This is a genomic window from Collinsella aerofaciens (assembly GCF_901212495.1).
Lineage (GTDB): Bacteria > Actinomycetota > Coriobacteriia > Coriobacteriales > Coriobacteriaceae > Collinsella > Collinsella aerofaciens_H.
Genome location: NZ_CAAKNY010000065.1, coordinates 20 through 47,407 on the forward strand (window position 1 = coordinate 20; position 47,388 = coordinate 47,407).

The 47,388-nt window shown below is 57.7% G+C and carries 37 protein-coding genes, 2 tRNA genes and 1 pseudogene; 16 read left to right on the plus strand and 24 right to left on the minus strand.

What is annotated here, in order from left to right; translation table 11 throughout:
- Window positions 1-84: 84 nt before the first annotated feature.
- The 9 genes from SFLMC1_RS07335 to purB form a co-directional block, all read right to left on the minus strand.
- Window positions 85-160, minus strand: a tRNA-Lys gene (locus SFLMC1_RS07335).
- A gap of 28 nt (window positions 161-188) precedes the next feature.
- Entirely contained in the window at window positions 189-1,469 is a 1,281-nt protein-coding gene (locus SFLMC1_RS07340; protein WP_152074395.1) for an aminopeptidase, read from the minus strand.
- Between the two features lie 89 nt (window positions 1,470-1,558).
- A complete protein-coding gene (locus tag SFLMC1_RS07345) occupies window positions 1,559-2,134 on the minus strand; it encodes a hypothetical protein (protein WP_152074396.1) in 576 nt (191 codons plus the stop codon).
- Entirely contained in the window at window positions 2,135-3,013 is an 879-nt protein-coding gene (locus tag SFLMC1_RS07350) for a phosphoribosylaminoimidazolesuccinocarboxamide synthase (RefSeq protein WP_152074540.1), read from the minus strand.
- Between the two features lie 118 nt (window positions 3,014-3,131).
- On the minus strand, window positions 3,132-4,697 hold the full coding sequence (locus SFLMC1_RS07355) for a sensor histidine kinase (protein ID WP_152074397.1): 1,566 nt from the start codon (window positions 4,695-4,697) through the stop codon (window positions 3,132-3,134).
- 12 nt (window positions 4,698-4,709) lie between these two features.
- Window positions 4,710-5,432, minus strand: coding sequence for a response regulator transcription factor (locus SFLMC1_RS07360; RefSeq protein ID WP_117735814.1), 723 nt, complete (start codon window positions 5,430-5,432; stop codon window positions 4,710-4,712).
- Between the two features lie 153 nt (window positions 5,433-5,585).
- Complete coding sequence (locus SFLMC1_RS07365; protein ID WP_152074398.1) at window positions 5,586-6,797, minus strand: twin-arginine translocation signal domain-containing protein; 1,212 nt, start codon at window positions 6,795-6,797, stop codon at window positions 5,586-5,588.
- A complete protein-coding gene (locus SFLMC1_RS07370; protein WP_152074399.1) occupies window positions 6,797-7,060 on the minus strand; it encodes a TIGR03905 family TSCPD domain-containing protein in 264 nt (87 codons plus the stop codon). Before SFLMC1_RS07370 ends, SFLMC1_RS07365 begins: the two co-directional genes overlap by 1 nt.
- Window positions 7,061-7,189: 129 nt before the next feature.
- Window positions 7,190-8,536, minus strand: a complete 1,347-nt coding sequence (purB, locus tag SFLMC1_RS07375) for an adenylosuccinate lyase (RefSeq protein ID WP_152074400.1) — start codon at window positions 8,534-8,536, stop codon at window positions 7,190-7,192.
- Between the two features lie 398 nt (window positions 8,537-8,934).
- Here purB and SFLMC1_RS07380 point away from each other — a divergent pair, with 398 nt between their 5' ends.
- Together SFLMC1_RS07380 and SFLMC1_RS07385 are read left to right on the plus strand one after the other, a co-directional pair.
- Window positions 8,935-10,608 carry an RNA-binding domain-containing protein gene (locus tag SFLMC1_RS07380; protein ID WP_152074401.1) on the plus strand — a complete coding sequence of 558 codons (1,674 nt, stop codon included), beginning with the start codon at window positions 8,935-8,937 and terminating at the stop codon, window positions 10,606-10,608.
- 367 nt (window positions 10,609-10,975) lie between these two features.
- Window positions 10,976-11,251, plus strand: a complete 276-nt coding sequence (locus SFLMC1_RS07385; protein WP_152074402.1) for a hypothetical protein — start codon at window positions 10,976-10,978, stop codon at window positions 11,249-11,251.
- 357 nt (window positions 11,252-11,608) lie between these two features.
- Here the strand turns inward: SFLMC1_RS07385 and SFLMC1_RS07390 are convergent.
- Window positions 11,609-11,683: transfer RNA gene (locus tag SFLMC1_RS07390), tRNA-Gly, on the minus strand.
- 102 nt (window positions 11,684-11,785) lie between these two features.
- On the minus strand, window positions 11,786-12,541 hold the full coding sequence (locus SFLMC1_RS07395; RefSeq protein ID WP_152074403.1) for an IclR family transcriptional regulator: 756 nt from the start codon (window positions 12,539-12,541) through the stop codon (window positions 11,786-11,788).
- A 199-nt stretch (window positions 12,542-12,740) separates the two neighbouring features.
- Here SFLMC1_RS07395 and SFLMC1_RS07400 point away from each other — a divergent pair, with 199 nt between their 5' ends.
- The 4 genes from SFLMC1_RS07400 (at window position 12,741) to SFLMC1_RS07415 (ending at window position 20,017) form a co-directional block, all read left to right on the plus strand.
- Window positions 12,741-14,267, plus strand: coding sequence for a UxaA family hydrolase (locus SFLMC1_RS07400; protein WP_152074404.1), 1,527 nt, complete (start codon window positions 12,741-12,743; stop codon window positions 14,265-14,267).
- 71 nt (window positions 14,268-14,338) lie between these two features.
- Window positions 14,339-15,316 carry a 2-keto-3-deoxygluconate permease gene (locus SFLMC1_RS07405; RefSeq protein ID WP_152074405.1) on the plus strand — a complete coding sequence of 326 codons (978 nt, stop codon included), beginning with the start codon at window positions 14,339-14,341 and terminating at the stop codon, window positions 15,314-15,316.
- 89 nt (window positions 15,317-15,405) lie between these two features.
- Window positions 15,406-16,284 (plus strand): dihydrodipicolinate synthase family protein, encoded by an 879-nt coding sequence (locus SFLMC1_RS07410; RefSeq protein WP_152074406.1) that lies wholly within the window; start codon window positions 15,406-15,408, stop codon window positions 16,282-16,284.
- Between the two features lie 301 nt (window positions 16,285-16,585).
- A complete protein-coding gene (locus SFLMC1_RS07415; RefSeq protein ID WP_152074407.1) occupies window positions 16,586-20,017 on the plus strand; it encodes a SpaA isopeptide-forming pilin-related protein in 3,432 nt (1,143 codons plus the stop codon).
- Window positions 20,018-20,082: 65 nt separating this feature from the next.
- Here SFLMC1_RS07415 and SFLMC1_RS07420 read toward each other — a convergent pair whose 3' ends face one another.
- Together SFLMC1_RS07420 and SFLMC1_RS07425 are read right to left on the minus strand one after the other, a co-directional pair.
- On the minus strand, window positions 20,083-20,301 hold the full coding sequence (locus SFLMC1_RS07420) for a hypothetical protein (RefSeq protein ID WP_152074408.1): 219 nt from the start codon (window positions 20,299-20,301) through the stop codon (window positions 20,083-20,085).
- A gap of 22 nt (window positions 20,302-20,323) precedes the next feature.
- Window positions 20,324-23,440: a hypothetical protein gene (locus tag SFLMC1_RS07425; protein WP_152074409.1), complete on the minus strand. Its 3,117-nt coding sequence runs from the start codon at window positions 23,438-23,440 to the stop codon at window positions 20,324-20,326.
- 198 nt (window positions 23,441-23,638) lie between these two features.
- On the opposite strand from SFLMC1_RS07425, the gene SFLMC1_RS07430 reads away from it, so the two are divergent.
- Together SFLMC1_RS07430 and SFLMC1_RS07435 are read left to right on the plus strand one after the other, a co-directional pair.
- Complete coding sequence (locus tag SFLMC1_RS07430; RefSeq protein WP_152074410.1) at window positions 23,639-24,661, plus strand: helix-turn-helix transcriptional regulator; 1,023 nt, start codon at window positions 23,639-23,641, stop codon at window positions 24,659-24,661.
- Window positions 24,648-25,565: a helix-turn-helix transcriptional regulator gene (locus tag SFLMC1_RS07435; protein ID WP_152074411.1), complete on the plus strand. Its 918-nt coding sequence runs from the start codon at window positions 24,648-24,650 to the stop codon at window positions 25,563-25,565. Before SFLMC1_RS07430 ends, SFLMC1_RS07435 begins: the two co-directional genes overlap by 14 nt.
- On the opposite strand, the pseudogene SFLMC1_RS07440 reads toward SFLMC1_RS07435, so the two are convergent.
- Window positions 25,562-28,457, minus strand: a pseudogene (locus SFLMC1_RS07440) (helicase C-terminal domain-containing protein). The gene SFLMC1_RS07435 and the pseudogene SFLMC1_RS07440 sit on opposite strands and share 4 nt — an antisense overlap.
- Complete coding sequence (locus SFLMC1_RS07445) at window positions 28,451-29,416, minus strand: D-alanine--D-alanine ligase (protein WP_152074413.1); 966 nt, start codon at window positions 29,414-29,416, stop codon at window positions 28,451-28,453. The pseudogene SFLMC1_RS07440 and the gene SFLMC1_RS07445 overlap by 7 nt, the downstream one beginning before the upstream one ends.
- Before the next feature lie 85 nt (window positions 29,417-29,501).
- Here SFLMC1_RS07445 and rlmN point away from each other — a divergent pair, with 85 nt between their 5' ends.
- Complete coding sequence (gene rlmN, locus SFLMC1_RS07450) at window positions 29,502-30,554, plus strand: 23S rRNA (adenine(2503)-C(2))-methyltransferase RlmN (protein WP_152074414.1); 1,053 nt, start codon at window positions 29,502-29,504, stop codon at window positions 30,552-30,554.
- A 198-nt stretch (window positions 30,555-30,752) separates the two neighbouring features.
- On the opposite strand, the gene SFLMC1_RS07455 is transcribed toward rlmN, so the two are convergent.
- From SFLMC1_RS07455 to rpmH, 9 genes are all read right to left on the minus strand, one after another.
- Entirely contained in the window at window positions 30,753-31,007 is a 255-nt protein-coding gene (locus SFLMC1_RS07455; protein ID WP_152074415.1) for a hypothetical protein, read from the minus strand.
- Window positions 30,997-31,902 carry a ParB/RepB/Spo0J family partition protein gene (locus SFLMC1_RS07460; RefSeq protein ID WP_187323904.1) on the minus strand — a complete coding sequence of 302 codons (906 nt, stop codon included), beginning with the start codon at window positions 31,900-31,902 and terminating at the stop codon, window positions 30,997-30,999. Before SFLMC1_RS07460 ends, SFLMC1_RS07455 begins: the two co-directional genes overlap by 11 nt.
- The gene (locus SFLMC1_RS07465) at window positions 31,895-32,695 is read right to left on the minus strand and encodes a ParA family protein (protein WP_152074416.1); all 801 of its coding nucleotides are present in this window, start codon (window positions 32,693-32,695) and stop codon (window positions 31,895-31,897) included. The genes SFLMC1_RS07460 and SFLMC1_RS07465 overlap by 8 nt, the downstream gene beginning before the upstream one ends.
- 134 nt (window positions 32,696-32,829) lie before the next feature.
- Window positions 32,830-33,567, minus strand: a complete 738-nt coding sequence (gene rsmG, locus SFLMC1_RS07470) for a 16S rRNA (guanine(527)-N(7))-methyltransferase RsmG (protein ID WP_226814275.1) — start codon at window positions 33,565-33,567, stop codon at window positions 32,830-32,832.
- A gap of 96 nt (window positions 33,568-33,663) precedes the next feature.
- Window positions 33,664-34,233 carry a protein jag gene (locus SFLMC1_RS07475; RefSeq protein WP_152074418.1) on the minus strand — a complete coding sequence of 190 codons (570 nt, stop codon included), beginning with the start codon at window positions 34,231-34,233 and terminating at the stop codon, window positions 33,664-33,666.
- Window positions 34,234-34,278: 45 nt separating this feature from the next.
- Entirely contained in the window at window positions 34,279-35,049 is a 771-nt protein-coding gene (locus tag SFLMC1_RS07480) for a YidC/Oxa1 family membrane protein insertase (RefSeq protein ID WP_152074419.1), read from the minus strand.
- Window positions 35,050-35,078: 29 nt separating this feature from the next.
- Complete coding sequence (gene yidD, locus SFLMC1_RS07485; RefSeq protein WP_117584026.1) at window positions 35,079-35,303, minus strand: membrane protein insertion efficiency factor YidD; 225 nt, start codon at window positions 35,301-35,303, stop codon at window positions 35,079-35,081.
- Entirely contained in the window at window positions 35,300-35,638 is a 339-nt protein-coding gene (rnpA, locus tag SFLMC1_RS07490; protein WP_006236191.1) for a ribonuclease P protein component, read from the minus strand. The genes yidD and rnpA overlap by 4 nt, the downstream gene beginning before the upstream one ends.
- Window positions 35,639-35,658: 20 nt before the next feature.
- The gene (rpmH, locus tag SFLMC1_RS07495) at window positions 35,659-35,793 is read right to left on the minus strand and encodes a 50S ribosomal protein L34 (protein WP_019127408.1); all 135 of its coding nucleotides are present in this window, start codon (window positions 35,791-35,793) and stop codon (window positions 35,659-35,661) included.
- 344 nt (window positions 35,794-36,137) lie between these two features.
- Here rpmH and SFLMC1_RS07500 point away from each other — a divergent pair, with 344 nt between their 5' ends.
- The 7 genes from SFLMC1_RS07500 to gyrA all read left to right on the plus strand — a co-directional run bounded on the left by SFLMC1_RS07500 (window position 36,138) and on the right by gyrA (window position 47,264).
- The gene (locus tag SFLMC1_RS07500) at window positions 36,138-37,487 is read left to right on the plus strand and encodes an ATP-binding protein (protein ID WP_152074420.1); all 1,350 of its coding nucleotides are present in this window, start codon (window positions 36,138-36,140) and stop codon (window positions 37,485-37,487) included.
- Window positions 37,488-37,502: 15 nt separating this feature from the next.
- Entirely contained in the window at window positions 37,503-39,227 is a 1,725-nt protein-coding gene (locus SFLMC1_RS07505; protein ID WP_152074421.1) for a DnaA ATPase domain-containing protein, read from the plus strand.
- Window positions 39,228-39,465: 238 nt separating this feature from the next.
- Window positions 39,466-40,569, plus strand: coding sequence for a DNA polymerase III subunit beta (gene dnaN, locus SFLMC1_RS07510; RefSeq protein WP_055310301.1), 1,104 nt, complete (start codon window positions 39,466-39,468; stop codon window positions 40,567-40,569).
- Between the two features lie 8 nt (window positions 40,570-40,577).
- A complete protein-coding gene (gene recF, locus SFLMC1_RS07515; RefSeq protein ID WP_152074422.1) occupies window positions 40,578-41,684 on the plus strand; it encodes a DNA replication/repair protein RecF in 1,107 nt (368 codons plus the stop codon).
- Window positions 41,671-42,234, plus strand: coding sequence for a DciA family protein (locus SFLMC1_RS07520; RefSeq protein ID WP_152074423.1), 564 nt, complete (start codon window positions 41,671-41,673; stop codon window positions 42,232-42,234). Before recF ends, SFLMC1_RS07520 begins: the two co-directional genes overlap by 14 nt.
- 105 nt (window positions 42,235-42,339) lie before the next feature.
- Window positions 42,340-44,370: a DNA topoisomerase (ATP-hydrolyzing) subunit B gene (gyrB, locus tag SFLMC1_RS07525; RefSeq protein WP_152074424.1), complete on the plus strand. Its 2,031-nt coding sequence runs from the start codon at window positions 42,340-42,342 to the stop codon at window positions 44,368-44,370.
- 185 nt (window positions 44,371-44,555) lie between these two features.
- The gene (gene gyrA, locus SFLMC1_RS07530) at window positions 44,556-47,264 is read left to right on the plus strand and encodes a DNA gyrase subunit A (RefSeq protein ID WP_152074542.1); all 2,709 of its coding nucleotides are present in this window, start codon (window positions 44,556-44,558) and stop codon (window positions 47,262-47,264) included.
- Window positions 47,265-47,388: the final 124 nt, after the last annotated feature.

Sequence of the window (47,388 nt, forward strand, 5' to 3'; positions counted from 1 at the left end):
ACTCAGCTCCGCGCCCCGACGGGTTCGAACCCGTGCACCGGCAACAAAAGAGCGACCAACCGGAGTCGATCGCTTTCTTTTCTATGGTGGGCCGTCAGGGGTTCGAACCCTGGACCTTGGGATTAAAAGTCCCCTGCTCTGCCAGCTGAGCTAACGGCCCGCGGGTGGCATTGTACCACGGTCTGGGACTATTCCCAACTCCATTGGCCGTTCTGGAAAATCACAACTTCACGTCCATCGGGCGTAATGCCCGTAATATCGATGTCGTCCGTGCCGATCATAAAATCGACGTGCGTGCTCGAGACGTTAACGCCATGCTCCAGGAGCTCCTCCTTGGGCATGTCATACCCATCCTCGATACATTCGGGGAAACCGACACCTAGCGCGAGATGGCAGCTGGCGTTCTCGTCATAGAGCGTATCGTAGAACAGAACGCCACTTTCGCGGATCGGCGTGTTCTTGGAGATGAGCGCGACCTCGCCCAGACGAGCGGCACCTTCGTCGGTGTCAATGATGCTCGCGAGCGTCGCCTTGCCAACGCGGGCATCGTAGTCCACTACGCGGCCGGCCTCGAACTTAATCCAAAAATCGTCAACCCTGTTACCGTGGTGAATGAGCGGCATGGCCGAGTACACGATACCGTCGGCGCGCATACGATCAGGCGAGGTGAAGACTTCCTCGGTGGGAATGTTGGGGAAGAAGGGGTGCCCATCGGGCGTCTTGCCCTTGCCGCCGGCCCACTCGTGACCCTTCGTCATGCCAATCGTCAGATCGGTTCCATTTGCCGCGGTGTAATGCAGGCGGTCAAAACGATTGTCATTCAAGAAGCGCAAATTCTTTTCGAACGCCGCGTCATGGAGTTCCCAGTCGCTCTCCGGATCTTGGCCATCGGCACGAGCGGTGTGCAGAATCGCATTCCATAGTTTATAGATCGCAACCTCATCCGCATCGCCCGAGAACACCTCGCGCGCCCATGCCACGACCGGCGCGCCGGCGATGCACCACGGGTTGATGTTGTAGTCCAGCCCACGGCGGAAGACCTTGCACTGCGTATTCCTTGCCTTGGAAGCCGCGGCGGGCTTGGCCGGATCGATACCCTTGAGAGCCGCAGGGTCCGCGCCCTCGATAAAGATAAAGCAGGCACCGTCCTGGGCCAGGGAATCCAGCTGCAGGCGCTTCCACTCGGGCGTCTGCTCAAAATAGCTTTTCTCGACATGCTCGTACGTGAGCCTCGTCACGGCATCATCGGCCCAAATGACCGTCACGTGGCCAGCGCCGGCGGCATAAGCCTCCGCGACCACCACGCGGGCAAAGGATGCGCACTCGACCGGAGGCTGAACGACAACCTCCTGGCCGGGCTTGACGTTTACGCCCTTGCGGACAATCAGTCGCGCGTAGTTTTTAATCTTGGGCTCCAGGGCCTTCATACCCTCCAGAGCCTCTTCGACCGTCAGGGCAGCTCGAATCATGTGCCACTCCATCTATCTATAGAACAGTAAAAAGGCGCGCCGCAAAAACGACGCGCCTTATATCTTAGCGATAAGTATGTATGCAAACGCTACTTCTTCTTGGAGTCCTTTTTGTCCTCCTCGGCAGCTGCGCGCTCGATAAGAGTGTTGAGCTTATTCTCGGACATGCCCTCGGCCTGCGTGCGGTACATGTTGCGCAGGGGACGAATACGAGCGAAGTCGTAGATAAAGTCACCCAAAATGACGACGTAGGACAAAACGATGCCAACCATCTGAACAGGACTGGACACCGTGCCGCCGGGAGCGAAGTGGAACGAAACCCCAATTGCCACGATGAGCACCATGCCGATAGCGAGCACGGCCCACCAAATACGGCGGCGCTTGGTGTAGTCCTCATCCTGCTTGAGAAGGATATTCGACACCGTGTAGATGCGATCCTCACGGGCGCGCTGCTTAGCCTTGCGGGCGCGCTTCTCCTCTTTAGAGAGGCCTTCCAGGTTTTCACCCTTCTCGAGCTCTTTGCGGCGAGCTTTAGACGAAGCCGGCACGACGCGAACGGAGCTCGCTGCCTGGCGGGCGGGCTTAGCAGATGCGGCGGACTTGCGCGCAACCCCGGTAACTTCGTGGGATTGCGTGCGCTTGTTCGTGGCGCTACGGGTACTCACTTATGCGTTCTCCTTCATGCTTATGAACTGGGAGCCCGTGATGATCTGGAAGGCCTCGCGATAGCGCTCGGACGTGCCATCGATGACCTCGGTGGGCAGGTGCGGGGTCTCCCCCGTCATATCCCAGTTGGCTTTGAGCCAATTGCGGACGAATTGCTTGTCGTAGCTGGGCTGAATCTTGCCCTCCTCGTAGCTGGCGGCAGGCCAGAAACGGCTGGAGTCGGGCGTGAGGCACTCGTCGATCAGCGTAACCTTGCCATCGATAACGCCGAACTCGAACTTGGTGTCGGCGATGATGATGCCTCGAGTGGCGGCATACTCGGCAGCGGCCTTGTAAATCTTGAGGGACAGGTCGCGAATCTGCGCGGCGATGTCCTCACCCACGATCTCACAGCAACGCTCGAACGAAATGTTCTCGTCGTGGTCGCCGATCGCGGCCTTCGTGGACGGCGTGAACAGCGGCTCGGGAAGCTTGGAGGCCTCGGTCAGACCCTCGGGCAGCTGAATGTCGCAGACGGTACCGTTCTCGTCATAGGTCTTCTTACCCGAACCGGTCAGATAGCCGCGGACGATGCACTCGATAGGAATCGTCTGGGCCTTCTTGACCAGCATGGCGCGGCCTGCGAGGTAGTCACGATACTCGGCAAACTCCTCGGGGAAATCCGCCGGGTCGATGGAGACGAGGTGGTTGGGAACGATGTCGGCAAACTTATCGAACCAGAATGCCGAGATGCGGTTGAGCACCTCTCCCTTAAACGGAATCTCGTCGGGAAGAATGAAGTCGAACGCAGAAATGCGGTCGGTGGCGACCATCAGCAGGTTTTCACCGGCATCATAGATATCACGAACCTTGCCACGGGAATCCGGACGACGCTCCATCGTTGTCACGTGAGTCACTCCTTACCAAAATACGACAGTAATGCGGGTTCTTTCCCGCACGTTTTCGCAAACTCGGAGCGGCAGGGACGAAACCCCTCCTTCACCGAATAGCGAAAAGCTAGTGCTCCATTGTAGTAGATGCCGCGTCCGCCGTGTGCTCGCGAGGCAGATGAATCGTAAAAGTCGTACCCTTTCCAAGCTCCGACTCCACGGATATGTAGCCGTGATGACGCTCGACAATCTGCTTGGTCACGGCGAGACCCACGCCCAGGCCACCCGCTTCGCGGGCGCGACTGGCGTCGGCACGCCAAAAACGACCGAAGATGCGCGACAAATCATCCTTGGCGATACCGATGCCCGTATCCGAAACCGCGATATCGACGTGCTTGCGGTCACTGAGTACCGACACCACGACCCAACCCCCCTCGGGGGTATAGCGCATGGCGTTACTCAAAAGGTTGATGACGCATTGCGTGATCATGTCGGGATCTGCCTCGACAACGTCATCGTGGCCCTGCGTCTCATCTGCAAAGCGCAAACGCAGGTCACGGTCGGCAAACAGGCGCTCCTGGCCATTCACAATCGAACGCACAAACGGCACCATATCCACCGGCTCCAGGTTAAGCGGCGCGGTACTGTTTTCCATACGCGACAGGTCGAGCATCTGCTGCACCAGACGGGCCAGACGACGCGTCTCGGATGCGACTGTCTCCAGGTGTTCGTCATCGGTGGGATACACACCGTCTTGCATGGCCTCGACCGTTGCAAGCATTGCCATGAGCGGCGTGCGCAGCTCGTGGGCAACATCAGAGGTCAGGCGCTTCTCGTGCTTCATATCCTTTTCGAGTGAGGTGGCCATCTCGTCGAAGGTCTCTCCCAGCTGATCGATCTCATCATCGCCGCGCAAGCCCGTACGAGCGGACAGGTCTCCATCGCGGATTTGCTTGGCGGTGCTGGTTATACGATGGATCGGCTTGGTGAGCATGCGCGACACGAGTGATCCGATAACGACCGAGATGCAGACGGCCACAACCGCAGCAAGGGCCATGGCGTTAAAGGTCTTCTCCCTGAATGCTGAGTCTGCCTTGGTGAGCAGGGCATCGGAGCCAATCGCCCACAATTTGACCTGACCCACGTGCTCGCCGGAGGACGTCACGATCTCAACGTTGGCAACACTATTGGAATCGGTGGGAGCAGACGAGACCGGGCTGTGCGATGCCTTCTTTCCGCTCGTACCGTCGGTCGTCGCCTGATTTTCGCGTACATCGGCAGTAGCGCTTGCCGAGGGCCACGAGTCGTCATAGACGACAACGCCCTTTTTATTGACGACCTGCATGCCCAGATCGTCGGACACCAAACTCGATGTCGCGACCGTGCGCAGCTCGCCCGCAGTCCAATTGCCGTTTTCCTCGTACGACGTCGCAAGCTTTTCGGCTGCGGAATTGGCGATTTCGACGATATTGGAGCGCGTGTAGTCCGAAAAAACCGTACCCCATACAACGGAAACCACACCTACCAGTACCAGTACCGTCATGAGCGATGTCAGGGCGAAAGCCAGGGCCATGCGCGAGGGATAGCTCATCGTTGGCCGTGAATCGGAACGAGGCGTGTTCCAACTAGCCTTGGAACCCGCCTCGTTCTCCTGCTTATGCTTTTGCCCGATTTCAAAGCGCGCAGGTGTCATATGTGATTTCCTTTATTTCTCGTCCGACTTATCGGTCTTGGTCGGAGCCTCGAAGCGATAGCCGACACCGTGGACGGTGTAGAGCCACTTGGGCTTCTTGGGGTCGTCGCCTAGCTTGGCGCGAAGGTTCTTCACGTGGCTGTCGATGGTGCGCTCGTAACCCTCAAAGTCGTAGCCGAGCACCTTCTCGACCAGCTCCATGCGGTTGTAGACACGACCGGGGTGACGGGCAAGTGTGGTGAGCAGCTTGAACTCGGAAGCCGTCAGGTCGACTTCCTTGCCCTCGACCAAAATCTTGTGGCCCGAGATGTCAATGACCAGATCGCCAAAGTCGAGCACCTCGACGGCCGGCTCATCGGCCTGGTGGGCACGGCGGAACAAGGCGCGTACGCGCGCGACAAGCTCGCGCGGCGAGAACGGCTTGATCAGGTAGTCGTCGGCACCGAGCTCGAGGCCGATAATACGATCCTCGATCTCGCCCTTGGCCGTCAGCATAATGATGGGGACATCCGAGGTGTCGCGAATGGTGCGGCAAACGCGCTCGCCGGGAATCTTAGGGAGCATGAGGTCGAGCACGACCAGGTCGAACTGATGCTTCTCGAACTCCTCGATAGCGGACTGGCCGTCGCCCACGCCCACAACCCAATAGCCCTCGCGCTCGAGATAGGCAGCGACAGCGTCACGGATTGCCTTCTCATCCTCGACCAGCAGAATCTTTTTTGCATCTGAAGCCATAACACGGCCCCCCTGTCTCAATTAGCTAAGAACAAGCTCATTTTAACGCACCTGAGCCCACCGGGTATCGCATGGGTGCGATAGCTCGGCGGGCGGTACTCATAATCACAACGCGCTTATTCCCCTGCCGGCGCCTTTTTAACCCCTCGGAGACTAAAGAGAGAACAAGCGAGCGGTGACCGTCTCGGGAATTCCCTGGCTGTTACGCACCGTTGCGTACGTTAAGAACGAGTTCGATTTACCCGCCGTAGCAGGATAATCGCCATACTCCAAGGCTCGGTCGGGCGACAGAAGCGAGCCGTAGGTCTTAGCCGAAGTGTCAATCAAAAAATGCGACGCCTGAACTTTAACCAGGTATTTATTTTTCCTTCCTGCAGCGCACGCGAGCGGCTCACGCGAAAGGAAGAGGTACGGCCCGCCCTCGTTACCGATATAGGTGCCCATATTGCCCAGGCTGCCCACACCGCTATACGTCGCCTCAATGGAGAACACGAAGGTGTCGCCCATATACACGGCCTCGAAAGGCGAAACCGACGAAGGAAGCACCAGCTGAGCTCGCTTCGTGTTGTTGCCGTCAGTCAGGTCGATCGCCGTCATCCCGTAATAGACGCCCTCATCATTGTGCACGCGGGGCGAGATGGTCAGGATGCCGTCGCTCACACGCGGGGCGGATGCGAAGCGGCCCGTCGACTTCCAAATAGTCTCAGGCTTGGACTCGCTGGGCGACTGACGGTAGCAATACGAATCGTTACTCGTCTTGGTGCCGCCGGACGAAGGCATCTTATACCAGATGACCGACGACCCATACGCTGCGAAGAGTGGCGGATCGTAGTTTTTGCCACCGCGGTCGAGCTCGACAGCGTTGCCGGTAAGGGAGGCACCTGCAAGGTTTTGCGCATAGAGTTTCCAAGACGCATTGGCAAAGTTCATCTCGACCCACGCGAACACGCCATCACCCGCGCGGACGTCGTAAAACGCATAACCGGTTCCCTCAACGGGATCCTCGATAAGTGTGGTAAGCGAGCCATCGCCCAGGTTGAGCACACCAAGCGTATTGGCATGCAGGGCAGAAGCAGGCGCCATCATCGCGGCGGCGTAGTCGCCGTCGCAGTAGTACAGCAGCGTGCCCAGCGGCAGTGTCCACGAAGCCGCGGGCTCAAGATCGATATCAACAGCTTCGTATTCATCAGTGATCGAGACAATCTTCGAATCGTCCTTGATAACCTGCGGCTCGCCAGCAGCATCATCGCTGGTGCCCGTTTTTTTCGAGCAACCGGCCAGTACGGCAGCAGCACCGGTAGCGGCGCCGCCCAGCACAAAACCTCGACGCGTTATTCCATTCTTAAAGCGATCAGCGATGCCCATTAGGCGATCTCTGCGCGAGCGGCCTCGATAGCGCGTGTGAGCTGATCGGCGCATGAGGTCTTTCTCATACCGCAGGTATTACCGGCGAGAACCTCGATTACGCGATCGGTGGGAGCGCCCTCGACCAGCCTGGAGATGGCCTTGAGGTTGCCATCGCAGCCGCCGGTAAACTCGACGCCCAGCACCTTGCTGCCGTCATCGGAAAGGTCAAGGTGGATATTGCGAGAACATACACCTTGAGGCTTGTAGTCAAAACTAATCATTGAGATCCCCTCTCGTAAAGCAATTTCAGTCGTCTATTATCCCCGTCTTTCCCTAAATGCAACGAGGCGCTTTGCCGGCAACACACATTACCAGCAAAGCGCCCTAAAAAGCTAATGTTATGCCCGAACCTACTCGAAGCTCAACTGCTCCAAGCGATCGAAGACCGTATCGATGCGGGTAAGGAAGTCCCACGGATCAAAGATCTCGTCGAGCTTCTCCTGGCTGACGGTGCAGCGCGGATCGGCTTCGAGACGCTCCTTAAAGGTGGGGCCGGAGACACAGTCCTGCACCTCGTGCCAGGTGGCCATGGCATTTTCCTGCACAATAGCGTAGGCGTCCTCGCGGGTGATGCCTGTATCGACGAGAGCCAGCAGCACCTTGGAGGAGAAAATCAGGCCGCGGGTCTTATTGAGGTTGGCCATCATGCGGGCAGGGTACAGCTGCAAGCCGTCGATAACACGGATGAGGCACTGGAACATGTGGTCGAGTGCGATGAAGCTATCGGCCTGGGCGACGCGCTCGGCAGAGGAGTGCGAAATATCGCGCTCGTGCCACAGGGCAACGTTGTCGAAGGCGACCTGGGCGTTGGACTTCACGACGCGCGACAGGCCGCAGACCTTCTCCATGGTGATGGGGTTGCGCTTGTGCGGCATGGCGGAGCTGCCCTTTTGACCCTTGCGGAACGGCTCCTCGGCCTCGAGCGTATCGGTCTTCTGCAGATTGCGAACCTCGGTTGCGATGCGCTCGCAGGTGGCCGCTGTAGTGGCAAGCACGCCGGCAAGGTAGGCGTGGTGGTCGCGGCTGATGACCTGCGTGGACAGCGGATCGTGGACCAGACCCAGGTGCTCGCAGACGTACTCCTCGACGAACGGCTCGATGGAGCTGTAGGTGCCGACAGCACCCGAGATGGCACCGAAGGCAACGTTCTTGCGAGCGTCCTCAAGACGATCGAGGTCACGCTTGAGCTCCCATGCCCAAGAGCCAAACTTCATACCGAAGGTCATCGGCTCGGCATGGATGCCATGGGTGCGGCCGGCGCAGAGCGTGTTGCGCTCCTCGAAGGCGCGACGCTTGCAGATTTCGCCAAGCTTCTTAACGTCCTCGACAATCAGGTCACATGCCTGAGTAAGCTGATAGCACAGAGCCGTATCACCCAGGTCGGAGCTAGTCATACCGTAGTGAACCCAGCGGCTAGGCTTGGGCTCGCCCTCGGGAACATCGGCGTCGATATATTCCTTCATGTTGGTCAGGAAGGCGATGACATCGTGGCACGTGACCTCCTCGATCTCGTCGACCTTTGCCTTCTCGAAGTTGGCGTGGTCGCGAATCCACTGGGCCTCTTCTTTGGAAATACCGATCTTGCCGAGCTCCGCCTGGGCCTCGCAGGCCAGGACCTCAATCTCCTGCCAAATGGCGTACTTATTCTCGAGGGAGAAGATGTGTCCCATCTCCGGGCGGGTATAGCGATCGATCATAGCGGCTCCTTTTTGGTTATTGGCACGTTGGTCGTAACCCAACCATTGTACCGTGCGTGGGTGCGAGTAACGATAACGGGCATTAACCTAACATTTTGGAATTGGAGCGGGCAATGTAAATGGGCTGCGGTGTCACCGCAGCAAGCGGCAACAGCTGCGTGAACTAATGTAATTTCAGTCGCTATCTGCGAAGCTACACGCAAAATTACATTAGAAGGAGACGTACTGTTTGCCGTTTCCCCTGGCAGCTGCCCTGCAAGGTCAATGGAAAGCGCAAACATTATATGCATTGAAATATATGAGCTCACAGCTGGTCTATAGTCTTATGTGCGACTGACTAATGTAGCGAGAGATATGATTACATTAGTTGCGGATTAAATTACATTATATGGAGTGTCATGATACGAAAACCGAGCGAAATGCCCTCCCTGCTTCTGCGCATCATTGCCGACGTCGAGACCGAGGTCGTCGAATACAAGGCAGCAAAGCAGAACTATGATTTCGAGGACATTGGCAAGTATTTTTCCGCCCTCAGCAATGAGGCAAATTTGCGCAAGGCAGAGTGCGGATGGCTTTTCTTTGGCATTTCAAACGACCGCCAAATAAAGGGGACCGCCTACCGTAAAGAATCCCAAACGCCAAGCGTCGGCCTGCGACGTCTAAAGCACGAGATCGCCCAATACACAAATAACGGCATGACTTTCGAAGAGATTTACGAGTTTGAGGTTGATGGCAAGAGAGTCATTGCTTTCCAGATACCGGCTGGCAGCTTCGCAACGCCAACGACCTGGCACGGAATCCCCTGGTCACGTGAGAATGAATCCCTCGTAGAGATGCCCAAGTTCAAACTCGACGCCATCTACGGGCAGAGTCGACCCGACTGGTCGCGTCAGATTGCCTACGAGGCAAACCTCGATGACCTTGATCCAGAGGCAGTTAGCTTTGCGTGCTCCAAATTCGTCGAAAAGTTCGGAGAAAGCCAGCCCGCCGTTCGTAGCCTCGATGAAGAATCCATCCTCAGCAAGATGGCGCTTGTAATCCACGGCCACGTGAGCAATGCGGCGCTCGTTCTTCTGGGCAAACCGGAATCGAGCGTCTTTCTGGGTGGTATCGAGCCGCGCATCACTTGGACGCTCTATGCGAGCGACGGCTCCACTATGGCCTATGAGCACTTTGAGCCGCCCTTCATTCTGCAGGTCGATCGTATCCTGGGAAAGATAAGAAACGAAAAATATCGCTTCTTCGACCGTGAAGAGACGCTATTTCCCACCGAAGCGCATCGTTACAGTCCCGAAGTCATTCGAGAACTTCTCCATAACGCCATAGCACATCAAGATTTCAGGATGTCAGGGAAGATCAACGTTCTCGAGTATGAGGATAAGCTTGTATTCAAGAACGAGGGTACTTTTATCCCCGAGACGATAGAGAACGCGCTCGCGAGCGGCTACAAACCGCCCTACTACCGTAACCCCCTGCTTTCAAGCGCCATGAACAAAACAGGCATGATGGACCGCAACGCCATAGGCATTCGCAACGTCTTCGACATTCAGCGCAACCGCCTATTACCAATGCCCACCTACGATCTATCTGAGATTGGGCGCGTTGCCGTAACACTGTACGGTACGGTTCTCAACGAGGACTATTCTCGACTTCTCGCAAGCAATCGAAATCTTGATTTGGTGACAGTGCTGCTGTTGGACCTCGTTCAGAAGGGGTTGCCCGTCACAAAAGAACAGTCGCGCCTACTTCATGAACAGGGCCTCGTTAGAGGCCGCTACCCCAAACTGACGGTCTCAGCCGAGGTGGCAGCGGCCACCGGTGCCCACAGCGAGTATGTGCGAAACAAAGGCGTAGACAACAGTGTCTTCAAGGAACTGATTTTGGAACTCCTGCGCGTGCGCCCATGTTCAAGAGCGGAGATTATCGCAGGGCTGGATCATGCCTTGCCGGCAGACCTTACGGCAAAGCAAAAAGGCGACCATGTAAGCTATCTGCTCCAAAGCCTACGGAAAGCTGGTCGCATCACCAACGCTGGAAGCACTTCGGCTGCTGAGTGGCACATAGTCGAGTGATATGACTCGCGATTTCGATTCTGCCAACAAGTACATTCCAAGCCAAGTGCGCAACTAGCCCAGAATGCGCCTGACTGCCAGTCGTGATAGGACACATCCTTCGTCGCCTAGCATCGCACAGCGTCAGGCAACAGCGCATATGGTTGATCCAACTGAAGTCGACACCCAATCGGGCATTGCGACCTCGCGAGACGGCAGTCTCATACAACAAAAATAGCTCCCTGCCACTCCATGCATGAGCGGCAGGGAGCGCTCATGGCAGACCATTTCTCAAGTTCCACCTTCCTCAACCGTAAAAACGCCCAACGTCTTAGAGGCCGTTTTTATGTTTGTTGGCTTCTTTTTCTTTCATTAAAAATCATCCAAAATGATCTACGCCAAACTCGTTAACAACTGGGGGAAATACATTCTGCATAGCGGAACGATCATCATGGCTTGTTCTGGCCAGAAATACGGCATCCTTGGCAGGGCCATCATGCTTACGGAAAATCAAGAAGGTCTTTTTGGGAGCCACGACCTGATGCGCATTAAAGTTGACGAAAGCAAGGTATGCGCAGGGTATCTCCTGACTTTCCTGAATGATCCTCTGCTGGGAAGCCCCTATGTTGTTCGTAACGCATATGGAACTTCAACCCCCATCTAGACTCAACGGATTTACGCTCCGTTAAGGTGCCGAGGCTTGCCGTAGACGTCGAATCCGTCATCGCCGACCTTATGGACAGGAGCGTGAGCATCTCGGCCAAGGCCGACCGACTTGAAAATGAGGAGACGAAGCTGGCGCAGGAGCAGGTCGATATCACCATCGGAGAGATTGTCTCAGACGCCCAAGAGGCCCATTGCATGCTTGGCATCTCATGTCATCAGTATATAAGCCAGCACTGAGGGCACCCATTGGTAACACTTTGTAGTGTTACCAATGGGTGCCCTGTCGGGTTCGAGTCTCGGCTCTTTATTGAAAAAAAGCACGGCACCGTAATGGTGCCGTGCTTGTGCTTTTTACTGGAGCGGGCAACGGGACTTGAACCCGCGAGTGTCAGCTTGGGAAGCTGATGCCTTACCACTTGGCGATGCCCGCAATTATGCATTCCAGCAAATCGGATGCTTGCCTAGTATATACCGAGCGTCACAAGGGAGCAATATAAATGCAGCGCACCGTCGCACACCCCGATGCGAAGGCCTACGACACGTGCTTTAGCTGATCTTTTGCATCAGAAAGCGCGTGTTCTACCCCGTTTTGCACCTCAGTGTCAAAACGATACGCAGGGACCGAAACGCTCAAACCATAGAGACGCCCGCCTTTTTCTATGGGAACGGCGACGCACTCAACCCCTTCTGCCATCTCCTGATGATCATATGCAAAACCGCACCGTCGGACCTCTTCGAGCTGCCGCATCAGGTCATCCACGTTTTTTACCGCATGCTCAGTCGTTTTTTCGAATGGAACAGGAAGCAGCGAGCGAACCGACTCCTCATCCCATCGAGATAGAATCGCCTTTCCAATCGCCGTGCAGTGTGCAGGAAGGGTCTTACCGATTTCCGATGAAAGACGGATGTGCTGGGGGGAATCAACGCGCGAAATATAGAGGACACGGCCGTGGTCGAGCACACCGAGCTGACAGGTCTCTCCGCACGATGCGACAACCTTTCGCATGGCTGTCTCAAAAGAGGACAATCCCCCACTCTCACGATCGAATGCCTTGCCCAGCAGATACGTCTTAAGCCCAATCGAATACCTACCGGTAGTCTCGTCATAACTAACGTAATCTGAATCGGCCATGGTGTGCAGAATCGAGAAGAGACTACTCTTTGGAGCGCCGACAATGCGGCATATCTCCGCCATGGTAAGTCCGCTCTTTGTAGCCGAAAGGGCTTCGAAGATTGATAGAACCCGCAAGGTAGAACGGTGGCCAGCAGGATTATATCGCGAGGGCATGGCAACGCTCCTTGTTCATTAGCGCCCAGACTTTCCCCGTAAGTATAGCGGCGTGCCCCTTAAAGCAACCGTTCACCGGCCAACCAAAACCATTCGCGGCGGGCCCGTGTGGGGTCTTTAGCATTTCATATATACTGTTCCGTATAACGAATAGCGTTCGCATTTACGAACGCTATTCAAGTGGACATAGGGAGGAAACATGTCAGACGTTGTAAGCCAAGGTCAAAACGCCGTTGTCATCGATCAGAGGGACAACGTCGCCGTCGCCACCTACCAGCTGAAGGCTGGTGACGAGGCTCGTTACCCAACGCCGGATGGAACCATGGAGGCCGTCGCGGTGACCGATGACATCCCACTGTTCCACAAGATTGCCCTCGTGGATATTCCCAAAGGGGAGAAGATCGTCAAGTATGGTGAGTTCATCGGAGTGGCTACCAAGGACATCAGGCGAGGAGAGCACGTTCACACGCACAACTGCGAAAGTTCGGACGACCTGAAGGATGCAGTTGTGACCAACACCTCCGCTGTCGCGGTCAAATCCTCGTCTACCGTCGAGGGGACACGCACGTTTATGGGATTCCGCCGACCCGACGGTCGCGTCGGCATCCGCAACCACGTCCTGATTCTTCCCACGAGCATCTGTGCATCTGACACCACGGAGAGAATCGCAAATGCGGTCGAGGGATGTGTCTCTTTTCATAACCAAAACGGCTGCTCGCAGGTCGACTGCGACCAAAAGGTGACCATCGCCGCGCTTGCCGGCTATGCCGCAAACCCCAATATCTACGGCATCGTCTGCGTCTCCCTGGGCTGCGAGGGCTGCCAGAACGACATCGTGGTCGACGCGATTCGTGAGCGCACCAACAAGCCCATCGAGACCCTGGTCATCCAGAAGGTCGGTGGCTCCATCAGGGCAATCGAGGAGGGCACGCGCCTTGCCCGCAAGATGGTCGCCGAGGCAGACCGGTGTGTCCGCGAGCCCACTGACATCTCCGAGCTCATCTTCGGCACCAACTGCGGCGGCTCCGACCCCTCGAGCGGCCTGGGCTCCAACCCGCTGATCGGCGAGGTCTCCGACTGGCTCGTCAACCATGGCGCCACCTCCGTGCTGTGCGAGACACCCGAGCTCTTTGGCGCCGAGCACATCCTCGCCCGTCGCGCGAAGGACAAACAGGTTTCGGACGACATCCTCAAGATCGTCTACGACTACGAGAAGTACGTCCAGATGTTCGGTGCCGAGATGCGCGAGGGCAACCCCAGCCCCGGAAACATGGCCGGCGGACTCACGACCCTCGAGGAGAAGTCCCTCGGCTGCGTGCACAAGGGCGGCCACAGCCCCCTCAACGCCGTCTATCCGTATGCAGCACAGCTCAAGCCGCACGAGGGACTCGTCGTGATGGACACTCCCGGCAACGACCCCTCTAGCGTGGGCGGCATCATCGCGGGCGGCTGCCAGCTCGTAGTCTTCTCGACCGGCCTCGGTACCCCCACCGGAAACGCCATCGCGCCCGTCTATCGCCTGACCGCCAACAAGCGCACCTATGAGGTCATGAAGGACAACACCGACCTCGACGCGAGCCCGACGATCTACGGCCCCGAGTCCATGGAAGAGATGCGCGACAGGATGCTCGACGACATCATTGCCGTCTGCAACGGCCGCAAGGTCTGCGCCGAGGTCCTTGGCTATACCGAGACCGCCCTTCCGCACATCTGCAATTACATGTAGTAAGCCATCAGCCCAGGCGGCGGCCCGTCATATGTATCTACATGACGGGCCGCCGCAGAAAGAGACAGACCATGCATCTTCCCATTTTAAAAACACTCCAGAAAATACCCGCCGGTCTCATGGTGGTACCGCTGTTGATCGGTGCCGCCCTTAACACATTTTGTCCTGATGCCCTTAAGATCGGATCGTTTACCACGGCACTCTTCTCAAGCGCTGGAACGGCAACCGTTGTAGGTCTGCAGATTTTCTTTGTCGGCACCAACCTGCGCTTAAATCAGGTTGGCGAGGCGCTCAAGCGAGGATCGGTCCTTCTGCTTGCGAAATATGCCGCCGGCGTCGTCTTAGGTCTGGCGGTCGGCGCCATCTTTGGAAAGGCAGGAGTTCTGGGCGTTTCCGTCTTGGCTATTATCAGCTCGGTCACGGGCGCAAACGGATCGTTGTATCTCTCGCTCATGAGCGAGTACGGTGACCCTGCGGATACAGCGGCACAGAGTATCATGAACATCCATGACGGACCGTTCCTCGCATTGCTCACACTCTCCGCCTCAGGCATGGCCAACATTCCGCTTCTGTCACTGTTCGCGGCCATTGTCCCGCTGATCCTCGGTTGTATTTTGGGAAATCTCGATGAGGATCTTCGAGCTTTCTTCCAGGCTGGCGCTGGGCTTGTTGTACCGTTTGTGGGGTTTTGCATTGGAGCCGGTATTAATTTCTCGAGTGTCATCGAGGCAGGCGTCTCCGGTCTCGTTTTGACCGCCATGGTCTTCTTTGTCGGCGGCGGTTGCGCGCTGCTTGCCGACAAGTTCATCGGTCGTCGTCCTGGCTATGCTGGCGCCGCCATCGCGTCTGCCGCCGGCAACACCATCGCGACACCAGCGGCGGTCGGCGTCATCGATCCTTCGTGGCAGCCGTATGTTGCAGCCGCTACGACGCAGATTGCGGCGGCAGTCGTTATAACGGCTATCATCGTTCCGCCCGTGGTAGATTGGGTCGCCCGCAAATGGGGCTGCCCCAAATTTGACGAGAAGAACTCACAAGAGGTTGCGTGAGGCGACGCTATTGTCGCTTAATACCGCAGCATACATATCCGACACACATAACCTGATAGGACAACGATCCCAAAAAAGGAGCAGCGGCAATGTTTGAGGGAATTTTTTGCCCTTCCATAACCATCACCGATGACGACGGAGCGATCGACTACGAGCTGTGGGGCAGGCACCTGGATCACCTCGCCGATGCCGGCATTGACGGCGTGCTGTTGTTTGGCAGCATCGGCGAGTTCTACAGCGTGAGCCTCGAGGACAAGAAGTCGGTCGTCGACTTTGCCGTCAAGCGGGTCGCCAGCCGCATGAAGGTCTTTGTCGGCGTGGGTGACACCACCTACGACAACGTCCTCGAACTCACGCGCTATGCCCAAAAGGCCGGTGCCGACGCGGTTCTGGCGGTCTCGCCGTACTACTTCGGGCCTACCGACGACGCTGCCGAAAAGTACTTTGGTGGCATCGCAGACGCCACCGACCTGCCCGTCGTGCTATACAACTTTCCGGCGCGCACCGGCACCGACCTGTCGCCCAAGCTCGTGGCCAGGCTCGCCGCCGCCCATCCGAATATCTGCGGCATCAAGGACACGGTCGACACCATCAGCCACACGCGCAAGGTCATCCGCGCCGTCCGCAAGGTCAACCCCGAGTTCTCGGTCCTTTCCGGCTTCGACGAGTACTACCTGGTCAATCGCGCGAGCGGCGGCAACGGTGTCCTGTGTGGCCTCACCAACGTGGAGCCCGAGCTCTTTGTGAGGATGCACGGCGCCTACCAGGCAGGCGACTTCGCGACCGCCATCGAGTGCGCCGAGCGCATCTCGTCGCTCATGGCCGTCTACGACGCCTGCGATTTGTTTATATCTGCCATCAAAGTAGCGGTCAATATAAAGGGTCTTCCAATCTCGACCGCGATCTTTGATCCCGCCATACAGGCCAGTGATGACCAAAAGGCAACAATCGAACAACTCCTGTCATAGACTTGTATTTGGATCGATGTGAGATTATCGTCTTCACATCGATCCAAATACCTTTGTTCTTGTTTAATTTATGAAATTATTTCCATAACTTCATAAAGATATGGAGACGAGGACCCGTGGGGGTCCTTTCTCATTTACCTCTACCTGCGCTTTTATCTGATTGTTGTATTTGAGCCCGATTTGTCAGAAATCGGGCAAGCTTTTGGTCAGCTTCTGGTACTTACCCACATGAACCATGGCGGTAGCCTCATCCCAAGCGCCGCGGCCTCCCCGTGCGGCGCACGAGGGATAAGGAGCAGCCATGTCCAACGCACCCACGCACTCTGTCCACAGCGCAATCGCAACAGGTCCGCTGCTCCTGCTCCTCTTTTTTCTGATCGGTTGCCTGATCCCAGGGGCCGCACTCGCCGTCGACGGGAGTGATGCCCTTAATTTCCGCACCATAAGCGACGGTTGCGGCCCCTTCGGTGTCGGAAAATACGAGGCACAGGACACTTCGATTTCGTACTGCATGAATCAAGACTGCCCCGGCCCCAGCAAGCCGGGAGGACCATGGCGCACATATGACCAGGGCTGGACATGGCTCGATGACGAATTTGCCGCAATCGTCTGTCACGGGTACCCCTCCAGCACATCCTTTGGCGGCCACAATCTGTCGCCCGATCTCGCCCGTGCCGCCACCCAAATTGCCGTGTGGATGCTCAACGGAACCACGCACCCCGATGGCACCTATTCGTATACAAATAGCAAGGGAGTTGTCAGGAGCGGTAGGTTTTACGAAAACGCCGAGGCCGTAGCGGCTGCACGTTGGCTCTACGACAGCGCTAAGTCCGGATCCATTAAGGCGGCCCCACATCGAGCCAGGCGTTATCACGGCCCGGTCTCGAGCGAGGGTCGACACCAGGACATGCTCTATGTTCTGCCCGCCGTCTCCGTATCTTTCCAAAAACAATCGTCCCAGGCTGACATCACCGCCGGTAACGACACCTACAGACTCGGTAGCGCAACCTTCGATATCTTTGAAAGTGCGGGCGATGCACGTGTCGGCACTATCCAGACGGACGAAAACGGGCGTGCACAAGCAACACTTTTGCCCAATACGGCATATTACTTGGTCGAAACCAAAGCCCCGGCAGGCTATATCCCTCGAAGCGACCGAATAGCCTTCACCACACAAAACAGCGGCGAACATGTCACTATTAACGAGCAGCCCGGCACCATCACCTTGCGTATTGCAAAAATCGATGCCGCCACGGATGCCGGCGCCCAAGTTGGGGCATCGCTTGCGGGCGCTGAATTCACCTGCGTCTCGCAATCCACTCCCGGCTGGACTCGCACCCTTACGACCGACGAAAACGGACGGGCGATCCTCAATGACGTTCCTCTGGGCACTTTTACCATCTACGAATCGAAAACACCCGAGGGCTACCTGATTTCAAACGACTGTTGGAGCTACACCGTCGGTGCCGAGCAACTCGGAGATACGGGCATCGTTGAGCTTGAAAGCCGTATTCCCAACACCCCCATCGCCTTTGACCTTGAAATCTCGAAGTTTAAGGACCATGGCAATAACGATGAGTCCGGCCTTGAACAGCCGGCGGGAGGCGTCGTCTTTGAAGTTGTCAGCAATAGCTCTCAACAAGTCGTCGGTACGTTGACCACAAACGTTTACGGCTTTGCCTCCACCAAAGACCAGCCCGAAGCATGGTTTGGCGCAGGCAAGCGACCCGCCGGCGCTCACGGTGCCATTCCCTACGACCGCGCGGGCTACACCGTTCGCGAGGTTGCAAAAACGGTCCCTGAAGGATTTAAGCAAGCAGGGGAATGGACCATCGGGGCCAACCAGATTTCCGACGGCGCCGAGCTTCAATATATCGTGGACAACCACGCCCTGTCGACACATCTCCAGATTGTAAAACGTGATGCCCAAACAGGCGCCTCTGTTCCCCTAGCCGGATTTACCTTCCAACTACTCGACAGCAATCACAAACCTGTCTCGCAAACATGCTGGTATCCAGCACATAACGTAATGAACACCTTTACGACCGATGCGACGGGCACCGTCACACTGCCCGAATCGCTCGTGCCGGGCACCTATTATGTACGCGAAACCTCGGCCAAAGAGCCCTATCTTGTCGGCGAAGAGATCGAGGTAAACATACCCGCCGACATAAACCTAACACCCGTCGCAATCGCCTCGTATTATGACCGCGCCGCGACCGGAAACATCAGGATCGTTAAAACCAATGCCGTGGACGGCAGCAGCCTCGCGGGCGCCATCTTTGAGATCCGTGCCTCGGGTGATATCGTGCGTCCCGACGGTGGTATCGCCGCGGTCGGTGGTGAGACCGTCGCGACCGTCACGACTGATGAAACCGGAGAAGCATGCGCGGACAACCTCCCGCTGGGATCTGGCACCGCACGCTACGAGGTTTTCGAGACTCAAGCGCCGACAGGCTTCTTACTCGATCGGACATCCCATATTGTCGACCTTACTTATGCCGACCAGAAAACACCCGTTGTGGAAGCACGGCTTAACGTATCCGACGATTACACCAAGGTTGATATTTCCAAGGTCGATGCAAGCGGTGAACAGGAAGTGGAAGGCGCACGGCTCACCTTATATGGTCCCGATAAAACCGAAATCGACTCCTGGACCTCATCTGACAAGCCGCACCGCGTCGAACATCTTGCACCCGGCACCTACTCGTTGCGCGAAATGATGTCTCCGCGGACCTATGACCTTGCCGAGGAGATAACGTTTGAAATAAAGGATACGGGAGAAGTCCAATCCGTCGCTATGAAGGATGCGCCCATCGAGATCAAAGGACAGGTCGACAAGCGTCAGGAGCTTGTCCAACCTATCGGGAAGGGTCTGCTGGCCAACGGCGATGGTAAAAATCGCGCCGCGACGCAAACCAATACGGATGGACTTTTCTCCTATACCATCGACGCCAGAAACGATTCAGCTACCTGGGTTGATGAGTTCACAATTACCGATGATCTTGAGTGTGCCGAGGACGATACAGCGAGATTCGTCTCAGTTGAAACCCCCGTCGCCATCGGCGACCTCAACGGGCTGTGCAACGTGTGGTATCGAACATCTCCGGCAGGAACAAGCGATTCGGGCAAGGAGGCCAATGCAACGCTTGACGACGGGCATCGCAATCCATGGCTCGAAACGGACGAGGTTACAAAGCTGCTGGGCGACGGTGTGCGTCTCGTCGATTACGACGGGTGGCACCTATGGAAAGCAGATATCCCGACGGACAAGTCTGTCACGCTCGATACGAAAGAGATTGATCTTACAGACGACGTCGTCATCACGGGCATCCGTTTTGAATACGGTGCGGTAGCCGCCGACTTTACAACCAGAAGCGAGGCGGGCTCTTGGACCCGCGACGATCTCAAAGACGAGCACGATGATCTTGACGATGCCAAGGCGGCCCTTAACTCGGATGCCCGAGGCGCAGTCGTGCATATGCAGGCGACGTCGTCCTATACGCCCCAAACCGCACTTGTCAACAGCGCGCGCGTCGATCTTTGCCGCAACGGCGGTGGCGATAAACTCGAGGCACATGATGAGGACCGCGTCATCCAACGGTGCGCCCGGCCTCAAAACCTGCCGGCAACAGGATCTGTTGCCGTCGCCGCATGCATCACCGCACTCCTGACCTCGGGCACTGCAGCCATATGGTTCGCTCGCCTTAGGTCGGCCATAAAGAAGCGCTAGCACGATGAAAAAGCGGGCGAGCCAGTCTCCCGGCTCACCCGCCTTGGGCATAAACGATGAATCGGCTATTCAGCAGATGACGAACCGCCATCGATGGCCGCCTGATCGGACTCGGAAATACCGTCGGCGCCCAAACTTTGCTCTTGGTCCACCTCTTTGTTCATTGTTGTCTCGGGCGTCGATCCCTTAACGCCGACGACATACGCGGCCCCAAAACCCAATGCGATAGCGATCAGGGTCAAAATCAGATAGATGGGCCAATGGCGCTTGATGTACGAAAACACGCTGACTCCTTAGCGGATCTGTCTACGAACGACGAATGACCTCGGTCACGACCTCGGACACCGTAGCGATATTGGTCGGATTGACGTTGTACGGCAGGTCATCCTCGGTGCGAGCGCAGGCAAGGCGCGGGCCGTCCACACCGGCGATCGTAAGGGCGCGACGGCTCGCCTCGAGCGCTGCGGATGCATCGGTTTTTGCATAGGGCATCTCGAATGCACCGCAATCGACGTGGAACGACTTACACACCTTGCTGACAAGATTCATGATGCGGCGATCGCCCTTAAACAGCTGCTGCTCTCCCTCGACCGTTACCACCGAAAGCCTGCCGGCACCGATAGACTCGAGGTTGATGAAGAACACACCGCGGAGCTTGTCACGATGCGAGGCCAAAAACGCCCTCATGCCGGCGCCGTCGCAATCGGACGCGCCCGTTGCGACGAACCAGATATCGTGGCCGAGCAGCTCATCGTCACCCATGGAGGCAACGGCCGAGAGCATATCCTCGGCAGAGGCACCATCGGAAGAGGTGGCGCCGCCCTTCCAGCCGTCGTCGTCATCCTCGAAGTTATCCCACGAGCCAATGCCGCGGCCAGACTTCTTGGCATCGTAATCGTCCTCGACGCCCAACCAGTCGCTCATGCTGTCCTGCTCGTTCTTCTTTTTGCGGCCGAACAAGCCGCCCAGGCCACGCTTCTGCGGCTTGGCGCCCGTCGAAGTAGGAGCCGAGATGGTCTCGAGCGGCTGTGCACCCGGGGAGATGGGTATGGGGGTCGCGACCGGTGCCGATGTGGGCTCGGGGCCCTGCGCCGTCGCAAAGGGATCATTTGTCTGTGCCGAAGGATCGGGAAGATCGAACAGCGACGTGCGGGACGCGGCGTTGGCCTGTTGCATCGAAGGCAGCGACGGATCGGGGACCGAGGCCAGTGGTGACGAAGAGGGCGCAGGCGCTGAGGCCGGATCGGGGATATTCATTTGCTGGCGCGGAGGTACCTGAGACGAAATCTGCGCCATGAGGGAGTCAACTGTCTCGTCTTGCGTGGGAGCGATATTGGCCACCGTGGCACCGGGGTCGCTCGGCGCGGGCATGGTAAAGATCTGCGTAGAATAAGGCCTGGGCTCATCCGTCTTGGGAGCCTCGTCAACCGCAGGGGGCTCCTGCTCCATAGCAGAAGCCCCGACCTGCTCGGGTGCGCTGGCCTCAACGGAATCGGCCTCGTCGACAACCGAATCATCGGCGGCAGCCTGGGCATCATCAGAGATGGGAAGGGACTCGGCAATTGCGGTGCCCTGCTTTTCAAACGTCATCGTGGCATCAAATGACATGGTGCCATCGACCGGCTGCTGCGCCTCAGAGGACGTCGCAGCCGCGGAAACGTCAGCGGATGTCGGCTGCGGAGTCTCGAAAGACGTCGTGGCGTCGGTAACATCGACAGGCTCCGGCTGCGCGGCCTCGCTCCGCTCGAACTCCCGTGCCGCACGCTCACGCTCGGCCTCGGCGGCCTGCTGCTGGGCGATGGCCTCCCGCTCGGCGGCCTCGCGGGCAGCGGCGCGCTTTTCCTCAAAGTCGTCGACGAACTTCTTGCCCTTCGCAAGGGCACCCTTAAAGAAGCTAGAAGCGCTGGCACCAATCGAAGAGAACGCGGAAGCGATATCGGCATGGGGCGTTGTCGAGGGAAGCTCGGCCGAGAAATCGGTGTCACTCTCATAGGACACGCGCTGCGGATACTCGTCATAGTCTTCGTCGGCGGTCTCGTCTTCAACCTGTGCCGGAGCGGCAGGCGCCAGAATATCCAGACCGGCTGCAGGATCGAGTGCGGTCTTTGCGTCAGACTCCGTGGCAGCAACAGGGGCAGCGACCGGCTCGGCGGGAGCAACAGCCGTATTGGCCGCGGGAGCAGGCTCCGGCTCAAACGTCGGCTCCTCGCCCTCTTCGTAATCGAGCGTGCAGGACTCGGGGAGCATGCCGAGCGCACGGATGGCATCCGAACCAAAGCGGATATTGCCGGCGGCATTGCGATAGAGCCTGGGCTTGGGCTCGGCGACTTCGACCACTGTGGGCTCCTCCGCCGGCTCGGCGGAGGACTTTTCCTCATTGGACACTTCGGCCTGGGCAGTCTGGTCTTGAGCCTCGGGCGCGACAACGCCGATCAGCGTCTCGTCGTCAGAGGCACCCTCAAAACCATCGATCTGTCCATCAAAAGCCTCGTCCTGCTCGGGTACATCGACAGACGCCGACGGCTGGCCAAACTCGTCCTCGTCGCAGGAAGGCTCCTCATATTCAATGGTGTTTCCGTAGTCGTTTTGCTGCTGGGCCGCGGCATATTCGGCCGCCGCGCGCGCCATTTCCTCGGCGCGACGCTTCTGCTCGCCAAAATAGGTATCGAATGGGATGTCGTCGGGGAACTCGTTTTCGCCCTGATAGGGGGCAACGTTGTCCATGACACCGAGCATGGCGGCGACAGAGGACTTGTTGCACACCGCGCCAGACGTGTAGGGAAGCACAAAACGGTTGGAGATGATATTGGCGGCGTTGGCCAGCGCCACAAGGGAAGCCAGAATCGCGACAACCCACAGCAGGACCTTGAGCACGCCGGGGAGCGGCAGGATACGCAGGATGGCGACAGCCGCGGGTGCGATCGTGGCGACAGGCAAGAGCTTGGCGATGAGCGCGCGGTACGGAGCGTAGGGCTCGCGAGCAAGGAGCTCGGCACGGGGGGAATCATAGTGCGCTACCACGACGACCGGGCGGTTGCGCGGAGACGCAAGCGGGCCCGAGGCCTTGTGATAGGCGATGACATTTTGGCTCACACCGGTCTTTCCCAGGCGCGAAACCACGGGATGCCCCGTGCGCTCGAGCACGTAGAGCACGGCGCCGACAATGGCCAGCAAGGTGCCGACCAAGCCGATACCGCCACCGACACCCATCAGCAGGGCGCCGGCAAACGCCAGAATACCGGTAACGGCAAACGCCAACCTGCTGGGCGCGGGAGCATTAAATTCCTGCACCTCGGGGTCAAAGCCGTGGTTGCGGAAAATCTGAGCGATATCCTCGGCAGCCAGGCGCTCTTCTTCACTGCACGCCGGCGTAATGCCGGTGTTCTGCAGCAGGTGGTTAATATAGTTCTGGGTGTTCGCCATGTGCGCTCCACATCCATAATCCGACAAATAGGCCCAATGTATGCACATTAGAACCGTATATAGTCGAAAGTATACCCCGAGCGAGCGCAAACGACCGAATTCCGGCCATCTTAACGCCGCGAGCGGACAAGGATATAGCCTAATCTCCATATCGGACTAAAATCATGGCATCAAACGACCTTCTCATGCGAGGATTCTATGACGGCAAGCGACGCGACCGCGACAATTAAAAAGGGGGCACCCGAGCCCGGTTTCGATAAAACGGCTCAGCGCATCCTCAACCTTTTCTTTGTACTCAACAGCTCTCCCGAACCGCTGACGACCGAGCAAATCGTCCTGGATTCCGATTTGGGATACGGCTCGGGCAATATCGACTCAGACAAGCGTAAGTTCCGCCGCGATCGCGATAAGCTGCTCGAACGCGGCATCGTTATCAGGGAGGTTCGTGCTGCCGGAGCGCAGGAAACCGAGGAGAGCGCGTGGACGATCGACCGCGAGCACACGTTTGCCGCGGGCGGTCTCATCACCGCAGACGATGCCGACATCCTGCTCAATGCCATCGACCAGACACTCGCGGCAGGCTCATCCATCTTTGCCGCACCGCTTGCCGACATTCGCTCCAAGATTGCCTACCTCACCGGCACGTCGGCGACAGGAGAGGCACCGATCCGCCGCTCTCCCGCCGTCGATGCGGTATGGAGTGCCTTTGCCGAGCGTTGCGCGCTGCGCTTTTTGTACCAAAACGGACGCGGCGAGCAACGCGAACGGACCGTTTGCGTCTACGGCATGTTCGAGCGCGAGGGCGCGGCATACTTCTGCGGCCTCGACAATGCCACCGACAATATCAGAACATTCCGCTGCGACCGCATCATTCGCGCCTGGAGACCTTCGAAAGCCTACGCCATCCCTGCGGATTTCAACCTCAACGATTACTTATTCTTTGAGTTCGATTTTGCCGACCGCCCGCCTGTTGCGGCTACGTTCTCGTTCGCGCGTGAAGCGCAGGCCGATATGATCAGCGGTCTCACACGCGGACGAGGCGAACTCATGCGCACCGAAGCAGGTTGGACTTGGACCGTTGACGTGCGCGACTTTGAGGCCGCAGCCTCGTTTTGCATGGCCCATGCCATGGATGGCATGAGGCCCGTCGCCCCCGATTCTCTCAAACAGGCGTGGAATCACCTCATCGAAAGGACGGTGCACGAGCATGCCCGTGCGTAAACTCACCAGCGAGCAAAGACTCTCGCGCGCCATCGACATCATGGAGGCCCTCTACGCCGCCGGCGAGAATGGCATGACACGAGACGAGCTTTGCGGCCGCTTTGATATCACGGGGGCATCGCTCGACGAGGTTCTCGAGATCGTCTCGACGCTTGCGGACCGAGAATCGGGCGCACGTATTATCTGCGAACACCGCGGCCAGTGCGTGGTCCTCACCGGTGATGCGGGGCGCGTGCTACCGCTGCGTCTGAGTGCCGCCGAGGGCGCTGTGCTCAACCATGAACTTGAATCATTGGGGATCGAACCCCAAGCGGCGGCTCGAATTCGGCGCGCACTTCTTCCCAAAGAGCTCGGCTACAACCAGCGCGTCTTTGACACCGTCGCCCACGGATCGCACTGGCAGCAGCTGAGCTGCGCCATTCGGGACGGCGTTCGCTGCCGCATCTCGTATCGCTCGATGGATGACACGCAAGCGCGCGAGCGCTTGGTCGACCCCTTGCGTATCACAACAAACGGCGACCAAACGTATCTGATTGCCTGGGATGTCGCGGTCGATGAACAGCGTACCTATCGCATGGATAAAATCGAGGACCTGGTCTTGACCGATGACTCCGTCGTGCGCCACGCACCGGAACCCGCGACCCTCCATGACTCCCTCGCCCAGGCGGAGCGGAGCGCGAAGCTTCTCATGCCGCGCGCCTTGGCAGAGCGCCTAGACTGGCCCGGCATCATGTCGATTGAACCCAATGGGGCGGACAGCTCAACAGTGAATGTGCGCTACGGCTCCGAGCGCTGGCTGTTAAGCCAGGTAATCGCAGCGGGCGGGGCCATCCGCATCTTGGATGACCCCGCCCTGTCAGAGCGTCTGTGCGATATGGCAAAATCCCTCGTCTGTCCGCTTTAGCGGCGCCGTTCATGCGCCTGGCGCCACAGTTGCAAATAGTGCCCGATCTGCGCCGATTCGATGCGCTGATAGGAGCTCGTGGGCAGCGACGTTAAGAACTTCTTACCGTAGCCCTTCGTCACCAGGCGCGGGTCGGCCAAGATGAGTACGCCACAATCGGTCGATGATCGAATGAGGCGACCGGCTGCCTGCTTGACCTCGAGCACGGCCTCGGGCAGCGAATAGCGCGCCCAAGCGCGGTCTTCGCGCAGATTGCGCTCGCATGAGAGCGGGTCCGTGGGGCTCGAGAACGGCAATTTGGGGATGATGACGCAGCGCAGCGTCTCGCCGCTGGCGTCAAACCCCTCCCAAAAGGCCTTAAGTGCAAAGAGCGACGAGGTCGGTTCGTTGATAAACCGGTCGCGTAGACGACGCGGAGACGAGTTACGCTGCTGGCAGTTGAGTTCCAGACCAGCACGGGCCATCTTGGGCTCGACGCGGGCGTACAGCTCCTCCATGTCACGCCTGTTGGTGAACAGCGTGAGCACCGAGCCGCCCATGGCAAGATGGGCGTCGACCAGCACGCGCTCGAGCGCCGTAAGATAGCTCTCACGATCGCGCGGATCGGGGATATCCCCAGCCACGACCACGGCCATATTCGAATCGAAGTCGTAGCTCGAATCCAAGTGCAGCGACGATGATGTCGATGCACCGATGCGATCGAGGCCGACGGCGTGGTTAAAGTGCTCAAAGCTCTTGGAAACCGTCATGGTCGCCGAAGCAAAGATAGCCGTGTGGACCTCGGGCAGCCACTCGGTTGCCAAGGCCTCGCCAATGTCGATGCGCTCCGCGGTCATTGACTCTCCGCCGGCACGCAGCCTGCGATTGACCTGCAGCGAATACACGTAGTGTTCATCGGTGCCATCAATGATGAGTTTGAGGTTCTCGGCCAGCTCGTGCAGGCGGCGCGAGATATCACCCAAGTCCACAACGACCTCGGGCTTGTCGGCGGCAACGGACTGCACGAGCGCGTCGACACTCTTGTCCGCTTGTTCCAATGCGTCGATGGCAGTGCAGGCCGGCTGTAAGAAATCATGCCAGTCGTCAGATTCGCGCAGCTCGGGGCCAATCCATAGATTCGCATTGTCATAGCCCCCGCGGGCACGGCGGCCAAGCTCGCGAACGCCGTCAAACACATCGGCAATCGCCATGCTCGCACGTACAACCGTCGACGTCGCCTTGGCAGTAAGGCCCAGGTAGAGCGTAGAGCCCTCCGAGGTTGCCAAATCGCGGGAAACCTGGCTCAGCGCACCGGAGCTCGAGCCACCCAGGCGCTCAAACAGAACGCGCGATTCATCCGCCGACACCACGCGCGCCCATTGACGGCGCGCCTCGCGCTCGATGGAATGGGCCTCGTCGATTACCCAATGACGAATCGGAGGCAAGATTCTGCCCTCGGCCGCGACATTGCGGAACAGCAGGGAATGGTTGGTGACCACCACATCGGCATGCGCCGCACGGCGGCGAGCGCCGTGGACCAAACATTTATCGGGGAAAAACGGGCATAGGCGACGGGCGCACTCGCGCGACGCCGTCGTAAAGTCGGGACGGTTGACGCTGCGCCAGCGAATGCCGAGCGAGTCGAGGTCGCCATCGGCCGACTGACACACGTACGCCATGATGACCGCGACTGCCGTAAGCGTGTCGGCAGGATCACGCTTAGTCGTAATTTCGACTTGGCCGCGGCTCATGCGCTCAAGCTTGCGCAAGCATGGATAGTGGTCATAGCCCTTGAGGGCGCAAAACGATAGACCCCCGTCCAGCTGCTCGGCAAGTTTGGGCAGCTCATGATACATGAGCTGGTCGGCAAGATTATTCGATTTAGTCGCGATGCCAACCGTGATGTTGTTGCGGCGCGCGGCCTCGGCAAAAGGCACCAGGTAAGCCATCGACTTGCCGACGCCCGTCCCCGCCTCAATCACGGCGATGCGTTCCCGTAACGAGTGCGTCACGGACCTCGAGCGCCATCGCGATCTGTTCATCGCGCGGCTCGTACGTGGGATACATGCGATTAACCAGACCGCCCGGAGCATAGTCCGCCTCGATTTCCTCACGGCTCGGCATCTTAAGGACCGGTAGCTCGTCCGCATCAACGCGATCATCTGCCCGATCGGCCTTGAGTACGTCGGCACGGGCGGCGCTGAGAGAGAAGATGGAGCCGGGGTTCTGTCCCGCCAAGAACGAGAAGATGGGACGATAGGACCAGGGTACGTCGGGGTGCATGTCGGCCAGGCGCGCCATTAAGCCCTGAGGCAAGTCGGTGAGCGCCACGAGCAACACGCGCCACACACCACACAGGGCGTCGACATCGGCGTTGGCGCGGTGCGACACCGAGTCGCAGCCAAACAGGTCGGCCATGAAAGACAGCTTATGCGAGGCAAGGCGCGGCAGCGCGATGCGCGACAGTGCCAGCGAGTCGATCCAGATGTCGCTGACGTTGACACCGCCCTTGACCGACTCGATAAACGAACGGTCAAAGGTGGCGTTATGCGCAATCACCGGGCAGCCGCCGACAAAATCGGCGAGAGCGGCCACGGCATCGACGGCCGATGGGGCATCCACCACATCGGCGTTTGTAATGCTCGTGAGTTCGGTAATCTCGGTGGGGATCAGCTGCTTGGGATGCACGAAGGTATCGAACCGATCGACAACCTCGCGGCCAGAAAGGCGGGCCGCCGATATCTCGATAAGCTCGTTGTCCTGCACCGAAAGACCCGTGGTCTCGGTATCGAGGACGATAACATCTTCCTCGATGAGACCAAACGATTGGGTTTTGGCACGCTCGGCAAGCGTGGCGTAGGAATCGATGACAAACTGTGGCGTTCCCGACGAAACAGCGTCCTCGATTAGCATGCAGTGCCCGCTCGACGAAGTCCCATACGAATCAGACTGTCACAGACCTGCGGGAACGTCATGTCATCGGTGTGGCGAATCTCATCCGGATACAGCGACATATCGGTCATGCCGGGAATCGTGTTGGTCTCGAGGATGACGGGGCCATCCTCGCTCACGATAAAGTCGCTGCGCGAGATACCCAGGCAGCCGAGTGCCTTATGGGCAGCACAGGCGAGCTCCTGGGCGCGAGCGTAGTTCTCGGGCGAAATCTGTGCCGGAATGCGATGGATATCCGCGGGGTCCACATACTTCACGTCCAGGTCGTAGAACTCGCAGTCCTCGGGCTTACGGATCTCGACAATCGGCAGAGCACGCACGTCATCTTCGCCGTATACGCCGACGGTTATCTCGGTGCCCTCGATGCACTTCTCGACCAGCACTTTGTCGCCGTACTTAAACGCCTTGGCGATTGCCGCGGGCAGCTCGGTGGGCTCATGGACCAGGGAAATGCCATAGCTGGAACCATTTACGGCCGGCTTCACAAAGCAGCGCTCGCCACAAACCTCGACAATGTGATCGATATCGATCTCATCGCCCGACTCAATCGCCAAGCCGGGGGCAATGGGAATGCCCGCCTTGGCGTACAGGATCTTAGAGACCTCCTTGTCGGCACCGCAGGCGCTGGCAAGCACGCCCGAGGCCGTGTAGGGGATACCCAGGGTCTCCATGGCACCCTGCATGGCACCATCCTCGCCGCCGGCACCGTGCATGGCGATAAACGCCACGTCAAAGCCACCGGTCGCCATGGTTACCATAAAATCATCGGCAGCTGTGTCGAGCAGCTCCACCGAAGTGTAGCCGGCCTCCTTCAAGGCCGCCACGACGTTCTTTCCCGAATTGAGTGAGATCTCGCGCTCAGCGGAATGACCGCCCGCCAAGACCGCTACGTGCATGTTCTCTAGGCTTTTACCCGGCATGGGCAGACTCCTCCTCTATAATTTCTGCAGCTGATACCATATTGTAGCGATACCCTCTACGTTTCCCCAAAATCGAAAGGCTTCCATGAATCCCAGGACTAAATCTCAGGACATTCGCGACTTGAGCCAAAACGATATTCGCGAGCTCGTGGCAGATCTCGGCCAGCCCGCTTTCCGCGCGAAGCAGCTCATCGAATGGGTCTTTGAGAAGAACGTTTGTTCGTTTGACGATATGACCAATCTTCCCAAGGCTTTCCGCGAGCAGCTTAAAGAGGCTTTTGCCTTTGACACGCCGACTGAGCTCGCCAAGCAGGTATCCAAAGATGGCTCTCGCAAGTATCTGCTTGAGTACCACGACGGCATTTCCGTCGAGACCGTAGGCATGCCCCGTCGTAACAAGCTTTCTGTCTGCGTGTCCACCCAAGCCGGCTGCGGCATGGGTTGCGCTTTTTGCGCTACCGGCCTCAACGGCCTCAAGCGCTCGCTGACCGCCCAAGAGATCGTTGACCAGGTACTTCATGTATCCACTGACTTTGGCGAGCGTGCTACAAGCGTCGTTTTCATGGGTCAGGGCGAGCCCTTTGCTAACTATGACGAGGTTCTCAAGGCCCTCCGAATCCTCAACGACCCGGACGGCATCGGTATCGGAGCCCGCCACCTCACCGTCTCCACGAGCGGTGTTATTCCCGGTATTCGCAAATTTGCCGACATCCCCGAGCAGTTCACGCTTGCCGTTTCCCTGCATTCCGCCATCCAGTCCACCCGCAACAAGCTCATGCCCGGTGTTAAGAAGTACACGCTGCTCCGCCTGCACGAGGCGCTTCAGCTCTACACCGAGAAGACTGGGCGCCGCCCGACCTATGAGTATGCCATGATCGAAGGCGTCAACGATACGAATCCCGAGATGCAGGCGCTCTGCGACTTCTGCGAGGGAACGCTGTGTCACGTCAACTTGATCCAGCTTAACGACATTGAGGGCAGCCCGCTCAAGCCGTCGCCGATTCATAAGGTCGAGGATCTTCAGCGCCGCCTTGAGTCTCGTGGCATCGAGACCACGATCCGTAATTCTCGCGGCAATGATATTGATGCCGCCTGCGGTCAGCTGAAGCAACGTTTCAAGGTCCAGAAGAACGCATAGGGGAGTCTGCACCCCATAACGTTTCATGTGAAACATCCGACAGCTCCGGTTGCAGATAATGCAACCGGGGCTGCTTCATCTGTATTCATACTATTGGATTTGATTTACGCAAGCTTAGTTTTATCGCAAACATAAAGGGCCCTTATCTGATGAATCAGACAAGGGCCCCATCAAAAAAGGCAAGTAATTGTTAGGTACCTAATAACCAACATTTTCCCACTGGTGGGTAACCCAGTCTTGGTTGATCTTGGGATTCTTAGTCACCTGTGCAGTGCGCATGGCGACATCTTCGGTCATCACATCCATTTTCTTCTTAGATGTATCGACGATATCCTGAGCTCCGCGCAGCAGTCGACCGCGAAGTTCATCATCTGTTGCAAGCTTATAGCTAGCAAAAGCACCAGCCGCGACAATGGTTGCCAACGCAATGGCCGCGAGAATCTTATTCTTCATCCTGATCCTCCTGCCCAAATTGAATCATTTCGCCAAGGATACGGGAGAGCTCCTCTTCGTCCTTGAACTCGATTTCAATTTTATTCTTGCCACGCGAGCTCTTCACACGTACATTCGTGTTAAATACTTGACGAAGGACTCGAGCAGCTTTTTTGAATGACTGAGGTGTTGCTGGCCTTGGAGTCCTTGGCGTCTCTCCGGCAGAAAACAACGGAGCAAGATTTTCTGTCGCCCTTACGGAAAGGCCCTCTGCAACAACCTTCTCAGCAAGTCGAATCCTTGCATCTTCATAGGGAACTGCAAGAATCGCACGTGCATGGCCAGCGGTAAGCTTACCCTCAAATATCATTTGCTGAACGACCTCGGGCAGATCGAGGAGGCGCAGTGAGTTTGTAATTGCAGAGCGCGACTTACTCACTGCCTTTGACAAGGCTTCCTGGGTCATACCGCTGGCATCGATGAGTTGACGATACCCCTTAGCTTCTTCAACAGGATTTAGATCAGAACGCTGAAGGTTTTCGATAAGAGCAAGAGCCAGCATCTCCTCATCATTAACATCTTTAATGATGACAGGCAGTTCCTCAAGACCAGCGAACTTTGACGCCTGGTAACGACGCTCACCAGCGATGATCTCATAGCCGTTTCCATGCTTGCGAACCAAAAGCGGCTGCAAAACGCCATGTTCTTGGATTGACTCGCTCAACTCGCGAAGTTCAGTTTCATTAAAGTGAATTCGCGGCTGATTAGGGTTGGGAACGATATCTTCAATAGGCAGTTTTATTTCAGATGCGGCATTTGAAGCCGATGCGGACGAGCCACCGGTCTCGTATTCAGCCTCTGAGACCAAAGCGTTGAGTCCACGTCCCAATCCCCCACGCTTCTTTGCACTAGGCACGCTTGATCACCTCTTTTGCAAGGTTCATATACGCTTTTGCACCCTTATTTTGAGGCGCATAGGTAATTACCGGTTCTCCAAAAGACGGAGCTTCGGAGATTTTAACCGTACGAGGAATCAATGTCTTAAACGCCTTATCACCAAAGTACGATTGAACCTCCTCAACAACTTGATTCGACAGGGAAGTACGCGAGTCATACATGGTCATAAGCACGCCGTAAGTGTCTAAGCCCTTGTTCAGACGTGATTTGACCATCTTCATTGACTCAAGCAGCTTCGTTACTCCCTCGAGTGCGTAATACTCGCACTGGATCGGAATCAAAACGCTATCTGCTGCGGTCAAAGCGTTGATGGTAAGCAAGCCAAGTGAAGGGGGACAGTCAATGAAAATAAAATCGAACTCTTCCTGAATCGGCTCAAGCAAATCTTTAAGGCGAGTTTCACGAGCAATTGCGCTTACGAGCTCAATTTCGGCGCCCGCAAGCTGAATTGTAGCCGGAATAACGAATACCTTTTTGCAATTTGTATCAAGAACAAGCGACTCTGCCGGCACATCATTCAGCAATGCATCATAGATGCAGTGTTCAAGGTCTTCCTTTTCAATTCCAAATCCGCTGGTGCTATTTCCCTGTGGATCAAAATCGACAATCAGTGTCTTGCGACCTTGCTCACCCAGTGCTGCTGCAAGGTTTACAGCCGTCGTTGACTTACCGACGCCCCCTTTTTGGTTGATGATTGCAATGATACGCGTGTATTTTGCGCTCTTCGAACGCTTAACGTCGCGAAATCCCACGGTCCCTCCTGGTGTGTATTAAAGCTGTCAAACGGAGGATGTTTCACGTGAAACATTCCGATTCGATATCAACCGCCATGTTTCACGTGAAACACTGCAAGTTGTTACTATCCATTATGTTTCACGTGAAACATCTAGGCAAGCGGATTCTTCTTTGCCATGCCATTTGCACGAGGCAATGAAACGGATGCTGGATGAGTCTTTTTAAGAACAATGAACTCCCTGTGGCCCAAGCCCTCAGGCAAATCGATTGTGTCATTCAGAAGCAAAGTGAAGCCGCAGATCTTAGCCGCTGACATGCCCGAAGCAAGTTCCTCATCCGATGGATTGCCCTTGGTGATAACAAATAACCCTCCATCCTTGAGATACGGAGCCGCATACTCAACAAGAATCGGTAGAGGGGCCAGTGCACGGGCGGTTACGACAGAGAACTGCTTCTTATGGCTTCGAGCATATTCTTCAAGTCGATCATGAACCGCATGAGCATGTTTCAATCCAAGAGCATGAACAAAAGAATTGACAGCATCAACCTTCTTGCCAACTGAGTCAATATAAGTAGCTTTACGATGCGTGGTTATGGTTAACGGAATACCAGGGAAGCCTGCACCTGTTCCCATATCGAGCAAAGCTCCCTCAGGAGCCTTATTGATATAGGGGAGCAAAACAAGTGAGTCAAGGATATGAAGTACGACAGCATCTTCTACGTTAAGAATACGGGTAAGATTGGTTGTCTTATTTGTTTCCAGAACCAAATCTAAATGCTGAATACATTTCTTCAGCTCAACATCAGTTACGTTCAAGGAATACTCTTTGCAATAAGAAGTTAGATGACGCTGCATCTCGTCAACCTGCTGATCAGTAAGTACAAACAACAGAAGCTCCTTTCTGACAAAAATCAGTGTATCGAGAACTTTTGACAAAAAAAGGGGACGTGGAAACCACGCCCCCTTAGCATAAGCTCGAGTAGATTATCGAGCAACAATCACCACATGGCGATCAGGGTCAGAACCCTCAGAATGGGTATCGACGGTATCGTTGCCACGAAGTGCAATATGAACCAGTCGGCGCTCATAGGCATTCATGGGTGGAAGCGAAACACTCTTATGAGTACGGACAGCACGCTCGGCTGCAGACTGAGCCATAGAGGCAACCTTTTCCTGACGCCGGCTCTTGTAGCCCTCAACGTCAACCACAACCGGATACCTAAAGCCAAGCTTGCGGCTCACCAGCAAAGAGAACATAACCTGAAGGGCATCAAGGGTACGACCATGACGGCCAATGAGAACAGCAAGATCAGGAGCCGTAACATCCAAAATCAGCTCACCCTCGTCACCCTCGTACTCATCGATAGGAGAGTTGGCGGCATCGAAGTGCGAAAGGATGGAACGCAGGATGGAAATCGCAACATCGGCAATGGTGTCGAGCTCCTCATCGGTCAGCTCTTCACCGGCCTTGTAGCGCTGTGCAATCTCGGGATAATCGCCCGCAATCTGCGGGGCAACCTCCTCAAGCATATCCTCGATGATCTCTTCAGACATAACGTACTCCAAAGGTTAGGTACCTAAATAAGATTGATATCCCGACTAATTCTTCTTGTGCGGACGCGGCTTCTTCTCGCGACGGGTAACCTCGACCTGCAGCGGGGCGTTCTTAAGACGCTCTTCCTCATCGGCCTTAGCCTTGTCGATAACCTTCTGCGTCACGAAAATCTGCTGGGTAACCTGCCAGATAGAGGACACGTCGTAGTACAGCAGGACGCCGACGGGAAGGCTCCAACCCATCCAAAGCATCATGACGGTCATGACAACGGCCATCATGCGCATGCTCTGGGCCTGCTGACCAGTCTGATTGCGCGACATATACAGCTGCGGAATCAAGGTGAGAACGGCAAACAGAATCAGGCAAACCAGCGCAGGCAGCGCAACCATAAAGCCATCGGCAAAGGAAGCGCTCGGCGTGGTGGTAAGGTCAGGCAGGATGTTGAAGAACGAGAACGTGCCGTCGTTAAAGTAGTTCGGAAGGTTGCGCAGCAGCGTAAATAGGGCGAACATGACAGGCATCTGGATCAACAGCGGCAGACAACCAGCCATGGGGTTGAACTTGTTCTCGCTGTAGAACTTCTGCATCTCCTCGGCCTGACGCTGGGGATCGTCGGCATAGCGCTCCTGGATCTCGAGCATCTTAGGCTGCAGCACCTGCATGCGAGCCGTCGACTTGGTCGACTTGAGCATAAGCGGCGTCAGCAGCAGACGGATGATGACCACCAGGATGATGATGGACAGGCCCCAGTCGACCGCAAAGGTCTGGATGAGCTTGAGCAGCTCAAAAAGGATGTTAACGATCCAATCCCACATGTAAGTTTTCCTCCGATAGCGAGTGCCCGCTAAGGCACAGGGTCATAACCGCCGACGTGCAGGGGATTGCAGCGAGCGATGCGCCTCACGGCAAGCCAGCAGCCTCTCAAAACACCGTACTTCTCAATCGCCTGGATAGCGTATTGTGAGCACGTTGGGTAATAAATGCAGGCGTCAGGTAATAAGGGCGAAATAACCTGTTGATATATGCGAATAGGAGCGATGGCAACACGTCGCAAAACGTGATTGCTCATCGCTCCTCCCCGGCAACGCCGGCGCGTTTCATAAGCGAACGCAATGCCTTGTCCATCTCCTGCGGCGAGGAAACCCTCGTCTTGGGAGTCGCGAACAAGATGATGTCATAACCCGCAACGGGAAATCCACAGCTGCGGGCGGCCTCGCGCATCACACGCTTAGATCGGTTGCGCACGACAGCACAACCGAGTCGTTTAGCACCAACGAAGGCGACCCTTCCGGAGTCGCCTTCGCCAACCGATTCACATATGGTCATTCGAATCAGAGGATGATTGAAACGACGCCCCTGACTGAACACATGCTCGAAATCTTGCCGAGACTTAATAGTCTTCATGCGAGATGTGTGTATCGCTGCTAGACAGTGAGACGCTTGCGGCCCTTGGCGCGACGACGGGCGAGCACGGCACGACCACCCTTAGTGGCCATACGGGCACGGAAGCCATGGGTCTTGGCACGCTTACGCTTATTAGGCTGATACGTACGCTTCATCTTAAGTTCCTCCTGCTGCATTTCGAGTGTCCGCGGGGCGCGGACGCAGATATAGACACGTGAGCTTGAAGATTGTAGGGAAATCAATGTTCAAATGTCAAGAAATCAAAGGTAAAAGGTTGCAAAGAGTACACGGTTCCCCCATAAGAAGAACCGGCATTTGAGGCAGCAGTCAACTTTTCACGAAATTTCATCGAGTTTTCAACAGGTCGTGTTGGAAATGTTGAGAACTTTTCGTCCGTTTTCCAAAGTTTTCAACAGGTTTTGAAAACTTGTCGAAAGATGAGAAACATTGCGCGGTGAGCTACTATTTGTTCAAAACCTTTTGAAAGATTGCGAGCGGCATGTCTGACGACTTCTACACCATGGTCGATTCCGGTGATCCGGCACCCGACAACGAGCACATCACCGGCGTGCGCGAAAAACGCAACGAGGGTGAGCGGGTCACCGCACAAGCACCAAAGGCCATGTATGCAGCGCGCATCGCGGTCTACGATGACATGCTGTCGACACCGCGTGTCATCGTCATCGAACCGCAAGACGTCCGTACCTACTTGGAAGAGACAACCAACACCGTCTACCGGTGCATGAAAGAGCAGGGAGGACGCATCTCGCTGATGGTTATCCGCGAGATTGTCGAAAACTTTATCCACGCGCATTTTGCAGAGCCCATCATCTCGATTCTCGACGGTGGCGATACCATCCGCTTTGCCGATCAGGGTCCGGGCATCGACGACAAAGAGCGTGCCTTCGATTTTGGCGTGACCAGTGCAAACAGTAAGATGAAACGGTATATCCGCGGTACCGGCGCCGGATTTCCCATGGTACAGGAGTACTTGGAAAACGCCGGCGGCGCCGTCTCCATCGAGGACAACATGGGCAACGGCACCGTCGTGACGGTAAGTCTGAACCCCAAGCGCGTGCAGGAAATCGAGCGTGCCGGCGGGCGCGGGGCAGCCGTGCGGCCCGAGACGGAGCAGACGGCATATCCCCTATCCAGCACGTTTGCGCAGCAGCCCGCGGCGCAGCAGATGCAGCAGCCCGTGGCACACATGCAGCAGCCTGGATGTTTTCCCATGCAAGACCCCCAAGCACCGCTGGGCAACGCAATGCAAAACATACCGGAGAGCATAGGCTCGGCAGATCTGGACACAGGCACCGTGCAGCAGACAGCGGCCATGCCAAACGCCCCGCAAATGGGCTACCAACCGTACCCGCAAGGGTATCCTCCCCAATATATGCCGCAGCAGGGATACGCCCAGCCGTATCCCCAACAGCATCTTCAGGGATACCAGCAGCCGTACCAACAGATGCCCCAGGCGCAGTACAACCCATGGGCCCAGCAGATGCCTCCGCAGCCTTACCAACAGTGGCCGCAAAGTTTTCAACAGCAGCCGCTGCCCATGCAGAGTTCTCAACAACCAGCAGCTCAAATGATGTATCCTAATGCGGCGAATCAATATGCACAGCCGCAGCAAAACGTATTTGTGAGCGAGCGCGGCGAAGCGGCACTGGGCTATCTGGCTCAAAACCAGGAGTGTGGCGCAACCGACCTGGCACGAGCGTTTGGAAACTCAGCGCCCACGTGGTCGCGAACGCTCAACGACTTGGCACAAGCCGGCTTGGTCATCAAACATGGCCAGAAATATCATCTGACCGAGGTAGGCAGCGCTCGCGTGCGAGCCCAAAGGTAAGGAACGGGAGAAACAGTGGACGAGGAAGCAAGCATCATCCTGGGAGATGCCATCGCCTTTTGTCAGCGCGACGGCCAAGATGCACGCCTCATCAATATGCTGGGACAATCGCGCGCCGTGAGTTTGACCGAGGACACTCTGACGATTGAGGCACCTTCACGCTTTGCCATCGCTCAGCTCAAAAAGCATCAGCCGACCATCGAGGCCTATCTGGAAGATATCGCCTTTGCGCCGATCGCGCTCAATGTCGTGGCACCGCAAGGCGCCTCGGCAAATACGGCGCCGGCCACTCACCCGGTAGCGACCGCCACCGCAGCGGCAAAGCCGTCGCCCGAGCTTCGACGCGACGATGTTTCCCGTGAAACCATGGCACCGCAGCCGACCGTTTCGGTCGCACCGGCGGTAGAGCCAGCCCCCTCGCCCATCCCGACCGCCACGCATATGCCCGTCGCACACGAGGCGACACCCGGCGAGGAATCGGGCATTGCAATCAAAAACACGTTGTCCGCCGACGATTTCCGCCGCATGATGACCCAAATGAATGGCAGGCCACCGGCGAAGGGCGCGAGTTCGTCCGCAGCGCCGGCAGCACCTTCGGCGGAGGCCCCGGCGGCAGTCGAGAAAAACGCGGACGGGGCACCCCTCGCAGCGAATTCGAAATTCACGTTTGAAAACTTCGTCTTCGGACCGGAGAACAGCCTTGCCTACCGATCGGCGCTCAAATTCGCCATGCTTGCAGACACGCCCGGTACCTGCACGTCGCTGTTCATCTACGGCAAATCGGGCCTGGGCAAGACACACCTGCTGCTCGCTATCAAAAATGAGCTGGCAGAGAAATCGCCCGAGATCAAGGTGAAGTACGCCAATTCGCAGGCATATCTGGACGACTTGATGACGGAATTCGACCGCCAAAAGAAGAGCAACGCCCCCATTATGCAGGCGTACCACGGCGTCGACGTGCTCATCATCGATGACATCCAGAACATCATTGGCAAACGCGCGAGCGTGGATTACTTCTTCCAGTTGATGGACGAATTTATCCGTAACAACAAGAAGGTCGTGATCGCCGCCGACCGCGCTCCCAAGGACCTTAATATGGACGAGCGCCTGACCAGTCGCTTTAATGCCGGCCTGCTGTGCCTGGTGGCGGAGCCCAGCTACGAGATGAAGTATAAGATTTTGCAGCGGTATTACGAGAACACGATCGCCGCCGCAGCCGAGGCGGGCAACGACTCGCTGCTGGCGGCCTACGGGGGCGACGGCGGACATCTGACCGATGCGCACTTTAAACACATGGCCGAGGTCTCGGGCACCAACATTCGCGAACTCGAGAGCTTTTGCGAGCGTTGTGCCGGCGAAGCGGGCGATCGCGAGCGTGAGGGCGGGGAGCTCACCTTTGACGACATCGACGCCATCGCCAACCAGTACTTCGACACATCGGCCAAGAAGATCAATGTGCAGACGGTCCAGTCCGTCATCGAGGAGCAATACGGTGTGACGCACGAGGAGCTCATCGGGCCTCGCCGCAACGCCAATATCGCCAAGGCGCGCCATATCGCTATCTACCTGGCGATTGAGATGTGCGAGATGACGACGACGGCCGTGGGCTCCGAGTTTGGCAACCGCAACCACTCGACCGTCAGCACGAGCTATAAAAAGGTTCAGAAGATGATTCAGGAAGACCGGACTGTCACCGAAGACCTCAAGTCGCTGCGCGATAAAATTACACTGCGCTCGTAGGTAAATGGACACACCTGTTGAAAACTTGTCGAAACGGCGGTTATAAGGTGTCAAAAACTCGAGCCGCGGTGAGGAAAAGTTTCGCGCAGGTTTTGAACGTGGAAAACATGCCCAGTTGCACACAGGTTCCTGTCGATTCTCTTTTTAGGGCTGACCTGCACGTTTAGGAGTAATCAACAGTTTCGTCAGTACTATTACTATTATTAAGATATTTATATCTATAGAAAGGTATTAAAAGATGAAGTTCACCGTCAGCCAGAGCTCGCTTACGCAAGCCATCGGCGTCGTTATGAAAGGCGTCGCTTCGGCATCCACCCTTCCCATTCTGTCGGGCGTGCTCGTCAAGGCACAAGACGGCATCTTGGAATTCCAGACCTCAAACTACACCATCTCGATTCGTCACCGCATTGCGGCGCATGTCGAAGAGGAGGGCGAGATGGTGATTCCCTGCAAGATGCTCTCCAACATCACCAAGACCCTTCCCGATGCCCCGGTCACCTTTGAGCTGTCCGAGCGTCAGGTTTTGATTGGCTGCGAGAAGAGCTCTTTCCGCCTCAACACGCTCGATGCCAACGACTTTCCCGAGTTCCCGGCATACGCCATCGAGAGCGCCGTCGAGCTGCCGACCGATATCCTGTCCGAAATGGTAAGTCGCGTATGGCGCGTCACCTCGACTGACAAGGCCCGCCCCATCCTGGGTGGCGTGCACATGAAGGTCGAGAACAACACCGTGCGTCTGGTGGCGACCGACTCCTTCCGTCTGGCCGTGTGCGATACGCAGGTCGAGACCTCGACGCTTGAGGGCTCTTTTGAGCTCAATGTGCCTGCCGACGCCTTCAACGACGCGCTGAACATCATGGCCAGCCAGGCGACCATCATGATTGGCGCCACCGACACCCAGGTTGTCTTTGAGGCCGGCAACACCACCTACGTGTCACGCCGCATCGAAGGCGTGTATCCCAATTACAAGCAGCTCATCCCCGATTCGTGCGTGACGAGCGTCAAGATCGACGTAGCCGCCTTTAACGCCGCCCTTAAGCGTGTGGCCGTTATCGCGAGCGCCAACCCCGCTGTCAAGTTTGAGATCGATGTCGAGAACGGCCAGATGGGCCTGTCCTCCATTTCCAACGACCAGGACCTTGCTCAGGAGACGATCGATGTTGAGGCCGAAGGTGAGTCGGGCACCATCGCCTTCAACTACCACTACATCTTTGGCTGCCTCAATGCCCTGTCCAAGGAGAAGGAGATCACGCTGGAGCTCAAGAGCTATTCGCAGGCTGGCATCTTCAAGTCCTACGACAAGATCAACTACCTGTACCTGGTCATGCCGGTGCGCATCTAGCACTGCCCATGACCATGTACGCACGCGATCTTTCCGTTGCGCGCTATCGCAGCTTCGACAGCTACCGTCTTGCCCTGAGCGACGGTGTGACCGTGCTCGCGGGCCCCAACGCGGCGGGAAAGACCAACCTCATAGAGGCGCTGCAGCTGCTGACGAGTGGCGCCTCGTTTAGGCATCCGACCACAGCCGAGCTCGTGCGCGACGGCGTGGGCTCATGCAAGGTCGAGCTGAGGCTCGAAGGTGATGGGCGCGTACTGGACATGGGGCTGGGCGTGGAAGACGGCAAGCGTTCGTTTAGCCGCAACGGCAAGCGCTGCGCCGCGTCCGGTGTGCGCGGGGTGCTGCCGAGCGTTCTGTTTTGCCCGGACCACCTGGATATGGTCAAGCGGGGTGCCATCGAGCGCCGTACCGCACTTGATGACTTTGGCGTTCAGCTGAGCGCCCGCTATGCCGATTTGGCTAGTGCCTACGGGCGCTGCGTGAGCCAGCGCAATGCCCTGCTCAAGGAGACCTGGTGCTGCCGCGAGATGCTCGGCGCCTGGAACGAATCGCTCGCCCGCGCCGGTTCGGCCCTGCTCGTGCATCGTCTCGCCCTGCTCGACCGGCTGTCGGGCCATGTGCGCGACGCTTATGGCCGCGTGGCATCTGGCGAGCCCGCCGGTGTGTCCTATGTGTCCACGCTTGGCGACCTGCCTCGCATCGAGGATCGCGGCGAGCTCAGGGGCTGGGCGTATGAGCACATGCTCTCGGCGCTCGAGGAGCGCGCCGACGAGGAGATCCGCCGCGGCGTGACGCTCGTGGGTCCGCATCGCGACGAGATTGAGTTTTCCGTCGCGGGTCGATCGGCCCGTTCATTTGCCAGCCAAGGCCAGCAGCGAACGCTGGTGCTTGCCTGGAAGGTGGCAGAAGTGGCCGTGGCGCGCGATATCCTAGGCACCGCGCCGCTGCTGCTTTTGGACGACGTGATGAGCGAGCTCGACGCCGGGCGGCGAGGCGCTTTTCTGCAGCTGATCGGTGATGATATCCAGACAGTCATAACCACTACCAATCTGGGGTATTTTACCGATGACCTGCTTGATCGAGCCAAGGTGGTGAGCATGGGTGAGACGTGCTAATTACGAGCGCGCGAACGGAACGGTTGCCTTCGGCGGCTTTTTGGATGCCGAGCGTCAGCGCGTCCTGGCGGCCGCGACACCTGAGCGCCGCGCGCAAATGGAGGCTGCAGAGGAGTCCCGTGCGGTCTATCACGCCTGGAATACAGTGTGCTCGGGCACGCGCGAGGGACGCCATGTGACGGGCCTGCGCTACCTGCCCGAGTCCAACGAGCTGCTGGTGTACCTCGATTCGCCCTCATGGACGCAGGAGATGACACTTTTGCGCGAGATTATCCGCGCGCGCATGGAACGTGCCGGTGCGCACGTCGACGGCCTGGTGTTCAAGACGACCGCCCCCGGCCACACACCGCCCGCTGCCAAGGAGCGCCTGCGCCCGGTCCTGGCCGAGCGTCCGCCGGCTCCGCATGCCGACCTAAGCGATGCCGAGCGTGCCGAGATCGAGCGCCAAGTGGCACCTATCGAGGACCAAAAACTGCGCGAGGCCCTCGAGAACGCCATGAGAGCCAGTGCCGAGTGGGCCAAGGGCGTGCAGAGCAAAAAAGAGCCTTAAATCGCATCTGGTGGCCTTGTAGAGCCAAATACCCTCGTTCCCGAGGGTATTTTTTTACGATAAACTAGTACGGCTGTACACATTTTCTTAACTGAAGGAGGACGTGTGGCAAACGAAAACGATTACGATGGCGGCGAGATTAAGATTCTCGAAGGTCTCGAGGCCGTTCGTAAGCGCCCGGGCATGTACATTGGCTCGACGAGCGCCAGCGGTCTTCATCACCTGGTGTGGGAGATCGTTGACAACTCCGTCGACGAGGCCATGGCCGGTTTCTGCACCGAGATTCAGGTGACGGTCCACGCCGACAACTCCATCACGGTCGTCGACAACGGGCGCGGCATCCCCGTCGACGAGCATCCTATCAAAAAGATCCCGACGCTCGAGGTCGTCATGACGATCCTGCACGCCGGCGGTAAGTTCGATAACTCGGCCTACAAGGTCTCGGGCGGCCTGCACGGCGTGGGAATCTCCGTCGTCAACGCCCTGTCCAAGCGTGTGGTCGTACAGGTATGCCGCGACGGCAACATCTACGAAATGGAGTTTTCGCGCGGCAAGACCGTCAAGAAGATGGAGGTCGTGGGCACTTCGGAGACGACGGGTACCACTGTCAGCTTCTGGCCCGACGACGAGATCTTCGAGACCTGCATCTACGATTTCGACACGCTGCACAACCGTCTGCAGGAGACGGCATTCCTCAACAAGAACCTCAAGATCGTGCTGACCGACGAGCGCGAGGCGACTCCCCATGTGGAGGAGTTTTGCTATGCCGGCGGCATCATCGACTTCGTCAAGTTCCTCAACGAGGGCAAGGATGTCCCCGAGGCCTTTAAGGAGCCCATCTATATCGAGGGCAAATCGGATCCGGATGCGCCCGTGACCAAGATGGGCGAGGTCGAGGTGTCCCTGCAGTGGAATAGCGGCTACGGCGAGAACGTCATGTCGTTTGCCAACGACATCTACACCCCCGAGGGCGGCATGCACCTCGAGGGCTTCCGCACCGCACTCACCCGCGTGATTAACGATTACGCTCGCAAACAGAACCTGCTCAAGGAAAAAGACGCCAACCTGACCGGTGACGATGTACGCGAGGGCCTGTCGGCCGTTATCTCGGTCAAGCTGCCCGATCCGCAGTTTGAGGGCCAGACCAAGGCCAAGCTCGGCAGCTCCTATATGCGCGCGCTGACGCTCAAGATCGTGACCGACGGCCTTGCCGATTACCTCGAGGAGCATCCCAAGCCCGCTCGTGAGATCGTCAAGAAGGCCCAACAGGCCTGCAAGGCGCGCAACGCCGCCCGCAAGGCGCGTGAGGCGACCCGCCGCAAGAGCCTGCTCGAGACGGCGTCGCTGCCCGGCAAGCTCGCCGACTGTTCGGTGCGTGACGCCGAGTTGACCGAGCTCTTTATCGTAGAGGGCGACTCGGCAGGCGGCTCGGCCAAGGACGGCCGCCGCCGAGACATCCAGGCGATTCTGCCCCTGCGCGGCAAGATTTTGAACGTCGAGCGCGTGGGCGACCACCGCGCGTTCTCGAGCGACACCATTCAATCGCTTATCACCGCGATCGGCTGCGGCGTCACGACGAGCGCCGGTGACGGTGGCGACTTCGACATTACCAAGGCGCGCTACCACAAGATCATCATCATGACCGATGCAGACGTCGACGGTGCGCATATCCGCATCCTGCTGCTGACGTTCTTCTACAAGTACATGCGCCCGTTGATTGATGCCGGCTACATTTACGTCGCTTGCCCGCCCATCTTTGGCATTAAGGTGCGCAACAAGATTCACTACGTGTATCCCAACGGCCGCCAGCCCGAAGACGAGATCCTGCGCGACACCATTCAGAGCCTGGGACTGAACCCCGACGACAACGACGAGGACGGCAAGGCCAAGGACGGCAAGATCACCAAGAAGCGCAAGGGCTATACCGTCCAACGCTACAAGGGCCTGGGCGAGATGGACCCCAAGCAGCTTGCCTCGACGACGATGGACCCCAAGACCCGCATTCTGCAGCGCGTGTCGATCGAGGACGCCGTGGTGGCGGACCGCGCCGTGCGCGAACTAATGGGGTCCGAGGTCGGCTATCGCCGCGAGTACATCGAGAAGCATGCACATGATGCACGCTTCTTAGATGCCTAACCTGTTCGGTTTTCCCAGCCACCGCACCTTCGCCCTCAATCCTCTTTCGGGCGAATCTGCGGCGCCTGGGAAACCTAGGAGGGTTATCCGGCATTCCCGGTAATCCGTCTCCGTGGTAGGGAACTAATGGACCACGCAAACCATGAGGAGGTAACGTGGCAGACGATATCAACAATAACGAGGGTATGGACGAGGCCGGCGACGCCGGCATGCCCGACGATCTGAAGCGCCTGCTCGCCCGCGCCGAGCAGGGTGAGGACGGCAACCCGGATTCCTATAACCCCGACGCCGAGGACGAAGAAGAGGATGACGACGCCGAGCTCGAGGAGAGCTTTGGCGAAGTCGACCGTGGTGCCTCGGCCGGCGAGGATATCAACGGCGGCCAGCTCCAGATTTCGGAGTTTGGCCGCGAGATGAAGCAGTCGTTCATCGAGTACTCGATGTCGGTCATCACGGCGCGCGCCCTGCCGGACGTGCGCGATGGCTTAAAGCCGGTGCACCGTCGCATCCTGTACGCAATGAACGAGAGCGGCATCTACCCCAACCGTCCGCACAAGAAGTCGGCCTGGACGGTCGGCGAAGTTATCGGTAAGTACCATCCGCACGGCGACTCCGCGGTCTATGAGGCCATGGTCCGCCTGGCACAGTGGTTCTCCATGCGCACGCCGCTCATCGACGGTCACGGCAACTTCGGCAACATCGACGGCGACGGCGCCGCCGCCATGCGTTACACCGAGAGCCGCCTGGCAAAGCCCGCCATGGAGCTCCTGCGTGACCTGCAGAAGGATACCGTCGACTGGCAGCCCAACTACGACGAGTCGCTCGCCGAGCCCCAGGCGCTGCCCGCGCGCTTCCCCAACCTGCTGGTCAACGGCAGCCAGGGCATCGCCGTCGGCATGGCCACCAACATCGCCCCGCACAACCTCACCGAGGCGATCGAGGCCACGTGCTACCTGATCGACAATCCCGACGCCACCGTCGACGAGCTCATGCAGATCATGCCCGGTCCGGACTTCCCCACCGGTGCCATCATCATGGGCAGTGCCGGCATCAAGCAGAGCTACGAGACCGGCCGCGGCTCCATCACCGTGCGCGCCAAGGCTCATGTCGAGTCCACCAAGACCGGCCGTAGCCGCCTAGTCTTTACCGAGATTCCCTACATGGTCAACAAGGGCACCCTGCAGGAGAAGATCGCCCAGCTCGTCAACGACAAGCGCATCGAGGGCATCTCGGATATGCGCGATGAGTCCAACCAGAAGGGTATCCGTCTGGTCATCGAACTCAAGAAGGGCGTCATCCCGCAGGTCGTGCTCAACAACCTGTACAAGTACACTTCGCTGCAGACGACCTTCGGCGCCAACAACCTGGCGCTTGTCAACGGCGTTCCCAAATGCCTGAGCCTGCGCGAGATGCTGCAGTACTACATCGACCACCAGGTCGACGTCGTCACCCGCCGCACCCGCTTTGACCTTAAGAAGGCCCAGGCGCGTGCCCATATCCTCGAGGGCTACCTGATGGCTCTCGACCATATCGACGAGGTCATCAGCATCATCCGCTCCTCGCAGACCGACTCCGAGGCCAGCAGGCGCCTGATCGATCGCTTTGGCTTTACGCCCGAGCAGACTACGGCCATCCTCGAGATGAAGCTGCGCCGCCTGACCGGCCTGGAGCGCGACAAGATTCAGGAAGAGCTGGACGGCTTGCGCCGCGCCATCGCCTACTACGAGGACCTGTTGGCGCACGAGGAGAAAATCCTGGGCGTCATCAAGGAAGAGATGCGCGAGATTTCCAAGAAGTTCGGCGACAAGCGCCGTACCGAGATCAGCCATGTCGAGAAGGACCTGGACGTCGAAGATCTGATTGCCGACGAGGACATGGTCGTGACTATCACCCACACCGGCTACGTCAAGCGCATTCCGGTGGCCGCCTATCGCGCCCAAAAGCGCGGCGGCAAGGGCGTGTCGGGCGTCAATCTCAAAGAGGACGACGTTATCGACGAGATGTTTATCGCGTCCACGCACGAGTACGTGCTGTTCTTCTCGAGCAAGGGTAAAGTCTATCGCCTGAAGGTGCATGAGCTGCCGGTCGGCACGCGCCAGGCGCGCGGCACCGCGATCGTCAACCTGTTGCCGTTCGAGGAGGGCGAGAAGATCGCGAGCGTCATCAGCTGCCGCGAGTTCCCCGCCGACGAGTACCTGATGTTTGCCACCAAGAGCGGCATGGTCAAGAAGACCGTGATGAGCGCCTACGACCGTAGCCGCCGCGACGGCCTGATCGCCATCAACCTGAGGGATGACGACGCGCTGCTCGCTGTACGTCGCGTGCGCGAGGGCGACAAGATCATCATGGCAACCACCGCGGGCAAGGCGATTATGTTCCCCGAGGACCAGGTGCGCGCCACCGGTCGCGATACCAGCGGCGTCCGCGGCATTGGTATGAAGGAAGGCATGAGCGTTCTTGGTATGGAGATTACCAACGGTAACGGCGACCTGTTCGTCATTACCGAACGCGGCTACGGCAAACGCACGCCGGTCTCGGATTACCCGGAGCAGAACCGCGGCGGTCAGGGTGTCTACACCATCCAGATGACCGAGCGCAAGGGCAACCTCGCAGCCATGAAGACGGTGGGCCCGCAGCATGAGCTGTTCATCGTGACGGAGGGCGCGACGGTCATTCGCGTCAAGACCGACGAGATCAGCCAAACCGGTCGCGCCACCCAGGGCGTCAAGATGATGACCGTCGACGATAACGACCGCGTATGCGCCGTAGCCCGCATGACGGCCGCCAAGGAGAAGCCCGAAGGCGAAGGTGCCGAGGCCGCAGCCGACGCCGAAGAGGCGCCAGTCGACCTAGGCGACGGCAACGACATGCCAGAGGATCTCCTCGACGAATAAGAAGCCCTAGCCGGTAAAAATCATCAGACCCCATATATCGGCGGTCGGCGCACCTGCGCGCCGACCGCTTTTTTGACAACCTTGGACCCCGTGCCCGCCGAGTGGGCGAGATGGGTTAGGTTTG

What these genes read in the sequence shown, in the direction of transcription:
- SFLMC1_RS07340 (WP_152074395.1), bottom strand. Translation starts at nt 1,469, where the DNA reads ATGATTCGAGCTGCCCTGACGGTCGAAGAGGCTCTGGAGGGTATGAAG.
- SFLMC1_RS07350 (WP_152074540.1), bottom strand. Translation starts at nt 3,013, where the DNA reads ATGGAGCGTCGTCCGGATTCCCGTGGCAAGGTTCGTGATATCTATGAT.
- SFLMC1_RS07355 (WP_152074397.1), bottom strand. Translation starts at nt 4,697, where the DNA reads ATGACACCTGCGCGCTTTGAAATCGGGCAAAAGCATAAGCAGGAGAAC.
- SFLMC1_RS07360 (WP_117735814.1), bottom strand. Translation starts at nt 5,432, where the DNA reads ATGGCTTCAGATGCAAAAAAGATTCTGCTGGTCGAGGATGAGAAGGCA.
- SFLMC1_RS07365 (WP_152074398.1), bottom strand. Translation starts at nt 6,797, where the DNA reads ATGGGCATCGCTGATCGCTTTAAGAATGGAATAACGCGTCGAGGTTTT.
- SFLMC1_RS07370 (WP_152074399.1), bottom strand. Translation starts at nt 7,060, where the DNA reads ATGATTAGTTTTGACTACAAGCCTCAAGGTGTATGTTCTCGCAATATC.
- purB (WP_152074400.1), bottom strand. Translation starts at nt 8,536, where the DNA reads ATGATCGATCGCTATACCCGCCCGGAGATGGGACACATCTTCTCCCTC.
- SFLMC1_RS07380 (WP_152074401.1), top strand. Translation starts at nt 8,935, where the DNA reads ATGATACGAAAACCGAGCGAAATGCCCTCCCTGCTTCTGCGCATCATT.
- SFLMC1_RS07385 (WP_152074402.1), top strand. Translation starts at nt 10,976, where the DNA reads ATGATCTACGCCAAACTCGTTAACAACTGGGGGAAATACATTCTGCAT.
- SFLMC1_RS07395 (WP_152074403.1), bottom strand. Translation starts at nt 12,541, where the DNA reads ATGCCCTCGCGATATAATCCTGCTGGCCACCGTTCTACCTTGCGGGTT.
- SFLMC1_RS07400 (WP_152074404.1), top strand. Translation starts at nt 12,741, where the DNA reads ATGTCAGACGTTGTAAGCCAAGGTCAAAACGCCGTTGTCATCGATCAG.
- SFLMC1_RS07405 (WP_152074405.1), top strand. Translation starts at nt 14,339, where the DNA reads ATGCATCTTCCCATTTTAAAAACACTCCAGAAAATACCCGCCGGTCTC.
- SFLMC1_RS07410 (WP_152074406.1), top strand. Translation starts at nt 15,406, where the DNA reads ATGTTTGAGGGAATTTTTTGCCCTTCCATAACCATCACCGATGACGAC.
- SFLMC1_RS07415 (WP_152074407.1), top strand. Translation starts at nt 16,586, where the DNA reads ATGTCCAACGCACCCACGCACTCTGTCCACAGCGCAATCGCAACAGGT.
- SFLMC1_RS07425 (WP_152074409.1), bottom strand. Translation starts at nt 23,440, where the DNA reads ATGGCGAACACCCAGAACTATATTAACCACCTGCTGCAGAACACCGGC.
- SFLMC1_RS07430 (WP_152074410.1), top strand. Translation starts at nt 23,639, where the DNA reads ATGACGGCAAGCGACGCGACCGCGACAATTAAAAAGGGGGCACCCGAG.
- SFLMC1_RS07435 (WP_152074411.1), top strand. Translation starts at nt 24,648, where the DNA reads ATGCCCGTGCGTAAACTCACCAGCGAGCAAAGACTCTCGCGCGCCATC.
- SFLMC1_RS07445 (WP_152074413.1), bottom strand. Translation starts at nt 29,416, where the DNA reads ATGCCGGGTAAAAGCCTAGAGAACATGCACGTAGCGGTCTTGGCGGGC.
- rlmN (WP_152074414.1), top strand. Translation starts at nt 29,502, where the DNA reads ATGAATCCCAGGACTAAATCTCAGGACATTCGCGACTTGAGCCAAAAC.
- SFLMC1_RS07455 (WP_152074415.1), bottom strand. Translation starts at nt 31,007, where the DNA reads ATGAAGAATAAGATTCTCGCGGCCATTGCGTTGGCAACCATTGTCGCG.
- SFLMC1_RS07475 (WP_152074418.1), bottom strand. Translation starts at nt 34,233, where the DNA reads ATGTCTGAAGAGATCATCGAGGATATGCTTGAGGAGGTTGCCCCGCAG.
- SFLMC1_RS07480 (WP_152074419.1), bottom strand. Translation starts at nt 35,049, where the DNA reads ATGTGGGATTGGATCGTTAACATCCTTTTTGAGCTGCTCAAGCTCATC.
- yidD (WP_117584026.1), bottom strand. Translation starts at nt 35,303, where the DNA reads ATGAGCAATCACGTTTTGCGACGTGTTGCCATCGCTCCTATTCGCATA.
- rnpA (WP_006236191.1), bottom strand. Translation starts at nt 35,638, where the DNA reads ATGAAGACTATTAAGTCTCGGCAAGATTTCGAGCATGTGTTCAGTCAG.
- rpmH (WP_019127408.1), bottom strand. Translation starts at nt 35,793, where the DNA reads ATGAAGCGTACGTATCAGCCTAATAAGCGTAAGCGTGCCAAGACCCAT.
- SFLMC1_RS07500 (WP_152074420.1), top strand. Translation starts at nt 36,138, where the DNA reads ATGTCTGACGACTTCTACACCATGGTCGATTCCGGTGATCCGGCACCC.
- dnaN (WP_055310301.1), top strand. Translation starts at nt 39,466, where the DNA reads ATGAAGTTCACCGTCAGCCAGAGCTCGCTTACGCAAGCCATCGGCGTC.
- recF (WP_152074422.1), top strand. Translation starts at nt 40,578, where the DNA reads ATGACCATGTACGCACGCGATCTTTCCGTTGCGCGCTATCGCAGCTTC.
- gyrA (WP_152074542.1), top strand. Translation starts at nt 44,556, where the DNA reads ATGGACGAGGCCGGCGACGCCGGCATGCCCGACGATCTGAAGCGCCTG.